Below are 44535 nucleotides of genomic sequence, written 5' to 3'. Positions count from 1 at the left end.
GGGGGGGGGGGGGGGGGGACACCCCGAGATTTCGAAAGATCACTCCACCCCGGAGCTGCGCTCCGACCCTCCCCCTCAAGGGGAGGGTGGATCAACAAAGAGCCGAACATGACCCTGTCCGAAGCCACCACGATCATCCAAACCGAACCGCGCAAGCGGCCACTGGTCGTCATGGAGCAGGTCTCGAAGGTCTTCTCCAACGGCACGCTGGCGCTTTCCGGCATGTCGCTCAACGTCGAAAGCGGCGAGTTCATCAGCCTGCTCGGCCCCTCCGGCTGCGGTAAGTCGACGGCACTGCGCATCATCGCCGGCCTCGGCGGCGCCTCCAGCGGCCGGATCGACTGGCCGAGCTCGCGCATCAATTCGAAGGGGCTTCCGGATGGCGATATCAGCTTCGTCTTTCAGGAGCCGACGCTGCTGCCTTGGAAAACCGTCTTCGGCAATGTCCACCTGCCGCTGAAACTGCGCGGCGTCTCCGAGGCATCAGCCCGTGACCAGATCATGGCGACGCTCGCGACCGTCGGCCTGCAGGATTTCGCCGGGGCCTATCCGCGCGAATTGTCGGGCGGCATGAAGATGCGCGTCTCCATCGCCCGCGCGCTGGTCACCAAGCCGAAGCTGCTCTTGATGGACGAGCCCTTCGCCGCCCTCGATGAGATCACCCGCCAGAAGCTCAACGACGACGTACTGCGGTTATGGCAGACCACCGGCATTACAGTGATCTTCGTCACTCACTCCGTCTACGAGTCTGCCTATCTTTCCAACCGCATCGTCGTCATGAAGGCCCGCCCCGGCCGCGTCCACATGGATTTTCCCCTGCAGACCAGCGGCGAACGCGATCCCCTCTACCGGTCCTCCGAGGAATATCGGCAGGTCTGCGAAAAAGTGTCCCGTTCCCTGATCGAGGCCATTGGCTGGCCGGAGGCCCACTGATGAGCGACAGCACCACCCTCTCCGCAGCAACGGCCGATGCCCCGCCGAAGCCGGCCGTCCGCACCAGAAATGCCGAACGCTCCATCGGCATCATCGTGCCGATCCTGACCGTCGTCGTCCTGGTCGTCCTCTGGCAGCTTCTCGTCGTCACCGCCGATATTCCGCAATATATCCTGCCGAGCCCCCTTGCCGTCGCAAAGGCGCTGGTCTCCGACTGGGGAATTCTCTGGCCGGCGCTCTGGGTTACCACGCAGATCACCTTCATATCCCTGATGCTGGCGCTGATCGGCGGCGTCGGTTTCGCCATCTTCCTGGTGCAGTCGCGCTGGATCGAGCTTGCCTTCTATCCGCTCGCCGTCATCCTGCAGGTGACGCCGATCGTGGCGATCGCGCCGCTCATCCTGATCTATGCGCCGACCCGCGAATCCGCGTTGTTGATCTGCGGCTTCCTCGTCGCCTTCTTCCCGATCCTTTCCAACATGGTGCAGGGCCTGAAGAGCGTCGACCACAATCTCCTCAACCTCTTCGATCTCTACGGCGCCTCGCGCTGGCAGATGCTGCTGCATCTGAAGCTGCCGGCGGCCCAGCCTTATTTCATGACGGGCCTTCGGATCGGCGGCGGCCTGTCGCTGATCGCCTCCGTCGTCGCCGAATTCGCCGCCGGTTCCGGCGGCCCCAATTCCGGCCTCGCCTTCCGCCTGCTGGAGGCGCAATACCGCCAGAACATGCCGCGTCTGTTCGCAGCCCTGCTACTGCTCTCGGCACTCGGCGTCGCGATCTTCGCCCTTACCTCCTTCATCTCATGGCTGAGCCTGCATCGCTGGCACGAAAGCAGCCTCAAGCGGGAAAACTGATGTCCTATTCCTTCATGTCCCCGCCAAACGCCGCACGCTTCGTGCTGAGCAACGCCACCGTCCCCACGGTCACGCTGACCGGCTTTACCGGCCCGTCCAGCGAAGGTCTGATGAAAGCCGACATCGTCGTCGCGGATGGCCTCATCAAGGACATCCTGCCCGCTGGCACAGCCCCTGCGGAATTCGCCAAGGCCGACATGAGAGACGGCATGGTCTGGCCGACCTTCGCTGACATGCACACGCACCTCGACAAGGGCCATATATGGGAGCGCCGCGCCAACCCGGACGGCAGCTTCATGGGCGCGCTTGACGCCGTCCGTTCCGACCGCGAGGCCAACTGGTCAGCCGCCGATGTGCGCAAGCGCATGGAGTTCTCGCTGCGCGCCGCCTATGCCCACGGCACCAGCCTGATCCGCACGCATCTGGATTCGCTGGCGCCACAGCACCGCATTTCCTTCGAGGTATTCTCGGAGGTGCGCGAGGCCTGGAAGGACAAGATTGCGCTGCAGGCCGTCGCCCTCTTCCCGCTGGATTTCATGGTCGATGATGCCTTCTTCACCGATCTGGTGACGGTTGTCCACGAAGCCGGCGGCCTTCTCGGCGGTGTCACGCAAATGAGCCCCGAGATAGATCGCCAGCTCGACAAGCTGATCCGCGCCGCCGCCGACAATGGTCTCGACATCGACTTGCATGTCGACGAGACCGAGGACAGAGAAGTGCTGACGCTGAAGGCGATCGCCGAGGCCGTGCTGCGCAACGGCTTCACCGGCAAGGTTACCGCCGGCCATTGCTGCTCGCTCGCCCGTCAGGACGAAAACGGCGCCGCCGCGACGATCGATCTCGTCGCCAAGGCCGGCATCTCCATCGTCTCCCTGCCAATGTGCAACATGTACCTGCAGGACCGCCATCCGGGCCGCACGCCGCGCTGGCGCGGCGTTACGCTGCTGCATGAACTGGCCGCCGGCGGCGTGCCCACCGCCGTTGCCTCGGACAATACCCGCGACCCCTTCTATGCCTATGGCGACCTCGACCCGGTCGAGGTCTTCCGCGAGGCCGTTCGCATCCTGCATCTCGACCATCCGCTGGATACCGCCGCCCGCGTCGTCACCACCTCGCCGGCCTCCATCCTCGGCCGCCCCGAGATCGGCCGCATCGCCGTCGGCGGCCCGGCCGATCTCGTCCTCTTCAGCGCCAGGCGCTGGAGCGAATTCCTCTCCCGTCCGCAGTCCGACCGCGTCGTCCTTCGCAAGGGCAAAGTCATCGACCGCAGCCTGCCGGACTATCGTGAACTCGATACCGTTATTGGAGCCTGACATGCCGGATTATCAGCTCATCAAGAAAGAACTCGAAGGCATCGCCATCGAAGACAATCCGGCGCTGGTGCGCCAGAAGAGCCGCGATTTCTACTGGTACTCACCGATCCTGAAGGCGCAGCTCGACAATGTCACCGCCGACCTCGTCGTCACTCCGAAGACCGAGGAGGAGGTGATCCGCACGCTGAAGGTGGCCTATGCCCACGACGTGCCCGTCACCCCGCGCGGCGCCGGCACCGGCAATTACGGCCAGGCCATGCCGCTCTCCGGCGGCATCGTGCTCAACCTTGCCGCCATGAACAAGGTCAAGGAAATCCACACCGGCCGCGTCATCTGCGAACCCGGCATCATCATTGCCGAGCTCGACCGCCAGACCAAGGCCCATTCCGGCCAGGAACTGCGCTTCCATCCCTCGACGGCACAGACGGCAACCATCGGTGGCTTCATCGCCGGCGGCTCCGGCGGCGTCGGCTCGATCACCTGGGGCGGCTTGCGCGATATCGGCAATATCCTGCGCCTGCGCGTCGTCACCATGGAAGCAGAACCCCGCGTTCTTGACCTCACCGGCTGGGACCTGACCAAGGTCAGCCATGCCTACGGCACCAACGGCATCATCACCGAGATCGAAATGCCGCTCGCGCCGGCCTACGACTGGGTGGACGTGCTGGTCGGCTATGACGACTTCATGGATGCCGTGCGCTTCTCCGATGCGCTGGCCAAATGCAACGGCATCCTCGTCAAGGAAATCGCCCCGATCGCAGCTCCCATCCCGCACGAGTATTTCACCCGTCACAAGCCTTACATCCGTCACGGCCAGTCGGTCGTGGCGCTGATGATCGCACCGCATTCCATGGAGCCATTCGTCGCCTTTGCCAGCCAGCAGAAGGGCGAGATCACCTTCCGCTCCGACAAGGTGCAAAGCATGAAGGGCATCCCGCATGCCTATGAACTTGCCTGGAACCACACGACGCTGCGCGCCATCAAGGTCGACCCAAGCATTACCTATCTGCAAGTGCAGTATCCGGGGCCGGACCATGTGGCCAAGGTCCAGAAGATGGTCGAAATCTTCGGCGACGAAGTGCCCGGCCATCTCGAATTCATCAAGTTTGACGGCCAGATCCAGTGCGCCGGCCTGCCGCTGGTGCGCTATACCTCCGAGGCCCGTCTGGAGGAGATCATCAAGATCCACCAGGATCACGGCTGCCCGATCTTCAATCCGCATCGCTATACGCTGGAAGAAGGCGGCATGAAGCAGACAGACACCGTCCAGCTCGCCTTCAAGAAGGAGACCGATCCGAAGGGCCTGCTCAACCCCGGCAAGATGATCGCCTGGGACAATCCGGACTTCGATTTCAAGGCCGGCAAGAACTATCTCTTCCCCGGTCTCGCGGCGCTGATGGAGGCCTCATGAGGGTTCTCGTCCTTCATTCGCATCCCGTCGAGGAGAGCTATGGTGCCGCGCTGCACCGGCAGACGATCGAGAGCCTGCAAGCCGCCGGCCATGAGGTCGACGACTGCAATCTCTATGCCGAGGGCTTCGACCCCGTACTCACTAGGCACGGGCGGATGATCTATCACGATTACCCCGAGAATACCGAGGCGGTGAAATCATATGTCGAACGGCTCCAGCGCGCCGAGGGCCTTGTTATCGTCACCCCCGTGTGGAATTTCGGCTTTCCAGCGATCCTGAAAGGCTATTTCGACCGCGTCTGGCTACCGGGCGTCACCTTCGAACTGGTGAACGGCAAGGTGACCTCGAAGCTGAAACACATCCAGAAACTTGGCGCCGTGATGACCTATGGCGCCGATCCCTTCCGCGCCTTCATCGTCGGCAACCCGCCGAAGAAGATCATCAAGCGAATGATCCGCGCCATGATCAAGCCCTTCGCCCCCGTCGTCTTCCTCGCCCATTACGACATGAACCGCTCGACCGACGAGACGCGCAAACGGTTTCTGGAGAAGGTGAAGCGGGAGATGGAGCGGTTTTAAGCGCTTCGGAACTCGGACTTAAGCCGGGATGAGCCCGTGGCGCAGCATGACCTCCTGCGCCTTGGCGAGGTCAGGTTTGCCGGGCACATTGACCACTTCCGCAATCTCTTCGAAGTAGCGGCGTCGAATGGAGCCAGGCGTGATGACGACCAAGGCCCGTGCGCTGCCCTCATGCAGGTTCTCATGATGATGGATGCTGCCGCGCGGGATAAAGACAGCGTCGCCAACACCCAGTTCCTGCTTTCGACCATCCACGGTGATCGTCACAATACCCTCGATCCCATAGAGGATTTCGTCCGCATCCTTGTGATAGTGGGGCGCGGGTACCCGGGCGTGGGACGGAACAATGAACTCGAATACCGTAGCGCCTTTGTCGTTCACCAGGAAGCGCAGTTCCAACTCCCCGATGCGTACGACATCATGTCCATTCGCTTCCATTGGGCTGATCCTTACTGTAAAGTGACTTTACAAACCAAACGTAAAGCGACTTTACAAACATGTCAATATTCGATGAGCTGACAAAGCAACCCAACACGAGCGAGGAATTGCAACCGCCTTTCTTCGGCGCTCTGCTACGCATCGTCTGGCAGGACGTTCGCAATCGGATGCACAAAGCTATTCACGACGCCGGTTTCACGGATTTTCAGGACGCTCACTTCGCCGTGTTCTCCTATCCCCTGCCGGACGGCATCAGACCATCCGAATTGGCACGGCAGAAGAGAATGTCGCGGCAAGCGATCAATTATCTAATCATCCAGCTCGAAGAGCTGGGATATGTCGAGCGGCGGGCTCCTGAGAGCAGCGATCGGCGTCTTATATATCTCAGTGCGCAGGGACAGGAGATAGCCGAAACGATCTTCACCTGCCTACGCAAGCTGCACGCGGAATGGGCCGAAGAGATTGGTCACGAACGGTTCGATGTCTTCCTTGACGTGCTGAAACAGCTGTCCCTCAAAGCGCAGGAAAGCACGCCAGAGGCTGGCCCATAAGCCATCCGCACGTCACTTCGTCGTGGATATCAGCAGGAACATCGGACGCTCGCGCTCGATTGCCCAATCCGGATGCGCGGCCAGATCGCCATCCGTAGGCGTCCACTCCTCGACATGCGCGATCGTAAAGCCCGATCTGATCAGCAGGTTGAGCGTCGTCCCCATGGTGCGATGCTGTTTCACGACGCCTTCGGCGAGCCAGTTCGTCACCCGTGGCCCTTCCATCTGATAGCTGTCGAGCGGCCATGTCCGGCGGCCTTCAGCATCGACCAGCCAGTCCGGCCGTCGCGGCGCCATGTAGATCGGATGCTCGATCGAGAAGATCAGGCGTCCACCGGGCTTCAATGCCTGATGGATCGTCGCCAGAAGCCCGGAGACATTCTGGATGTAGTGAAAGGCGAGCGAACTGTAGACGAGATCGAAAGCGGCCACCGGAAGCTGGAGATCTTCCAGATCGGCCTTGCCGTAGCGAATTGCCTTGTCAGCCGCCTCAGCCTCGGCGCGGGCGAGCATATTGTCGGAGACATCCAGGCCCAGCACATTGGCTGCGCCCTGCTCCCTCGCCCAGCGGCAGAACCAGCCGAAGCCGCAGCCGAGATCGACAATATCCAGACCGTGCAAGTCGGGCAGCAACGCCCGCATCGACGGCCATTCCGCCGCACCCGCCAGTCCATCGATCGATCGTTGCAGCTGGCTGTAACCTTGGAAGAAGGCAGGATCGTCGTAGATATTCTGCGTCATGCTCGCCTCCCAATGCTCGATACAGCTTGTCCCGGTCAGATCGTGGGTTTCGGTCGCGACAGCCATTGCGAATAGGGCTTAACACCAAAGCTCGGATCGGCCGCATCCTCAAGTACATGGATATACTCGATCGAGTGCCCATCCGGGTCCAAAAAATATTGCGAAACTGCTGGCATCCAGCCGAGGACGACGGGTTCGTCCGATGGATTATCGTTCAAATCGAGCGGCTGAACACCATGCGCCTTCAGCGCGGCGGCAGAGCCGAGAACGTCCTCCAGCGTAACCCGAAAAGCAATGTGAAGCCGCATGCGCAGGGGCGCGCTGCCTATTGCCCAGAGGCCGAGCATGCCCTTCCTCTTATCGTCGATCCAGAAGAATGCGACGTTCCTGTTCTCAATGACGGTTGCCAGCTCCAGCCCGATGACATCGCGATAAAACCGGATCGAACGGTCAAGATCGACGACCGTCAGATGGGTCTCATACAGACCCAGGATTTGCGGCATCGGCACATCTACCATCTCTTTTGAAGCTCCTGTCATCACACTACCTTCGCTGCGGTCACTTCGACCTCTACTAAGAATTCCGGCCGCGTAAACCCGCCGACGATGATCAGGGTCGAGACCGGCTTCGGATCGAGCGTATAGCGGTCACGGACAGCCATGTAGGCGGGGAAATCCTCGCGCCTGGTCACAAAACCGGAAATGCGGATGACGTCGGCAAGGCTCATGCCAGCCTCCTCGAGGATCGCCTTAATCGCCTCGAAGCAAAGCTCCGCCTGGCCGGTCACGTCGGAGGGGATGCTCTCATCGAGAGCGATCCCGACCTGACCCGAGGTCACCAGCAGGCTGGCGCCCGGCGGCACCAGCAGGCCGTGATTGTAGTTGCCGAACGGGCGGCGGACGGAGGGCGGATTGAACGTCTTCTTCATCGGCATCGGTTCCTCGTTTGTAGGGCCGATTTCAGCATTTCGACAGTCGGTGGACAAGCCGCTCAGAGCACTTGAACCGGCTCCTTCACCCGATTTCTCCGCACTTCCAGGAGGATATGCCCGAAGAGCGCGGCAAGCACGATCGGCCCGCCGGCCAGCGTCGCCTTTGAGGGCAGTTCGGCCAGAAACATCCAGGTCCACAACGGCGTCAGCGGCACTTCGAGCGCCGTCAGCAGGGTGGCGTCGGCAGCCGGGATCAGCCGCGAACCGAAGGTATAGAGGCTGAGACCCATGGCGCTCTGGACGAGGCCGAAGGCGACAATCAAGCCCAGATCGTGTCCCGACACCATAGACGGCGAAGCAAACCAGAAGGTGACGAAGGAGCAGAGCCATGCGGACAAGGCCATCGCCGGCAGCATCGGCACATCGCGGTGCTGGCGCATGATGACGGCAAGACCGGCAACAGCCAGGGTCATGATGACGGCAAGCCCCTTGCCGAGCCAGCTTCCGTCACCGGCGGACTCACCGGAAAGCATCACCAGCACCCCGGCCAAGGCGACGACGCTGGCAACGAGCGTCGTGGCACTCGGACGCTCCCGGATGAAGACATAGGCGACGCCGGCCGTAACGAAAGGCACGGTCGCATAGATCACCATCGCATCGGCAATCGAGGTGTAATAGATCGAACCGATACCGCCGATCATGGCGGTCGTGGAGAAAACCGTCGCGGCCAGCGACGGCCAGCGCATCGAGCGAAGAATCCGCCAGCCATTGCCGCGCTCTATGTAGAAAAACAGTGCGAAGACGCCAAGGCCGGCGACGATGCCGCGGCAGAAGAGAATGGTCATCAGATCCGCATGGATCGAGCGCACGAACAGGCCGGATGTCGACCACGCCAGGGCCGAAAGCGCCACATAGGTCACGCCCAGCCGATACTGCTGCTGCTCCGCCAGCGTCACGACAAATCCTCCCAAAACTTCCTTATGTTTTATGGCGCGACTATTAGCGAGTGCAGGAACAGCCTACAAGCCATGCTTGCGACGTGCATGTCGCGAACGCGAGAAGAAAATGCAGCGGTTGCAGAACCGCCACGCCTGCTTCACTCCAAACCGGCCCACCCGTCTTGCGGATATTCCATCTGTCTTTAGGGTATGGATGATTCGGCAGAGGGAGAAACAATGCAGCTATTGCTGGCAGGCCTGTTTGCATGCGGCTGCGTGAGCCTGATCGATGCCGTGCCGTGGCCTGTTGCCGAGAGCTATATCAACCCCGCCGTGGAATGCAGCCAGAGCGCCAATCCAGGGGCCTGTCGATATACGCGCGACACCTGGAAGACAGAGTACAGCGATGCCATCGCGGGGAAATATCAAGGGCAGCGGAACGTCGCAATCTGCCTGAGCACTGGCTGCGATAAAGCCATCCAGCCCGACAAGATCCTCGGCTGCGCCTGGCGCATCGTCATCGCGAAATCCGGGCACGCGGAGTTCGATGACACGGATGTTGCGAACCTCAAGCGCTTCTGTGGGCCGGACTATGTTGCCCAGGCGGACAGGCGAGTGGCCGAGACCCAGGCAAGAGCCATGGTAATGATGATCGGGAAATAGGTGGGCGTCTTACGGCCTATTGCGGACGCCTCAGATGACCGTCATTCTAATGGTTGCACCCGCCGAGCTTGCCAGAGGTTTTCTATATGCTCTCAAGCGACGATACATTGATCGCCTCTATCACCGATCCAGCCTCTGGTTGCCGTATTGATTTCGAGGACGACGGTCGGGTCGCTTATGCCTACCTCGTAGCGGCGGATGGGCAAATCATTGCCGACGTTTGGCTCTATAATCGAGGCGAAGCACCTGCCAAACCAGAATGGCACGATAATGGAATTATGCCATTCGCAAACCCTGCAGAATTTGTCCGGACAGATAAACCCTTCGATTTCGCTAAGCAGCCGTCCGATATTACTGTGCTTTGGGAAGCATCCGAACAATATGGCCTCGTCGCTTGCATTTATATCCACGACGAGTTTTTTGGCATTTTGACGCCGGGAGCAAAACCCGGCTGGAGCGTGTTGGCTGCAAGGAACGGCCCACTTGCCCGAACATTTACATCGAGTTTTGGAGGATCGCCCGACTGATGGACAAGCCCTCACTTTGGCGGCATCAGCCCAGAGGAACGTTGACAGGGCGACGTTCTATTTCCTTAAAGTACGCGACAGTAGGAATTGCCTGGTGATCAGCAGGAATTAAACTGAGATGGAAATCCAGATCGATCTGGCCCAGCACGCGGATATAGCGCCATGGATGATGCTTTCGGAAGATGTTGTTGACCTCTTCGGTCCGATGACCGACTTCGCTGCCGTTCTCACACGAAAGATCAATCGGAGGCAGGCTTTCTGTGCCCGGACAGCTGGTCGAAGATCGCTCATAGGCGGCATGTTGATGGGAGGATCAGACGACACCTTCTGGATAAGGTGGTTGGCTGTCTCGCGGGAGCATCGGCGGTCTGGCGTTGGCCGGGCGCTGGTGGAGAGGGCAATTGCTACTGCTCCCCTTCAATCCCGTCTTCAAGTGGACACTTTCATTGAAGGTAGTGTCGGAGGGGCAGCGGCTCGCCGGCTATATGAGAGCACGGGATTTACGCCAGGAGAGATCTGGCAAAAGGACGGTGTCGTTCGGCAACGCTACGTTCGGATGCGGCTTAACAGTTCAGGTCCTGGTGACCGCTAACCGCGGTTTTGAGCCAACCGCCGATCTTCCGCCATCGGCCCAAAGCGGTCAAAGGATCGCTCACTGGATTACTGAGATATCCAGACTTGAAGAGGACCAAGTTCTGCCAACCCCATCTCTTCGCCGCTAAGATCATCCGTAGACCAGCATACGATAGGTAGCCCTTGAGAAGCCGATCCTGCAGCTTTCAACACTTCCATCTGCGCGAATGATTGGCTTTTGAGGGAGAACCAATTGGATAATCCAAGCGAAAATCCGGTGTCAAAGCTGATAAAGCCAGATTCGATTGCGCCAAGCTCACCCCTGAACCAAAAGTTCGTTCTATGATCTTCAAGTAAGGTGCTTGGAAAAATGGTGCCGTCAGAAGCCCCCCAAGCTCTTTCCCATAGATGCAATTCGGCTGGGGAGGTCACGGTCTTCCAGCCGGCAGACTCGCTGTTCAAAACCGTCCCACCGTACCAATGCCCAGCGAGTTTCCGTTCGAAACCCTGCTCGGTAAGAGTGAGATCTCCGAAGCTATCTTTGACCCCCCATTTTCGAGACTGATTGGCTTCACGAACTTTGTGAGCGAGTTCAGCAACTTCGTTCTGAACGCCCTTCTCGCGAGTTATGATGTTCGGATAAAACGGCGGCGAAACAGCCAAATTCGCCCAAGCCCCCGAAGACCTCGTTTCGTTCGATCCATGTGCAGAACAGACCCTACTGCACCAAGCGATGTTGTCTTCCACGGTGATACGAAGCAGTCGGGAAGTATCAGTCATAAGAAGCACCTCGATACACGGGAAGGATAACCTATTCGGTCAAGACCGCAATTGGCGGCATACTTGCCGTCAGAAGCACTTTGAAAAAGCCGGCGGCATTTGCCACCGGCTTCTTTCTTTACGCGTACGGCGCAAGAAACTCACGGATCGCCTCGATCTCGTTCGGGCGAATATCGTGGCCGCCCGGATGCCAGTCGAGCGTGACCTCAGCCTTCTGCCGCGTGAAATAATCCGCCAATGCCTTGGTCACCGGCGCCGGCGAGATCGGATCGCGTTCGCCGGCCGTTATCAACACACGCTTGCCGTCGAGCTCGGCATTGTCGCGCGGCTGGAACGGGATCAGCGGATGCATCAGCACGGCGGCGTCGAAGAGATCGCCGTGCTCGATCAGCACATTGGCGAGAATATTCGCGCCATTGGAAAAACCGAGACCGAGTACCTGCGAGGCACCGTGGTCGATGGCGAGACCTTTGACATAGGCCGCCATCTTTTCCGTGGCGCGCGCAAGGTCGGCCATGTCGTAGACGCCCTCGCCGGTACGGCGGAAGAAGCGTGCGGCGCCATGTTCCGAAACGTCGCCGCGTGGCGAGACAATGGTCGCGTCCGGCAACAGGCGGCTGCCGAAATCGAAGAACTGGTTCTCGTCACCGCCGGTTCCGTGGAAGGTGAACAGGATGGGTTTGCCGGGTGCACCGGGCTTTACCCGGTGCACATAGGTCGTATCCGTCATGATCTTATCCCTCGCTTTAGGCGTCCAGCGGCTCAAGATGCTGCTCGAGCAGCGAACGCAGACCTTCATGCTGTTCCGGCAGCTTCAGCGCCTCGCCGAGATGAGCCGTATCCTCGTCTCGGTTGAAGCCGGGCTCGTTGGTGGCGACTTCGAACAGCACGCCGCCCGGCGTACGGAAATAGATCGCCCAGAAGTAGTCGCGGTCGATGACCGGGGTCACCTGGTAGCCCGTATCCATCAGCGCCTTGCGCACTTCCAGCTGCTTGGCACGGTTCTCGACGGCGAAGGCGACGTGGTGGACGGAACCGGCACCGGGAAGCGCGCGATTGATGTTCGGCATGGTTTCGAGATCGACGACATCGGCACCATTGCCTCCGGGAATGGCAAGCCGCTTGACGCCTTCATGCGTGTCGACAACTTCATAGCCCATATATTTCAGCAGTTCGGCCGTGGCGCCCTCGTCCCGCAGCCGCATCGCGACGGAATGGAAGCCCCTGATCGCATGTTCGGCATCGACGCCGCCATGGGTCCAGGGGGCACGCTTGTCATCCTTGACCTCGACGAGCGCGAAACCATCACCATCGGGACCGGAGAAATGCAGGCGCTTCTGGCCGAAGGATTCATCAACCTTCAGCCCCTCGACACCCTGCTTGCCAAGCCGGTCTGTCCAATAGCCGATCGCACCTTCCGGAATGGAATAGACGGTATTGCCGACTTCGCCGGTGCCCGGACGGCCACGCGCCATTTTCGGGAACGGGAAATAGGTCATGATGGTGCCGGGTGTCCCGATCTCGTCACCATAGTAGAGGTGATAGACATCAGGCGCATCGAAATTGACGGTCTTCTTGACCCGGCGAAGGCCGAGCGTGTTGGTGAAGAACTTGTTGTTGGTACGGGCGTCTTCCGCCATCGATGTAACGTGGTGAAGACCCTTGATCTGATTGAGCATCTCTAACCCCTTGTCTCGCCCGCAACGGCAGGCGTTTTCCATGAGCAGAAGATGGTCCGAGAGCGTGCGTTTCGATAGCCCTCAAGTGCCAAACGGATTGTCTCCAATTATTGAACGATGATGGAGCGTCGTTCAATATGGGACTAGTTATTGCCCGGATTACTCGGCAGAGCCCATTCGATCGGCTCCCGGCCATGCTCAACCAGATAGGCATTGGCCTTGGAGAAATGCCGGCAGCCGAAGAAACCGTTATGGGCGGAGAGCGGCGACGGGTGCACGGACTTCAGCACCAGATGCCGATCGGTGTCCACGAAAGCGGCCTTCTTCTGCGCGTAGGAACCCCAGAGCATGAAGACGACGCCGTCGCATTCGTCGTTCACCTGACGGATGACGGCGTCGGTGAAGCGCTCCCAGCCCTTACCCTGATGCGAGGCGGCTTGCGATTCCTCGACGGTCAGCACGCTGTTCAGCAGCAGCACGCCCTGCTTCGCCCAGCTTTCGAGAAAACCGTGACGCGCCGGCGGAATGCCGAGATCTGTCTCCAGCTCCTTGTAGATATTCACCAGCGACGGCGGAATACGCACGCCTGGGCGGACGCTGAAGCACAGTCCATGGGCCTGCCCGGCGCCGTGATAGGGGTCCTGCCCGAGGATCACCACCTGCACTTCATCCAGCGGCGTCAGGTCGAGCGCCCGGAAATATTCGCTGCCGCGCGGAAAGATCACCTTGCCGCGCTGCTTCTCCTCGACGAGAAAGGATTTGAGCTGCTGCATGTAGGGGCTCTCGAACTCCGGCGACAACGCCTCTTTCCAGCTTTCCTCCAGCTTGATGCTCGCTTCCGCCATTGGCTTACGCCTCCATCTTTTATCAGCATGCCGATTGAGGATGAAAGCGACGGCGTGTCAAGAAAATGGCGGATGCTGCGACAAGGAGATCACAGTTTTTAGGCTTCGCCGAACCATCGCGACGCGGCCTGCGCAACCTCCTCCTGGTTGGGAGCATCCTCACCAACCCAGGCGACGATGCCGTCAGGCCGCACGAGCAAGGCGCTCAGGCCAAGCCTGTCCTTGGCATCGCTTGCGACATAGACGATACGACCCTTCCAGCGGCTCGCCAGCGCTTGAAGCGGCGTATCGGCCTCAAAGTCCAGCAAAAGGCCCTTCCCACGTCTGAGGTGATCACCAAGCTTCGTCCCGTCGGCCAGCTCGAAATCGGGAGCGCTGCGGCCGACAAGCGGGTGACTGCCTTCAAGATCATAGCGGAGAGACACTCCCCAGACGCGCTCGGCGAAATAGGTCGCGCCATCGCGTGTGTCGATGAGATCACGAATGACGGCTTCGAGCGCGCGCGAACTCCTGCTCGGCCGCATGAGCGCCACCTGGGCGCGCGACCAGTCGAGAACCTGCACTCCGACCGGATGACGTTCGCTGACATAACTATCAAGCAGATCCGCTGGCGCGTTACCGTGGATCGTCGCAGCCAGCTTCCATCCCAGGTTCATTGCGTCGCCAAGTCCGAGGTTAAGCCCCTGACCGCCCAGCGGAGAGTGGATGTGGGCGGCATCGCCGGCGAGCAGCACCCGCCCGTTGCGATAAGCCGTCGCCTGATAGGCGCGATCCGTCCAGGTGGTCGCAAGCCGGAGGGCCGTCAGTGTGACCTCGGTGCCGGAGATATGGCGCAATACCGCCTGCACATGTTCGAGCGTCATCGGCTGCGCCCGGTGGAAAGCACCCCCGTCGAAATCGACCATCGCGATGGTCCCCGGCTTTTGATAGGTATACATGCCCGTCGGCGTGTAGTGACGGCCTACGCGGAGCTTGTCAGCGTCGGCCATCTCGACGTCAGCGGAATAGCCGGTGAACTCGGGATCTGTGCCGACGAACGCAAATCCGGCTGCCTTGCGTACAGTGCTGCGGCCGCCATCGCAGCCGACGAGCCAGCGTCCGCGAAAAATCTCACCACCGGCGCAAATAGTCACACCGCCGCCCGACTGTTCGAGGCCCTCGACGCCAAGGCCGCGCCTGATCTCGACGCCCATCGCGCTTGCACGAGCGGCCAGGACGCTTTCGAGATACTCCATCTCGACCGCCATGCCGGTGCCGGCCGGACTTGGCAGACGATACGGCCATTTCGAGGTGTCGACGTTGTCCAAATAGAACTGAATTCCGGCGAAATGGCCGCCCGGGCGGCGCGACTGTTGCATCCAATGCGGGGTAGCCGAAGCACTGCCGTCAGCCGTTTGATCTTTCGTGCGCTGCGGTTTCGTGATGTCGTCCAGCAACCCGCGACGGTAAAAAGCTTCGATGGTGGGCGCGGAAAGGCCACGCATGCCAAACGGAAGCCGCTTCAAGGGTGAATGCGGGTCTTCGGCTTGCTCCAGCACCAGCACCGAGAGATCTGCCATGCGCAGCTCACAGGCGAGAAACAGACCTACGGGGCCTGCACCGGCAATCACAACATCATGGATCATAGGAAGGTCGGTCATGAACTACTCCTTGTGGCCGTTCGGCCGGAGCGGTTCGTCGATTTGAGAACCACACGGACGAACAATATGGACGCGCGAGCATCCGTTGTTCGTCGTGGGACTCATGCATTGCGCATGGACAGAGCTTCCGTTTCCGAAAGGACTTGGGCTAGACCACACCAAGTCGTGCCTTTTTCGACAGAGGCAACATAGCGTCTGGCCGGCCGATCGGCAAGAGAAGACGTTTTGTCGAAGACCACGTCGCGCCTTTCGGCGTCACGCTTTGATCCGCACCATCTGCGGATCGTAAAGCGGCTTCAGCGACACCTGACACGGCACGCGGCGCTGCGCGACATCGAGTTCATAGCGGCCTCCAAGCACGAAACCCTCGGTAACTCCGCCGGCGTCGCGAACATAGCCATAGCCGATCGGCTTGCCGATCGTGTAGCCGTAGCCGCCGCTCGACAGCCAGCCGACACGCTGCCCGTCGCGGTAGATCGTCTCGCGGCCGAGAAGCACGGTCTCGGGGTCATCCGGCACAAAGCAGGCAAGCATCTTCCTCACCCCCGACACCAGTTGCCGCTCGATGGCCTCACGGCCCCGGAAGGAGGTTCCCTTCTTCATCTTCACCGCCCATGCCAGTCCTGCCTCGACCGGCGTATGGTCGGGGCCGATATCGGAGCCCCAGGCACGATAGCCTTTTTCCAGCCGGCAGCTTTCGATGGCGCGATAGCCGGCATTGACGAGGCCATGGTCGCGGCCGGCGACCATCAGCGTGTCATAGACCGTGGTGGCATATTCCACCGGCACATGCAGCTCATAGCCAAGCTCGCCGACATAGGTGATGCGCAGCGCCCGGACCGGGCAGCCGTCGATGCCGATGGTCTTGACGCGACCGAAGGGGAATGCGGCGTTGGAAACATCGGCCGACGTCACCGCCTCCAGCACGGCGCGAGAATGCGGCCCCATTAAAGACAGTACGGAATAGGCGGATGTGACATCCACCAGCTCGGTATGCATCTCGGCCGGGATGCTTCTCGCGATCCAGTCGAAATCATGGGTGGCAAAGCCTGTGCCCGTCGTGATGTAGAATTCGTTCTCGGCAACACGCGCCACGGTGACATCGCATTCGATGCCGCCCCGGTCGTTGAGCATCTGCGTATAGGTGAGCGCCCCCACCGGCTTGGCAACATCGTTGGCGGCAATCCACGAAATTGCCGCCTCGGCATCGCGGCCCTTGAGCACGAATTTGGCAAAAGAGGTCTGGTCGAAGATGACGGCCGCCTCGCGCACCGCCTTGTGCTCACGTCCCACAGCATCGAACCAATTCTGCCGTCTGTAGGTATAGACGTCGTTCGGCTCCTCGCCGGCAAAGAGGTCGGCGAACCAGTTCGGCCGTTCCCAGCCGAGCTTTTCGCCGAAGCAGGCGCCCTGCGCCTTCAGCCGATCATAGAGCGGCGACTTGCGGCAGGGGCGGCCGCTCGCATACTCCTCGAAGGGCCAGGCCATGGTGTAGTGCTTGCCATAGGCTTCGAGCGTGCGGGTGCGTACCCAGTCCGTGTCGAAATGCGGACGACCGAAGCGGCGGATATCGACCGGCCAGAGATCGTATGGCGGCTCACCCTTCGCCACCCATTCGGCAAGCGCCATGCCCGCTCCACCGGCGGACGCAATGCCGAAGGCGTTGAAACCGGCGCCGACGAAGAAGTTCTTCAGTTCCGGCGCCTCACCGAGAATGAAATTGCCATCGGGCGTAAAGCTCTCGGGACCGTTCAGAAGCTGCTTCACGCCCGCCGTTTGCAGGCCCGGCACGCGCGCAAGCGCCTGCTCCATGATCTGCTCGAAATGATCGAAATTGCTGTCGAGCAGCGTGTAGTGAAAATCCCTGGGAATTCCGTCGATCGCCCAGGGGACAGGGTTCGGTTCATAACCGCCCATGACCAGCCCGCCGACCTCTTCCTTGTAGTAGGTCAGCCTGTCGGGATCGCGCAGCGTCGGCAGGTTCGAGGGAACGCCGAAGGATTCGGTGATGAGATATTGATGCTCGACGGAGACGAGCGGCACGTTGACGCCGAAGCGCGCCGCGAAAGCCCGCGTCCATTGCCCGGCGCAGACGACGACGCGCTCGCATTCGACGCGACCCCTATCGGTGACGAGGGCACGGATCCTGCCCTTGTCGATCTCCAGATCGAGAACTTCGGTATCCTCGAAAATCGAAACGCCGGCCATGCGGGCGCCCTTCGCCAGCGCCTGGGTGATATCGGAGGGATTGGCCTGTCCATCTGTTGGGAGAAAAGCTGCGCCGACCAGATCGTCTATGTCCATCAACGGCCAGAGGTCGAAGGCTTCCTGCGGCGTCAGGAGATGCATTTGCAGCCCGAAGGATTGCGCGGTCGTCGCCTGCCGCTTGACCTCCGTCCAGCGCTCCTCGTTGCAGGCAAGGCGCAACCCGCCATTCATCTTCCAACCGGTGGCAAGCCCCGTCTCGGCCTCCAGCCTCTTGTAGAGATCGACGGAGTAGCCGAGCATCTGCGTGATATTGGCGCTGGTCCGCAATTGTCCGACCAGACCGGCGGCATGAAATGTCGTGCCCGACGTCAGCTTCTTGCGCTCCAGTAGAACCGTATCGGTCAGCCCGAGCTTGGCGAGGTGATAGGCCGTAGAGCAGCCGATAATGCCGCCGCCGATGACGACCGCCTTGGCTGTTTTGGGCAGTTCCTTCATCGCATCACCTCAAGAATTCCGGAATGATTGATAGGCGCATTCAAACCGCGCCAGATTTTCGCTCGTATAGGCTGAATAATCAAAGTCGATGTCGGAGTGGATTTCTGAGACCATGCTCCACATCGTCTCGCGCAACAATGACGCGCATTTCATCGCCTGATAGCGCCGCCGGAGATCGTCACGCACCGGCGCCTCGAAATAAGCCTCCAGCATCGCGGTTTCCTGCCCCTCGGAGAAAGCATTGTTGGAGGCGAGACCGCCGAGATCGAAGAGTGGCGTGTTAAAGCCGGCATAGTCCCAATCGATCAGCCAGAGCCTTTTGCCATCGTCGAGGAAATTGGCGGCGAGCAGATCATTATGGCTGAAAGCGATTTCGAACGGACCGGCCGCCTGCTCCAGCCGCGTAGCCGCTTCGAGGAAGGAAGGCAGCAATTCCCGATGCCGGCTTCCTCCTTCGTCGAGAAGGGCGGCATAGTCACGCACGACATGGAAAACCCAGAAGATAGCGGCCGCACCACGAAAATGCTTGGAAACATCCCGGTGGCAGGAGCGGACGAGCGGCACGATGCGCGCCAGCATCGACGGCGCGCGGATATCCTCGGCCGTAAGCGCCTTGCCGTCGACATAGTCGAGCACGAGGATGCCGGGCTCATGATGGATCACCGCGGGCGACAACCCGGCCGCATGCGCGGCCCTGCTCGCCGCCACCTCATTGGCCCGGCTGATGTGATGAACCGGAATATCGGTTCCGAGCCTGACGACGAAACGCCGCCCGCCGTCCGTGACCAGAAAATTGCGATTGGTGATGCCGCCCACCAGCGGAGCGATCTCGATCGGCCCGCGCCAGATGCCAAGAGCATGTATTCTGTCTTCGGGTATTGCGGCCATCCCTACCCCAGCGCGGCGATTGCGCATCTCTTGGATGCAAGAGGTTCCCCACAAACGGAGAACTGTCAAGAACCGGCCACAAAATGAAACGGCCAAGAGGCTTTTTGTTGGGTTATGTCAGCCAAGAAAGTTTGCCGCATATTAGGTTATGGACGGCGACAATAGAAAGCTTCATCGCCAGCAGGATTTGGCCTAAAAATTAAATCTCGGGATGATTGCAGCAAGAGCGCTTGTCTTCGCGGCATTATCCCGCTCTAGATGTTCGCAGGCATGGCCTCCTCCGCAAGCCAGTTTCAACGTTTTCGGATCATGCCCCAGATAGGATCGAAACCATGACGGGCATCTCGCCGACGCCGCTTCATTCGAACCATCGGGAACGCGAGATCCTGGAGGAGCTCCGGCTCGCCGGCGGGGCTAGCCGCATCCAGTTCCTCGCCGAGCGGCTGGACGTCTCGGAAGAGACCATCCGGCGCAATATCCGCAGCCTGGAGGCCCATGGCCTCGTCACCAAGGTCCATGGCGGCGTCCACATCAAGGACTCGTTCATCGAGCAGCCTCTGCATTTCCGCATGAACGAGAACGCGGAAGCCAAGCGCGTCATCGCAGCCCGTGTCGCGATGATCATACAGGACGGCGACACGATATTTCTCGATATCGGCTCGACCACGGCCTTCATCGCCGTGGCGCTGCAGAAGCATCAGAACCTCTTCATCGTCACCAATGCGGTCTCGGTGGCGCATGCGCTGGCAACCCGCAACGGCAACCGCATCTTCTTTGCCGGCGGCGAACTGCGCAGCCACGATGGCGGCGCCTTCGGTGCTGAGGCGACCAACTTCCTGCGCCGCTTCAATGTCCGTCATGCAATATTATCCGTCGGCGCCGTCAACGCCACCTCCGGCTTTATGCTGCACGATCTGGAGGAAGCGGAATATTCCCGTGAGGCGGCGCGGCGTGCCGAAAACCGCATCATCGTCGCCGACAGCGCCAAATTCGGCCGCAGCGCGCCCATCATCATCGACGATCCCTCCATTTACGACATGATGGTCACTGACGACGTGCCGCCGCCGGATATCCGGGCCATGCTCGAGCGCAACAACATCGACCTCGTCGTCGCCGGCCAGCGCCGCGCTGAGTAGCGCGGAGCGGAACTGACCCGGCGACCCTAAGCCATTTCCATCGAAGGCGCTGCGATGACGGAAGCGTCAGAAAACGCCGGCGGAATCCAACGCGGCACGGCGGGGCCGGCGAGATCGATGGTCAGGGAAAAGGACTCGCGGCAACCTTCCCATAGAGAGGAAGGCAGGCGCGCGCATCCGTTGGTCCAGCGGCGGCAACCATCCTCGACGTGATGGAAGCCATCGGTCAGCCGGCTATCGTCCGGGGGAACATCCCTGGGCTCGACGAATCCATCATCGATGACCATTTTGGAAGCGCAGACACCGAGCCGGCGGCCATCGCCGGAGGAACCGATCAGGTTCGGCGCACCCCATTGCGAGGCAAGCCATAGCTCTGATACCGATGCCGGGACACGAAACTCCGCACGCCAGTCGTTGATGACGGGATCGATGCGTTGTCCGTCGGCAATCAGATGCACATCGGCAAAGGGATCGTCACTCAGGGTCCAGCCCATGTCGAGGGCGCGCACATGAAGCTGCATCCGAACGGCTTCGACGAGAGGCCCCTTTGAGACATAGGTTAGGCATCTTTGAGCGCCATCGTTTGCCGCCTGAATAGAATTATCCGTCGTCCGGGAAAAGAAAACACGATTCCCATGGTCGATGTAACTCTCGGTCGGCAGTCCATTCGTCACGAGGATGTCGTGCTCATCCAGCTCAACATGCCAATATGTCACCGTCGCACATTCCGCCTGGACGATCGTTGAACCATTCACAAGAGCAGAAGCGGGTATCAGAACATCGGTCACGACCGTAGTGCATATGCCATGTGCTGGAGAGACATAAAGGTCATGCGCAGGCTTGTCCGGCCCAAGGGCTCCGGCGGCGACACGGATCGGCCAACATGCCTGGCCGTCTCTCACATTGGCGCAATCGAGCTCGCTGCTTCCGATCCATCGGATGGGGCGGTGTTGTGAGGATGCCGTGACGACAACGTCTCCCACCCGCAAATCCTCGACGGCGATGTCTCCTCGTGTCGTGCGGACCAGCGTCCCCGTGACAAGGCAAACGACGATCGTTCCGGTCGCGGCATCCAATATGAAACCCGAAGGGTTGAGATCGCCAGCAAAGTTGAGTGTCAAGTTACCGGCGGTCGTGACGAATGTCGCAATCTGACCGTCGACCGAAATGCTCGAGACCGTTCCCGGGCCGTTATATGCGATGGTTGTCGCACCAGTGCCTTGCTGATAGATAGTTCCGCCGAATTGTGTTGAAAAATTGAAGTGTGCGCCAGCGGCTAGCGTAACCACCTGAGAGGAGCCCGATCCGCCCCATTGATAGCTCCCCGCAACCCATACCCAACCGACGGCGGAGGTTACTCCGCTGCCGGCTTCGAGGTGGGACAGGGCGCTAACGGAGATACCGCCGCCGCCGGTAATCGGTCCGTCTATCTTTATCCAGGTTTGGGCCAAGCCGGCATAAAGGCTGAGAGTGCTTGTGGGCGAAAGAAAGAGGCTGCCGATATCAGGCTGATGTCCGCGTGGAGGGCTAATAATGTCGCCATTATTTATGACGATAGAGTCTCCAAAGTCCGGAAGACCGTTCGGGGACCAATTGGCGGGATCTATCCAAATAGTGTTGAGGTCGTGGTTTGTCCAGGTGTAGGTTGTCATCGATATCCCCTCGGATCATGATGCCATCCGGATAAGCCGCAAAAGCGCCTAGCGGCTACCGAGTAAACGGTAGCATGCAACTATCGTATTAATCGAATCGAATATACAAATATTTAAGCTGTTCAGCCCTTGCACATGGCTTCCAGCGTCAGCGCCGCCTTGCTGGCATGGCGCTCCTTGTGGCGCAGCAGGCGAAAACTGCGGACGGGCAGGTCGAAGGCTGCTTGCACCAGCAAACCCTGTCCGAGATAGGCCCCGGCCGCAGCGCTTGAGATCGCCGCGGCACTCTGCCCGGAGCAGACTGCCGACAACACGGCCTCGTTCGACGGCAGGACGAGCGCCACGCCGAGATCTCGCGGCGAAGCACCAAGCTTTGCCATGGCATTTTCGAATTCGGACCGCGTGCCCGACCCTTCCTCGCGCATCACCCAGGACGTGCCGCTGGCAAGATCAGAAGCAGAAAGTTGCCTGCCGTCCGCCCAGGGATGAGCCGGCGGCACGACGATCACCAGCGCATCCTGCGCGACCACCTTCATCGACAGGGCCGGCACATCCACCTCGCCTTCGACGAAGCCCAGTTCGGCAGTCCCCTCGACCACCGCTTCGGTGACCGTGCGCGTATTGCCGATCGTCAGATCGAGCTCGATGCCGGGGTATTCCTTGTGGAACCGCATCAGTATGGGCGGCAGCCAGTAGCTGGCGATAGTTTGGCTGGCGCAGAGGCTAAGCCGGCCGCGTTGCAGGCCACCGAGTTCGGAGAGCATGAGTTCGGCAGACCGCACGCGTGCCAGCGTCGCCCTGGCCTCGCCGAGAAAGGTGCGGCCGGTCTCCGTCAGCTCGATGCGCCGGCCGACACGGTGAAACAGTTCGACGCCATAATAGGCTTCGAGGTTCTTGATTGCCGAGCTGACCGCCGACGGCGTCAGGTGGATGGCCTCGGCCGCATGCGTCAAATGCTCCCGCTCGGCGACGGCGACGAAAATGGCGAGTTGCTCGAAGGTCATGGGAAATCATTCTAATTTATCGAACGAAACATAGGATAATATTCGATGGATGTCGACATCAGGAGATGAGACTTTCCCGGCACAACAATTCTTCATAGCCGAATGGCGGTGCCGCATGCCCCTTTTTCAACGAACCGCGATCATCCTTCCAGGCCTCGCCCTCACCAGTGCAGTCGCGCTTCTCGCCTATGCCGGCGAACGCGTGGAGATCGGTATCTTCGGCGGCAGGTGGATCGAGAGCCTGGTACTCGCCATTGCGCTCGGCATCGTCATCTGCACCGTCAGCCCCCTGAAGCCCGCCTTGCGCCCCGGCATCGATTTCAGCGCCAAGATCCTGCTGGAAATCGCCATCGTGCTGCTGGGCGCCTCGATCAGCCTCTCGGCAATCGACCAGGCCGGTGTCTGGCTGATCGCCGGCATCGCCATCGTCGTCGTCATGTCGATCGCCGCGACCTATGCCATCGGCCGGCTGCTCGGACTGCCGCCGAAACTCGCCACACTGATCGCCTGCGGCAACTCCATCTGCGGCAACTCGGCCATCGTCGCCGTCGCCCCCGTCATCGAGGCGGGCTCCGAGGAAACCGCCGCGGCCCTTGCCTTCACCGCCGTGCTCGGCATCGCCGCCGTCTTTCTGCTGCCGCTTCTCTATTTCCACGCCGGCATGAGCGTGGGGCAATATGGCGTGTTGGCGGGGCTGACCGTCTATGCCGTGCCGCAGGTGCTTGCCGCCACCGCGCCGGTCGGCCTGCTGGCCGTGCAAACCGGCACGGTGGTCAAGCTCATCCGCGTCCTGATGCTCGGCCCGGTCATCTTCCTGCTCGGCATCATCACCAAAACCGAGACGGCAGCCACGGATAGCCATCCGAGCCACCGCCGCTCGCTGGTCCCCTGGTTCATTTGCGGCTTTCTCGGGCTGATGGCCTTGCGCTCCTTCGGCCTGATCCCGGACACGCTGGTGGCGCCGATGGCACTCGTTTCGAACATATTGACGGTGATTGCGATGGCAGCACTCGGCCTGTCGGTGAATATCCGCTCCGTCGCCCATGCCGGCGGTCGGGTGATCGCGGCAGCCACGCTGTCACTGATGGCGCTCGGCCTTATCAGCTATGCGCTGATTGCCGTCCTGCAGATCCACTAACGCCGCCCTTGCCTTGGGCGGCAACAGGGCTCCGCGCCGCAACCGGCCTCTGAGCCGACGCCAGCAGCGCGGCAATCTCACTTGCGGGCGAAGGATATCCGAACGCGTAGCCCTGAAGTCCGTCGCAGCCGGCATCCGCCAGGAGCTGCGCATGTTCCTCGGTCTCCACGCCTTCGGCCATGACCTCGACGTTAAGCGCTCTTGCTATCTCGACGATCGAGCCGACAAGGCGGCGCTGCTCGTCGGAGACGGTAATTGCCGTCACCAATTGCCGGTCGATCTTCAGCCGTTTCGGCTTCAGCTTCACCAGTCCGATGAGCGAGGCATGGCCGGAGCCGAAATCATCGATCTCGATATCGATATCCATCCTTTTGATCGCATCGACATTAGCGAGCACCCTGTCGTCGGGATCGTCGAGGAAGATCGTCTCGATCAGCTCGAAGACGATGGCATGGCGCGGTATGTTCAGCGTCTGCAACCGCTCGACCAGGCCTGGATCGGCCAGGCGGCTTGCGGAAATATTGACGGAGATGCGTGGTGGGGTCAGGCCTTGCAGAGCCCAGGCAGCACGGTCGGAGAGCGCACGATTGAGGATGGCCGCATCGATCTCGGCCGTCAGGCCGTATTCTTCGGCCACCTTCAGGAAGGCTGCCGGCGGCAACAGTCCCTTCCCCGGATGCCGCCAGCGGGCCAGAGCCTCAAGCCCAACGATCCGCCGGCTGCGCGCATCCACCTGGATCTGGTAGAAGGGCATGATTTCGTTCCGCATCAGCGCCAGCCGCAATTCCTCCGCCAGCCGCCGCTCGCCCTGCAGATCGGATTGCAGCTTCGGCGTGAAGAACTCGACACGATTGCGGCCTAGTTTTTTGGCCTGATAGAGGGCTATGTCGGATTCCGCCAGCAGATTGGCGGCACCGTCGGCGACGCTCCAGGCCGCACCGATCGAAGCGCCCACCTGCAACATCTCGTGGCCGAAGCGTATATCGCGCCGCAGCCGCCACAGAATATCCTCGGCAATGGTTCCAACTTCGTCTGAAGTCGCAATATTGACCAGCACCGCAACGAACTCGTCGCCACCGACGCGGGCGACCATGTCGCCGGCTGCGATCCCTCCCAGGATCCGCGCCGCAGCCGTCTGCAACGTCGCATCGCCAGCCGCATGGCCCCATTTGTCGTTGATCTGCTTGAAGCCATCGAGATCGATATGGAGGATGGCCAGTGTCTCCACCGCCTGATCCGCACACAGCTCCGCCAGCCGGCGGTCGAAGTAGCGGCGGTTGGGAAGGCCGGTCAGATAATCATGATCAGCGGCATGCTCGATGCGCGCGCGGCTTTGCTCCAAAGCGATCGCGCGCGCTTCGGCAACAGCCTTCTGCTCCGTCAGCTCGCGGTTGAGCAGGACATCGGCGGTGACGTCCCATTCCGCCCCGATGAAGGACGGCGCGCCATCTGGCCCCTCAAAGAAATGAGCGCGCGAGCGCAGGTAGCGAACATCGCCGTTCGGCAGGAAAATGCGAAACTGCGAATTGTAGAAGCCTTTCTCCGCGATGGCCGCGTCGAAATCGGCAACGGCCTGCGCGACATCATCGGGATGCAGGGCATTCAACCAGACCTCCGATGACACTTTACGGTCGCGGAGGCCCGTCTGATAAAGCTTGTGCATCTGCAGATCCCAGAGCATTTCCTCCCCGTTGAGATTATGCTCCCAGACCCCGATTTGCGACGTCTCCAGCGCCAGCTCCAGCCTCCTCAAAAGGTTCTGGAACTCCAGCTCGGATCGCCCTGATATCGCCTCTCCCACCGAGTTCGGCCCCCCTGCGGACACATGGAAAGCTTGCATAGTCTCGGCGATATCCTGGCAGCACTCCCTTTCGCGTTATTTAATAACGTCCGCCTGGTTGCGGACTTTTGCCCGCAACCATCATTGCGATGGTTTTTTGGTTAATGATTGTGACGTGGCGGATTGGCCGCAAGATCGCGGAAATCCGCAGCGCCATCGAGCACCGCACCGTCGGAAAGCTGCGTGACCGAGCGGCGGTAGATGCGCTGCCAGGGCGTCGCGTCCGGCGGGACGGCGGGAATGCCGTCACCCTTGCGCCTTTCGATCTCGGCCTCCTCCACCAGCATGTCGCAGCGGCCATGATTGAAGTCGATCCGGATGGTATCGCCGGTTCTCAACCAGGCAAGCCCGCCGCCTGCCGCACTTTCCGGCGAGGCATTGAGGATCGACGGACTGTCGGCGGTGCCTGACTGACGGCCATCTCCAATCGTCGGCAGGCTGCGGATGCCGCGCTTCAGCAGCGCATCCGGCGGCTGCATGTTGACGACTTCGGCCGACCCCGGCCAGCCGATCGGTCCTGCGCCACGGATAACGAGAATGGTATTCTCGTCGATGCCGAGGTCCGCATCGTTGATGCGCTTGTGGTAATCTTCCGAGCCGTCGAAAACCACCGCCCTGCCCTCGAACACGCCCTCGCGTCCCGGTTCCTGCAGATAGCGGCTGCGAAAATCCTCCGACACGACGCTCATTTTCATGATGGCGAAATCAAAGAGATTGCCCTTCAGCACCAGGAAGCCCGCCCGCTCCTTCAGCGGCGCGGCGAAGGGAAGGATGACTTCACGGTCCGTCGCCTCGCGCCCCTTCAGGTTCTCCGCCACGGTCTTGCCGGTCACCGTCGGACAGTCGCCGTCGAGCTTGCCGACCTGCAGCAGCTCCCACATGATGGCCGGTACGCCGCCGGCACGGTGGAAGCGCTCGCCGAGATAGGCGCCCGCCGGCTGCACGTTGGCGAGCAGCGGAATGTCGAAGCCATGCACTTGCCAGTCCTCGGGATGAAGCTCGACGCCGGCATGTTTGGCCATGGCCGCCAGATGCGGCTGCGCATTGGTCGAGCCGCCGATCGCCGAATTGACGCGGATGGCATTGAGGAATGCCTGCCGGGTCAGCACGTCGGACGGCTTGATATTCTCAAGCACCAGTTCGACAGCCCGCCGTCCGGTGCGATAGGACATCTGCCCGCGCTCCCGATAGGCGCCGGGGATGGCAGCGCAGCCGGTGAGCGACATGCCGAGCGCTTCCGCCATGGCATTCATGGTCGAGGCCGTGCCCATGGTGTTGCAATGACCGATCGAGGGCGCCGAGGCGAGCGACGCCTCCATGAATTCCTCTTCGTCGATCTCGCCAGCCGCGAGCTTGCGGCGCGAACGCCAGATCACCGTGCCGGATCCGGCCAGTTCGCTGTCGTGCCAGCCGTCCAGCATCGGACCGCCGGAGAGCACGATTGCCGGAATATTGACGGTGGACGCCGCCATCAGCGCCGACGGCGTGGTCTTGTCGCAGCCGGTCGTCAGCACGACGCCGTCGAGCGGATAGCCGTAGAGCACTTCGACGAGGCCGAGATAGGCGAGATTGCGGTCGAGCGCCGCGGTCGGGCGCTTGCAATTCTCGAAGATCGGATGGGTCGGGAACTCGATCGGAATGCCGCCGGCATCGCGAATACCGTCGCGGACGCGCTTGGCAAGATCGATGTGGTGACGGTTGCAGGGCGTCAGGTCGCTGCCGCTCTGGGCAATGCCGATGATCGGCTTGCCGGAGCGCAGCTCCTCCGGCGTGATGCCGTAATTCATGAAGCGCTCGAGATAGAGCGCGGTCATGTCGATATGATCGGGATTATCGAACCAGTCCTGCGAACGCAGACGACGTTTGGATGGGCTGTTGTCGCTCATGTCTTTCTCAAGCCTTTCCTCGGCCATTCTTGTCTTCCAGATGCAGCAACAGGCCGCTGTGATCGCTCTCCGCGCCACCATTTTCGACGAATTCGGCGAATTCCGTCCTGACGGTTTCGGTCAGCGGCAAATGAAGCGACAGGCTTCGAGCAGCGGCCAGAACCGCATCGAGATCCTTCAGTTGATTGCGGGAGGTGCCCCCAGGTTCGAAATTGCGGTCGATCATGCGCTGGCCGTGCAGCTCGAGAATCCGGCTTTCGGCAAAGCCGCCGCGAATGGCAGCGCGAAAAGCCTCGCGCGAACCGCCGCCGGCCTCCACCAGCAGCATGGCCTCGGCGATCGCGCCGATGGTGACGGCGACAATCTGCTGGTTGCCGAGCTTGGCGAGCTGGCCGGTGCCGCTCGGTCCGACATGGGTGACGCGGCCGAGCGGGGCGAGCACATCGCGGACGCTATCGATGACATCGGCGTCGCCGCCGGCCATGATCGCCAGCGTGCCTGCCGCCGCCCCGACCACGCCGCCCGAGACAGGTGCATCGATATGGCGAAAACCGCGCTCGGCGAGTTTCGCCGCATGTTCGCGGGCGATCGGCGGTGCGATCGAACTATTGTCGATGACGACGGCGCCAGGCGCCAGCGCGTCCGTCACCCCGCTCCCAAACAGGACCTCGCTCACCGCGCCGCCATTGGTCAGCATGGTGAAAAGCACCGATGCGCCCTTGGCCGCATCCGCCGCCGTCGCGGCAACGGTCGCTCCGTCGGCCGCCAGTGCATCCGCCTTGTTCCGGTCGCGGTTCCAGACGGTGACGGCAAAGCCGGCGCCAAGCAGACGCCGCGCCATCGGAGCCCCCATCAATCCAGTCCCGAGGAAAGCGATCTTCCGACCGGTCATGGTAGCTGTCCTCCCAATTCGTCTTCGATATGAACACGAATGATTTCATCAAAGGATTTTTCGGCCACGAAGCCGAGTTTCTTCGCGCGCTTGGCGGTAAAGCCCTGTGCCCAACCGGAGACGATCCGCATCACCAGCTCGTCGGGCTCGCGGCGGATGAGCTTCACCGCCTTGTCGCCGGCGATGCGGCGGAGCGCGTCGATCTGCTCGCCGACCGTGGCGCTGACGCCGGGCATGGAGAGGCTGCGATCCGCGCCAAGCGGCGTCAGATCGACCGTCGCACCGTGAATGAGGAAGCCGACCGCCGAACGCGGCGAGGCATGCCAATGCCGCACCTCTTCCGGCACCGGCAACATGGCCTCCATGCCGACGAGCGGCTCGCGCAATATGCCGGAGAAGAAGCCAGAAGCGGCACGGTTCGGCTTGCCTGGACGGATGCAGATGGTCGGCAGGCGAATGCCGATGCCATCGAGAAATCCGCGTCGCGTATAGTCGGCCAGCAGCAGCTCGCTCATCGCCTTCTGCGTACCGTAGCTGGTGAGCGGCGCCAGATGGAAATCGTCCGGAATGGGCGTCGGGAAAGGTGAGCCGAAGACGGCGCAGGACGAGGTGAAAACGACGCGAGGCCTATATCCATCCTCGCTATTGGCAGCCCGGATCGCTTCGAAAAGCTGTCGCGTGCCGTCGAGATTGATGCGGTATCCCTTGTCGAAATCCAGCTCCGCCTCGCCCGAAACGATGGCGGCAAGATGGAAGATCACATCCGGCCGGCGGGCCACGATCTTCTCGGCGGCACCGGGCGCAGACAGATCCCTGGCGCGCGCCTTGACCTTGCCTTTGAACCCTTCCGGTTGCGGCGGCTCGATCACATCGACCAGCGTCAGCCGCGTGATCTCACGGCCACCGAGGCCGCCATCGGCCACGAGCCGCGCCGTCAGTTTTCGGCCGATCATACCGGCTGCTCCGATCATGGCGATATGCATGCGTTCTCCCTCGCAATGACGCTCATCAGGACAGCTCCTCCGGCCCGATGTACGTCAGTCAATATGACTATGTGCTTGATAAACCCATGGCGTCCGCATGCAAACGAAATTGGCAGACGAGCGGCAAAATCTTCGAAAAACAGATTGGCCGAAATGGAAAATATCGAAGTGGCGCAAGCACAGAAAAGGGCGGGACCTTGCGGCCCCGCCCATGTCATATCGGGCACTGGGGGTGCTACCCGATACGGCAGTCCTATTCGGCGGCGATAGGGAGAACCTCCGCCGAATGGTTATTGTCGTTGCTGTGATGCTGCTTCAGCGGACGGTTGCCCGCCATTCTGCGAATCAGCACGTAGAACACCGGCGTCATGAAGATGCCGAAGAAGGTCACGCCGATCATGCCGGCGAACACCGCGACACCCATGGCAGCGCGCATCTCCGCACCGGCACCGGTCGAGGTGACCAGTGGCACGACGCCCATGATGAAGGCCATGGAAGTCATCAGGATCGGGCGCAGACGCAGGCGGCTGGACTCGATGGCGGCCTGGACCGGCGTGCGGCCCTCGAATTCCAGCTCGCGGGCGAATTCCACGATCAGGATCGCGTTCTTCGCCGACAAGCCCACCAACACCATCAAGCCGATCTGCGTGAAGATGTTGTTGTCGCCCCCCGTTAGCCAGACACCCGTCAGGGCAGCGAGCACGCCCATCGGCACGATCATGACGATCGCAAGCGGCAGGGTGACGCTCTCATACTGGGCGGCCAGCACGAGGTAGACGAGCAGCAGGGCCAAGGGGAAGATCAGGATGCCTGAACTGCCGGCCAGGATCTGCTGATAGGTCAGATCGGTCCATTCGTAACCGATGCCCTTCGGCAGGGTTTCGTTGGCGATGCGCTCGATGGCGGCCTGGGCCTGCCCGGACGAGAAGCCCGGAGCCGGGCCACCGTTAATATCGGCGGCGAGGAAGCCGTTGTAGCGCGTCGTCCGTTCCGGACCGGTGCTGGCCTCGACCTTCAGGAGCGCCGATAGCGGGATCATCTGGCCCGATGCCGACCGGACCTTCAACTGGCCGATATCGCTTGCATGCGAGCGGAACTTGGCGTCCGCCTGCACACGCACGCTGTAGGTACGGCCGAAGGCATTGAAGTCGTTGACATAGAGCGAACCCAGATAGATCTGCAGCGTGTCAAAGACGTCGGTCACCGAGACCCCCAGCTGCTCAGCCTTGGCGCGATCGAGATCTGCGAAGAGCTGCGGCACGTTGATCTGGTAGCTCGAGAAAATGCCGGCTAGTTCCGGCGTCTGATAGGCCTTGGCAATGAACGCCTTGTTGGCCTCGTCGAGCGCCTGGTAACCAAGACCGGCACGGTCCTCGATCTGCAGCTTGAAGCCGCCGGTCGTGCCGAGACCCTGGACGGGCGGTGGCGGGAACATGGCGATGAAGGCATCCTGGATCGCCCCGAACTTCTGGTTCAGCTGCATGGCGATGGCGCCGCCCGAAAGGTCCGGCGTCGTGCGCTCCTCGAAAGCCTTCAGGGTCACGAAGACGATGCCGGCGTTGGAAGAGTTGGTGAAGCCGTTGATCGACAGGCCAGGGAAAGCGATGGCATGTTCGACGCCCGGCTGCTCCAGGGCGATCTTGCTCATCCGCTGGATGACGTCATCCGTGCGGTCGAGGGTCGCGCCATCAGGTAGCTGCGCGAAGCCGATCAGGTATTGCTTGTCCTGCTGCGGCACGAAACCGCCTGGTACGGTCTGGAACAGGAAGTAGGTCGCGCCGATCAGCGCAAGATAGACCACCATGACCAGGCTCTTCAGCGACAGGATGCCGCCGACGCCCTTGCCGTAAGCATGGGAGCCGCGGTTGAACACCTTGTTGAAGCCGCGGAAGAACCAGCCAAACACCGCGTCCATCACCCGCGTCAGCATATCCTTCGGCGCATGATGGTCCTTCAGGAGAAGGGCCGCCAGAGCCGGAGACAGCGTCAACGAGTTGAAGGCGGAAATGACCGTCGAAATCGCGATCGTCAAGGCGAACTGACGATAGAATTCGCCCGACAGGCCGGAGATGAAGGCGAGCGGCACGAAGACGGCGACCAGCACCAGCGCGATCGCGATGATCGGGCCGGACACTTCCTTCATGGCGCGATAGGTCGCATCGCGCGGACTGAGGCCGTTTTCGATATTACGCTCGACGTTTTCGACGACCACGATGGCATCGTCCACGACGATACCGATTGCCAACACTAGGCCGAAGAGGCTTAGCGCATTGATCGAGAAGCCGAAGACATACATCACGGCAAAAGTGCCGATGATTGAGACAGGAACGGCGATCAGCGGGATGATAGAGGCACGCCATGTCTGCAGGAACAGGATGACGACGATGACGACCAGCGCGATCGCTTCCAGCAGCGTATGCACAACCTTGTCGATCGACGAGCGCACGAACTGCGTGGTGTCGTAGACGATCTCGTACTTCACGCCGTCGGGCATCGCCGCCTGCAACTCGTTCATTGTCTTGACGACATCGTCCGAGATGGTGATGGCGTTGGAGCCTGGAGCCTGGAAGACCGGAACAGCCACGGCCGGCTTGCCGTCGAGCAGTGAACGCAACGAATAGTCGGCGGCACCGAGCTCGATACGCGCGACATCGCGCAGGCGCGTGATCTCACCGTTGCTGCCGCTCTTGACGATGATATTGCCGAACTCCTCCGGCGTCGTCAGGCGGCCTTGCGCGTTGACGTTGAGCTGCACATCAATGCCGGGAACGCTTGGTGATTGGCCGATGATGCCAGCGGCAGCCTGGATATTCTGTGCACGAATGGCATTTGCGATGTCGCTTGCGGCAAGGCCGCGTTCCGCGGATTTCTGCGGATCGACCCAGACGCGCATGGAATAATCGCCCGATCCGAACACGCGAACCTGGCCGACACCCTCGATGCGGGCGAGCCGGTCCTTGATGTTCAAGGTCGCGTAATTGCGCAGATAGGTGATGTCGTAGCGGTTGTCCGGCGAGATGAGGTTGACCACCATCATCAGGTCAGGCGAACTCTTGACCGTGGTGATGCCGAGATCGCGCACGTTCTGCGGCAGGCGCGGCTCGGCCTGCGAAACGCGGTTCTGCACCAGCTGCTGCGCCTTGTCCGGATCGGTGCCGAGTTTGAAGGTGACCGTCAGCGTCATCAGACCATCGGATGTGGCCTGGCTGTTCATATAGAGCATGCCTTCGACGCCGTTGATCTGCTCTTCGATCGGCGTCGCCACGGTTTCGGCGATAACCTTGGGGTTGGCGCCGGGATATTGCGCGGTGACGACGATCGAGGGCGGCACGACTTCCGGATACTCGGAAATCGGCAGCAGCCGAAGACCGATCAGGCCGGCGACCACGATGAGGACCGATAGCACTCCGGCAAACACCGGACGGTCGACGAAAAATCTTGAGATGTTCATGGCAGAACCCTCTCCAGGGGTGAATGTAAGAGGACACGGAGTCCAGGCCCGTCCGCGATATGCGCCACGAGCATTCCAAAATCAGAGCATTGGGACGACCGCCGGGAGAGTTGCCTCCCGGCAATGTCGATTACTGAGCGGCCGCGACTTTTTCTTCCAGCTTCGGATCGACCACGGCGCCCGGGCGAACCCGCTGCAGGCCGTTGACGATGACACGATCGCCGGCGTTGAGGCCGGATTCGACGATGCGCTGGCCATCGGCAGTGTCGCCAAGGCTGATCTGGCGATAGACCACCTTGTTGTCGCCATCGACCACGAAGACGAACTTCTTGTCCTGGTCGGTGCCGATCGCCCGCTCGCTGATCACCAGCTTGCTCTCGGCCTTCGGCTGACCCATACGGACGCGCACGAACTGGCCGGGGATGAGACGTCCGCCCGGATTATCGAAGACGGCGCGCACGGTAACGGTGCCGCTTGCCGCATCGACTTCATTGTCGATCAGTTGCAGCTTGCCGTTGATCGGCGTGCCGTTGTCACTGGTGGTGCCGATTTGCACGGGTATCTGCTCGACCGGGGGTGCTGCGCCATCGGTGACCGGAAGCTCAGCCAGCGCCTGAGTGACGGTCTGTTCGCTCGCATTGAAGCTGGCATAGATCGGATTGACCGAGACCAGCGTCGTCAGCGCCGGCGAAGCCGAACCGCCGGCGACAAGGTTGCCGACCGTAATAGCGATCTTGCCGACACGGCCGGCGATCGGAGCGTGAACCTCGGTATAATCAAGGTTCAACTGCGCCGTCTGGAGCGATGCCTGGGCAGCCTTCAGATTGGCTTCCGCTTCCGCATAGTTGCTGGAGCGCGTATCCATGTCGCTCTGCGAGATCGTCTTGTTGTCGAAGAGCTTCTGGCCGCGGTCGACTTCGACCTTGGCGAGATCGAGCTTGGCCTTTGCCGCGCCGACTTGTGCCTGCGCCTGGGCGACGGCCGCCTGGAAAGGCGCCGGATCGATCGTCACCAGCAGGTCCCCCTGCTTGACCAGAGCGCCTTCACGGAACTGCACCGACTGGATGGCGCCGGCCACACGGGGGCGGACCTCTACCCGGTCGATGGCTTCGAGCCGGCCGGAAAATTCCTGCCAGGCGGTGATATCGCGCGCCTGCACGGCCGCGACGGTGACTGGGATCGCCGGCATTGCCGCCGCTTTCTCCGTCGCTTGCGCGCCGCGCGGCAGATCCAGATAGAAGGTAGCCCCTGCAACAGTCGCAGCAACACCCATGCCGGCGCCCCACAGGGCCCAGCGCTTACCGTTGGACGTCATGTTAGTCTCTCCTTGTGGTCCCGGCTTGGGACACGGGACCGAAAATTCCTATCGACTCGCTATCGTCAGGCTCCAGGCATCGCAGGTTCAAACGAACGCCCGCGGTCGCTCTCATTTCTGCGCCCAGAGCATTCTATCCGCTTATGGCGGCTCCACTCGAAAGTGGCATGCTCTGATCGATCAAGCCTGCACGTCTTCGACAAAACCCTTGAAGGAACAGCAGACATCCTGCTGCCACGACGGCTTGTCCTTCGACTGCCCGCCGTAGAGGGTGGGCCAGCCTGTCCCGGCGGGGAGGACGTGCTGGCGAACACGGACGCCTGCCTCCTTGAGGCGGCGGCCATATTCCATGCTCTCGTCGCGGAGCGGGTCGTCCTCGGCCGTGAGCACCAATGCCGGCGCGAGGCCCGAAAGCCGCGAACAGTATCGAGGCGCCGCATAGGGATGACAGACACCACCTAGGAAACCCAGGTAGCGATTCCAGCCTTCCGTCCAGCGCTCGCGCATGCCGCTTTCCTCCGCCTGGAGGAAAGATTTCGATCCCATGAAGGGATCAAGAAGCGGCGATATCAACACCTGTCCGTCCAGCGAACCGGGCATCTGATCGCGCGCCTTTAAAGCAACACCCGCTGCGACATTGCCACCCGATTCCTCACCGGCCACAAACAGCAGCGACTTTTTCGCTCCGCCCAGCTCAAGCATGTTTCGCTTGTTGCTGAGGTAGGCGAAAATCCCGTAGGCGCATTCCAGCACCTGCGGGAAGGCATTCTGATTGCCGCTGGTATAGTCGGCGGCAACCACAATCACACCGGCCTCCGCAAGACTGGCGGCGACGGGCCGGACGGTTGCATGCTCGGTATCGAGAAAGGCGCCACCATGCAGATAAAGCACGATGGGTGCTGCCTTCTTGAGACCCTCGCCGTTATAGATCCGCGCTGCGACCGGTCCCGTAGGCACGTTTTCCAGCACAACATCTTTCCACGGCGCGCTCATGAACCCATATCCTTGTCTATTCTGTCGAACATGCCCCTTTCCTAAAGCCATTTCACAGGCTTGGCGACCATGTTCAGGATAATGCGGCTTCTAGCGCCCCGTGCCGCATTGCAACAATCATGAAGACAACATATTGTTATTCCGTTCTGAGAATAAGTGGCCTATATTCGACTAGACTATTCACGAATAACAAACAATCGACCGCTTTCTCTGTGGTCGAAGGGCACCCTGAAATGGACCAGCTATCAGCAATGCGGGCATTTGCACGCGTGGTGGAAACGGGCAATTTCACCCGCGCCGCCGCAACCCTCTCCATGCCGAAGGCGACGGTGACCACGCTCATCCAGTCGCTCGAGGCGCATCTGCACGCCAAGCTTCTGAACCGCACGACCCGGCGCGTCATGGTAACGACCGACGGCGCGCTCTATTACGAACGTGCTATCCAGATCCTCTCCGAGATCGATGAACTCGACGGCAGCATCAGCAATTCGCAGAGCCTGCCGAGCGGCCGCCTGCGTGTCGAAATGGCCGGCGCCTTCGCCGAAAAGATCATCATGCCGGCGCTTTGCGATTTCTACCAACGCTACCCGGACATCCATATCGATCTCGGGGTCGGCGACCGGCTCGTGGATTATCTCGCGGAGAATGTCGACTGCGCGCTGCGCGCCGGCATGCCGAGCGACCAGTCGCTGATTGCCCGGCGGGTGGGCGAGATATCTCTCATCACCTGTGCCGCTCCCCTCTATATCGAGAAATTCGGCCTGCCCGAACGACCGGACGAACTGGAGAGCACGCACTATGCCGTCAGCTATTTTCGCGCGCAAACCGGGCGGGTCATCCCGTTCGAATTTCAGCGCGGCAATGAATCGCTGGAAATCAGCCCGCGCTACATCCTCTCGGTCAACGACAGCCGCAGCTACGTCAACGCCGCGATGGCCGGCCTCGGCATCGCCCAGGCCCCTGCGTTCATGATTCGCGACGAGCTCGCCAGGGGCGACCTCATCCCGGTCCTCCCCGGCTGGACCCGCAGCCCCATACCGCTGCACATCGTCTATCCCCCGAACCGACACCTGAGCAACAAGGTGCGCGTTTTCGTCGACTGGCTGGCAAAGCTGCTGGTGACGTCGAAAGTAAGCGAAGCCTGACATGTGAACCAACCGCCTCCCTATCGGGAGACGGTTGGTTCTCGACACGATCCGGGTCAGCTCCAGGATGCTCCTGCCTGCTGCCGAACTGTCGCGTTCAGCCTGTTCCAGACGTTGTCGACCGCGATAGAGACAATCAGCGCGGACAGTGCGGTCTCGTCGTAGTGCCGGGCGGCCTCGTTCCAGATTTCGTCGCTCACGGCCTCCGGCCGGTCGGCAAGCCGGGTTGTCGCTTCGCCAAGCGCAAGGGCCGCCCGTTCAGCCTCGGTGAAATAGGGCATCTCGCGCCAGGCGGAAACGCCGACGATACGCTCGATCGTTTCCCCGTCCTTCTGCAGCTTGCGGAACCCCATGTCGGTGCAGACGCTGCAGCCGTTGATCTGGCTGACGCGCAGATGCACGAGGTCCATTGTGTTTTCGGACAGGCCGCGATCCCTCAGCGAGGCGCTGAGCGCTAGCAGTGCCTGCAGGGTTTCCGGCAGGATAACAGCGGGGTTCTTCATACGAGCTTGCATCATTCTCTCCTTGGATGTTTTGGTCTTGACGATGTCGCTCCCGTGCCGATCCATTGTCACACCAGCCGGACCTCGTTCGTCACGGGCATGACGGAACAGGATGAGGGAATGTGACCGATGGACGAAAAAAAGTGGCAGGCGGAAAAATTCGAGGCCAACCGGCCGCATTTACGCGCCGTTGCCTATCGCATGCTGGGCTCACGGACGGAGGCGGAGGATGCAGTGCAAGAGGCATGGCTGCGGCTCAACCGCGCCGACACGTCAGAGATCGACAATCTCGGCGGCTGGCTGACGACGGTTACCGCCCGCATCTGCCTCGACTGGCTGCGCAGCCGCAAATCTCGGCGCGAGGAGCCGCTGACCATCCGCGTCCCCGAACCGGTCGTCAGCCATGAGGCAGGAAACGGCACGGATCCGGAGCAGGATGCGTTGCTCGCCGACTCAGTCGGCCTCGCGCTGCTGGTGGTGCTGGAAAAGCTGACGCCGGCTGAACGGCTGGCCTTCGTGCTGCACGATATGTTCGACATGGCCTTCGATGACATCGCCCCGATCGTCGGGCGCAGTACCATCGCCACGCGCCAGCTCGCCAGCCGCGCCCGCCGGCGGGTGGAGGGAGTACCGGTTGCCGCGGAGGCAGACCTCAGCCGTCAGCGCCATCTGGTCGATGCCTTCTTCACGGCATCGCGCAACGGCGACATGACTGCCCTTCTCATGGCTCTCGATCCCGACGTCATCTTCCGCGCCGATGCGGTCGCGACGCGGATGGGCGCGCTTGCCGAAATCCGCGGCAACTCCGCCGTTGCCGAAACCTTCCGCGGCCGCGCCCAGGGCGCCCGGCTTGCCGTCATCAATGGTGCCGTCGGCGCCGTCGTCATCCTCGGCGGGCAGTTGCGCATCGCGCTTCGCATCACAATGGCCGATGATGGCAGGATCATCGGCATTGATGCGATGGCCGATCCCGAACAGTTGCGCAAACTCGAGGTGCTGCTGATCGATCCGTGAGGGCTTCACCCCAGCCGCGTCGGGCTCGTCCCCGTCAGCCGGCGAAACATGGCGATGAAGGCAGAGGCGCTGCCATAGCCGAGCTGCGTCGCGATCCGCCGCACCGGTTCGCCGGCCTCGATCAGCGCCAGCGCCTTGACCAGCTTCAGCCGCTGACGCCACTCGTTGAAAGAAAGACCAAGGTCATCGTTGCAGCGGCGGGACAGCGTTCGCTCGGTCGTTCCCATGCGGCGCGCCCATTCCGCCAGCGAATGGCGATCGCCGGGATTGGCCTGCAACGCCCTGAGCACAGGCTCCAGCAACGGGTCGTCGGACAGCGGCAGATAGCTTTCTCTGCGCGGGGCAAGCCGGATTTGATCGACCAGGACTTGCGCCAGCCGCAAATCATCCTCCGTTTCGGGAAGCGAAATATCGCGGGCGGCGAAGTCCGCCAGGATCGCCTTCAACAATGGGCTGATGCTGAGCGTCGAAGGCTCGGCCGGCAGGTCGGCGCAGAGTGCGCGCTCGACATAGACTGTGACATAATGCAGGTCATGCTGGTTCCATGCGCCATGCATCGTGTCGGGCGGCAGCCAGATGGCGTAATGGGGTGGAGACAGATAGCGCACGCCTTCGATGACGAACTCGGCGACGCCCGCAAGGGCATAGTTGAGTTCGCCCCATGGCTGGCTTTTGGCCGGGAAGACCGTGCCGCCCTTGTAATGCTCCGTGCGGAAGGAAACCGGACGCGGCGGATCCCCCTCAATGCGTGGTTCGCGCGCCGCCATCCCCTGCTCCGACATGTCCGCAATCCGCTACCTGTGTCTGAAACTCGCTATATACCAGATATCGGACAGCCAGTAAAAGCAACATCAACACAACCCCGACCCGGCCGACCATCCGACAGGAGGACGCCATGAGCACCAACCCGACCCCTTCCGCCAACGACACCGCCGCCATCATGACGAGCGCGGCGCTGGCACCCCTGCTCACCGTCCTCATCTGGTCCGGCAACACCGTCGTCACTAAGGCCGCCGCCGGCGTCATTTCGCCCGGCTCGATCTCCTTTTATCGCTGGCTGCTGGCCTTTCTCATCCTGCTGCCCTTCGTCGGCCCGGCCGCGTGGCGGAATCGCGCGCTTCTCAGCCAATACTGGCTGAAGATCGCCACCCTCGGGGCGCTCGGCATGGTGATCTACCAGAGCCTTGCCTATGAGGCGGCCAAGACCACCTCGGCGGTCAATATGGGTGTGATCGTGGCACTGATGCCGCTGCTGTCGACATTGCTGGCCGGAGTGTTGACCGGTGAAAGACTGACGGCGACCACACTTGCCGGTGGGGTCATCTCCCTGATCGGCCTGATCTACCTCACCTCGCACGGCGATCCCGCAACCCTGCTGAGCGGCGGCTTCCATATCGGTGACGGCTTGATGATCGTCGCCGTACTCTCAAACTCGCTCTATGGTGTGATGCTGAAGCGCTGGGCGATGCCGCTTCCCATGTGGCAGCAGCTTTTCTGGCAGATCGGCTTTTCGACCATCCTGCTGATCCCGGTCTTCCTGATGGGCGATATCTCGCCCATCACGTCAGCCAACCTGCCGCTGATCCTCTATGCGGCCATTCCAACATCGCTGGTGGCGCCTCTTTGCTGGATGATCGGCATCCAGAAGCTGGGCGCAGCGCGAACTTCCCTGCTCATCAATCTCCTGCCGATCGTCGTCGCGGCCCTTGCCTGGGCCGTCCTCGGCGAACAGCTACATGCCTATCACGCCATCGGCGGCGCACTTGCCCTTATCGGTGTCGGCATCGGCCTTCGCCAGACAAAGGTCGCCAAGGGTGAAGAGGAGCCCGGCGCCGATCAGGCGGCTTGGGAAACCGAAGAGGTTTGACACGACTGCCCTTCGCTTTACGATATCCGGCATGACTGGAATCGCCCAAGCGTGAGGGAAACGAGCGTGCACATGGCCCTGGAACCGGTGTCATCGCGAATGACCATCCAGGAGAGCATTCCGCCGAGATGGGCGAGGCCGGCATCGGGCTGCGCGACGGCCATATGTTCACCCCGCGCCTGATAAAGCGTCTCAGCCTTTCAATGGAAACAAGCGCAATCCGCTTTTCTCTGGTACACTACGGTAAGCTCGAAGAGATCGCCCGCTTCGAAAAGGTTCATACCGAGGTCATGGCGCGGCAAAGATAAGCCGCGTGTGAGCGGTGGCGGCGCCCGAACAACTCCGCCACCGCAATGCCTCCCCGCCTCAATCCTGGCCGACGCCTTGATGGTGTTCGAAAAGAGATTCAAGAGAGAACAGGCGCGATAGGGCCGGCAATCAATCGAAGGCGGCGCCCGAAAGGCGATTGTTGACCGACGATTTTACCTCGCCGATATCCTTCCAGAGCCCGGCGATGATGGTGGGCTCGACATCGGCCATCAGTTCGCGCAGCCAGCCCTCATGGGCCGCTGCCATGGTGGTGAAAATCTCGTCGCCCTTCTTCGTCAGCTTGGCGACGGTCGCCGTCCGGCGTCACGCGCAACACCAGACAGTCGGTTTCCAGCCGCTCCACCAGACCCGTTACATTGCCGTTGGTGACCATCGTGCGCTTGGAAAGCTCACCGAGCCGCAAACCGTCGTGCTCGCGATAAAGCTGCGCCATCAGGTCGAACTGCGGTAGCGTTGCGCCGAACTCATTGCGCAGACGGCGGCGGATTTCCTGGGATATCAGCTTTGTGGTCGATAGCATCCGCAACCAGAGCCGCAGCTCCTTCTTGTTGCCCTCCTGGGCTCCCTGGACGATGACTTCCAGATCGACGGTTCCGCTCTCGGATTCTGCCATGATTTCAGCTCTGATCGCGATGTTGCTATCTCATATAGGAAGGGTCTGCGGAGCAATATTTGAAATGTCAAAGGTTTAGCGGTTAAGCCCGGAGGCCGTCACTTCGCCAGCATTTCCCCAGCATGAACATCCCGAGCGGCAATGACGACGGCAGGCTAGGCCGGCTTTTCCTCTGGCGCCCCTTCACCTCCTCTGTTAACCACCGCCCCCATGTAGCAGCTCTATGCTCAAAGGTGCCTGCGACGGGTCCGGGTCTTGGCGGAGACTCAGATTCTTGCTCGCGTCATCACTGAAATAGCAAGATCCCACGAGGAGATATCGTTCATGGAGGAACGGTTTTCAGGCGCCGTTTTGCGGCATAACCATAATGGCTCCGAGAAACGCCCGACCATGGGCGAAATTGGGCTCAACCACTTCGCTCCCTATCTGATGAACCGGCTGATAGCCCGCTGGAACAACAACATGTCGGAGGAGCTGCGCGAATACGACATGACGACCACGAAGATGCGCGCGCTCGCCATCCTCAGTGTCTCCTCCTCGGTCACCATCAACGAGCTCTCCGTCTTCGCCGTTACCGAGCAATCGACCATGAGCCGAACCCTGGACTCGCTCGAGCAACAGGGCTTCATCCGCCGCCAACCCCGCGCCGAGGACATGCGCGTGCGCGACGTCTCCATCACTGAAGACGGCCGCGCCGCCTTTGAAAAGGTCTGGCCGACCCTATACGATCTGTTCCTGCAGATGTTCGACGGCGTGGAAGAGGCCGAATACCGTGCCTTCATCGCGACGCTGCATAAGGTGCTGCACAATATCAGAAAGCATGCGATCTGAAGGACGAAGTCGTACTAGCTGGGCCAACTCGATGACAAAGACAGTGATTCTGGGTCAGGAATACGATCAGAAACTTCGAGACACCGTCATGGACGTTGTGCGTCAACTCGGAGCGTCCATCACAAGTCGGAACTGGGCAGTCGCTGGCTCGCAAGAAATCGAGACAGTTCTGCTGCAACTGGCTGGGCAAGAAATAACCATTGAGGCAGAAACTTACGCTGGACTTTCCATCACCGGCGACGAGAAAACGATCAAAGAGATCTCGGAGCGCGTAAGGCAAGCCACTCACAGCATCCCAAGCTGATCTTCTCCGATCTTTATGGGGCGACTACAGCGATCAGTCTTCAGGAAAATTTGCCCACCATAAAGCACACGCAAAATGCGTACGGTGTCGACTTCGACCGTAAACGCAATCGATACTCGACGCCCGAAACCTATGATCCTGATACCGGGAACACATCAGCGCCGCAGCCGATAAAGGCAATGCTCTTCTCGCGGAAGGCATCGCCGCCCGCGCCAACGAGATCGACCTGGTGATGATCAACGGCTACGGTTTTCCATCGCACAAAGACGTGCCGATGTTTGCCGCAGAACAGCGCTGAAAGCCGTCACGCCCCCTCACGCAGCCGATGACAGCAGCGTGAACAGTTCCTGCGGCCGGTTAACGCCGCGCAGCGCATAACGGCCGACCGAGACCAGATCGTTGCTCTGATCCGCCGCCAGGGTCTCGACGAAATTCGACGACATCAGGATATTGCGGTCAGCCGAACGGCACATGGAAGCGATGCGGCTGACCTCGTTGACGGCAGGGCCGATGACGGTGAAGTCCAGGCGATCCATGCTGCCGATATTGCCGTAGAAGACATCGCCGATATGCAGGCCGAGATAGACTTCCGTCACCGGTCTGCCCTCGATCTGCCGCTGAGAATTGAGGTCACGCAACCGCTGGCGCAGCAGCGATTCCGCCATCAACGCAGCCGCGCAGGCATCAGCGGCGTCCCTGGCCTTGAAGATCGCCAGTGTACCGTCACCGATCAACTTCAGCACATTGCCGCCAGCTTCGTGGATCGAGGAAATCACCGCATCGGCATAGGCATTCAGCATCGGGATGATTTCATCCGGCTCGGCCGTGTCCGAGATGCGGGTGTAGTTGGCAAGGTCGGAAAACCACAGCGCCGCCGAGATGCGCTCGGCCTTGCCGCGCGTGATCTTGCCCTCGAGCACATGCCGGGCGGCATCCTCACCCAGATAGACCTCGGCAATGGTGCGGGCGATGCGGCTGGTGCCGGTGCATTTGATCGCCAAGGCGAGCGCCGGCGTCAGCTTGCGCAGCACGCGCAGGTCCTCGTCGCAGAAACCCATGGCGGCGGCGGTGGCGAAGTTGGAATAGAAACAATCCATCTCGCCAATCGTGCCGCCCTCTTCAAAGCGGTGCACCATGGCGATGTAGTCGGTGTGACCATCGGCATGCAGCGTATCGAGACCGTAGAAATCGATTGGATCGCCAAAACCGATCCGTCGGCGCACCTCATCCGTGTCTGTCGTCAACATGTGATGGAAGGAGGTGCGCTGCCAGTTCTCGGCGGCGATCCCCTGATGCGACGGGCCATATTCGAACTCGCGCTCGATCGCCTGGCTGCCATCCCAGCGGAAGGCACGGCCTTCGTAGACCGGATGCAGGGTGTCCATCAGCGCCATGGCGCGATCGAGATTGAGACCATGCTGGCGGCAGGCCTCGCAGAAGCCCGTCAGGATATCGGCTTCTCCCATGCCCTTGAGGCCGGCCTGCATGAGCCAGCTGGCGATTTCGCCAATGTCCTTCGCGTCCATGGATATCTCCCGACCCTCTAAAGGATTCGCTTTAATACGAAACTTATAGGCTTGGAATGCCAAGCAACACAAAATAGTCCCGACGGACGGAAGTGATCGCCGCTCCTGTGGCACAGAAGCGGCGATTTGACACGCTGGAAGAGTATCGGCGAAGCCTCAGCCCTTTACATGCGGCTTCAGCAGATCCTCCAGGCCGATTCGACGAAAGAGTTCAGCGCGGACGCGATCGGCGACACCATTGACGATTTCCGCGCCATCCTCGGACGGATCGATATGGATGCGGAAGGGACGTGTGCCGAAAGGCATGTTGACGACATCAACAATAGCGACGGCAACAGAAGCAGCATCCGCGTCGGCAGGCTCGAGCGAGGCCAGCCCCTTCAAGGCCTGGTCTGGAACGCCGGCATAGGGACCATCGTCATATTCGGCAGCGCGAGCCTTGTCAGCGGGCGAGCCCGAATGAGCGAAATGGTTGGTACCCCTGGTGAAGGCGCCGGGCACAATGATGGCGGTCTCAATGCCCCAGCGTGTCAGCTCGGATGCGTAGGAGACGGCGAGCGAATCCATGGCGGCCTTGGCGGCAAAATAGGGCGAGAGGTAGGGTGGCGTGCCGCCGCGGGTGCTGGACGAAGACACCCAGACGACAAGGCCTTTGCCCTGCTGGCGCAGATGCGGAAGTGCTGCACGGTTGACGCGCTGGGTGCTGAGCACATTGATATCGTAGAGCTCGGCGAACTGTTCCGGCGTGAAGGCCTCGGCCGGGCCGAAGGACATGTGGCCGGCATTGTGGATGATCGTGTCGATACGGCCTTCCTGCGCGATGACCTTGGCAATACCAGCGTCGACGGAAGCGTCCGAGGCGACATCGAGTTCGACAACTTTCAGGTCGACGCCATTTTCCTTGGCAAAGGCGACGGCTTCGGCGACTTGCGACGCGTTGCGGCCTTCGGTTTGGCGCATACCGGCATAGACGGTGTGGCCGGCTTTGGCGAGAGCGCGGGCGGTCAAGGCGCCGAAGCCGCTCGATGCGCCGGTGATGACGATAACTTGCTTGCTCATGATCCTGTTCCTTGTCGAGTGATTATGGTGTGGGGGAATGGGTGGTGAGCGGCGGGCAAAGCCCGCC

Annotated in this window: 42 protein-coding genes and 1 pseudogene; 17 read left to right on the top strand and 26 right to left on the bottom strand. The window is 61.1% G+C overall.

Going from position 1 to position 44535, the window contains the following annotated elements:
- Window positions 1-108 precede the first annotated feature (108 nt).
- The 5 genes from PMI03_RS30235 to PMI03_RS30215 are packed head-to-tail and all read left to right on the top strand — an operon-like array spanning window position 109 to window position 5089.
- Window positions 109-933: an ABC transporter ATP-binding protein gene (locus tag PMI03_RS30235; protein ID WP_007703524.1), complete on the top strand. Its 825-nt coding sequence runs from the start codon at window positions 109-111 to the stop codon at window positions 931-933.
- Window positions 933-1787, top strand: a complete 855-nt coding sequence (locus PMI03_RS30230; protein ID WP_007703523.1) for an ABC transporter permease — start codon at window positions 933-935, stop codon at window positions 1785-1787. The genes PMI03_RS30235 and PMI03_RS30230 overlap by 1 nt, the downstream gene beginning before the upstream one ends.
- Window positions 1787-3100: a cytosine deaminase gene (locus PMI03_RS30225; protein ID WP_007703519.1), complete on the top strand. Its 1314-nt coding sequence runs from the start codon at window positions 1787-1789 to the stop codon at window positions 3098-3100. Before PMI03_RS30230 ends, PMI03_RS30225 begins: the two co-directional genes overlap by 1 nt.
- Window position 3101: 1 nt before the next feature.
- A complete protein-coding gene (locus tag PMI03_RS30220; protein ID WP_007703516.1) occupies window positions 3102-4511 on the top strand; it encodes an FAD-binding oxidoreductase in 1410 nt (469 codons plus the stop codon).
- Window positions 4508-5089, top strand: coding sequence for an NAD(P)H-dependent oxidoreductase (locus tag PMI03_RS30215; RefSeq protein WP_007703513.1), 582 nt, complete (start codon window positions 4508-4510; stop codon window positions 5087-5089). Before PMI03_RS30220 ends, PMI03_RS30215 begins: the two co-directional genes overlap by 4 nt.
- A gap of 18 nt (window positions 5090-5107) precedes the next feature.
- Here the strand turns inward: PMI03_RS30215 and PMI03_RS30210 are convergent, their stop codons facing one another.
- Complete coding sequence (locus PMI03_RS30210) at window positions 5108-5527, bottom strand: cupin domain-containing protein (RefSeq protein ID WP_007703509.1); 420 nt, start codon at window positions 5525-5527, stop codon at window positions 5108-5110.
- 59 nt (window positions 5528-5586) lie between these two features.
- On the opposite strand from PMI03_RS30210, the gene PMI03_RS30205 reads away from it, so the two are divergent.
- The gene (locus tag PMI03_RS30205; protein WP_007703504.1) at window positions 5587-6078 is read left to right on the top strand and encodes a MarR family winged helix-turn-helix transcriptional regulator; all 492 of its coding nucleotides are present in this window, start codon (window positions 5587-5589) and stop codon (window positions 6076-6078) included.
- Between the two features lie 12 nt (window positions 6079-6090).
- Here PMI03_RS30205 and PMI03_RS30200 read toward each other — a convergent pair whose 3' ends face one another.
- The 4 genes from PMI03_RS30200 to PMI03_RS30185 form a co-directional block, all read right to left on the bottom strand.
- Window positions 6091-6819: a bifunctional 2-polyprenyl-6-hydroxyphenol methylase/3-demethylubiquinol 3-O-methyltransferase UbiG gene (locus tag PMI03_RS30200; RefSeq protein ID WP_007703501.1), complete on the bottom strand. Its 729-nt coding sequence runs from the start codon at window positions 6817-6819 to the stop codon at window positions 6091-6093.
- 35 nt (window positions 6820-6854) lie between these two features.
- Window positions 6855-7337, bottom strand: coding sequence for a VOC family protein (locus PMI03_RS30195; protein WP_007703479.1), 483 nt, complete (start codon window positions 7335-7337; stop codon window positions 6855-6857).
- A gap of 20 nt (window positions 7338-7357) precedes the next feature.
- On the bottom strand, window positions 7358-7747 hold the full coding sequence (locus tag PMI03_RS30190) for a RidA family protein (protein ID WP_039974950.1): 390 nt from the start codon (window positions 7745-7747) through the stop codon (window positions 7358-7360).
- A gap of 62 nt (window positions 7748-7809) precedes the next feature.
- A complete protein-coding gene (locus PMI03_RS30185) occupies window positions 7810-8706 on the bottom strand; it encodes a DMT family transporter (RefSeq protein WP_007703472.1) in 897 nt (298 codons plus the stop codon).
- Window positions 8707-8925: 219 nt separating this feature from the next.
- On the opposite strand from PMI03_RS30185, the gene PMI03_RS30180 reads away from it, so the two are divergent.
- The 3 genes from PMI03_RS30180 to PMI03_RS32065 all read left to right on the top strand — a co-directional run bounded on the left by PMI03_RS30180 (window position 8926) and on the right by PMI03_RS32065 (window position 10470).
- Window positions 8926-9351, top strand: coding sequence for a hypothetical protein (locus PMI03_RS30180; RefSeq protein WP_007703469.1), 426 nt, complete (start codon window positions 8926-8928; stop codon window positions 9349-9351).
- Between the two features lie 86 nt (window positions 9352-9437).
- Window positions 9438-9878, top strand: coding sequence for a hypothetical protein (locus PMI03_RS30175; RefSeq protein WP_007703467.1), 441 nt, complete (start codon window positions 9438-9440; stop codon window positions 9876-9878).
- Window positions 9879-9996: 118 nt separating this feature from the next.
- Window positions 9997-10470: a GNAT family N-acetyltransferase gene (locus PMI03_RS32065; protein ID WP_039974944.1), complete on the top strand. Its 474-nt coding sequence runs from the start codon at window positions 9997-9999 to the stop codon at window positions 10468-10470.
- A gap of 68 nt (window positions 10471-10538) precedes the next feature.
- Here PMI03_RS32065 and PMI03_RS30165 read toward each other — a convergent pair whose 3' ends face one another.
- The 7 genes from PMI03_RS30165 to PMI03_RS30135 form a co-directional block, all read right to left on the bottom strand.
- Window positions 10539-11231, bottom strand: coding sequence for a hypothetical protein (locus tag PMI03_RS30165; RefSeq protein ID WP_007703464.1), 693 nt, complete (start codon window positions 11229-11231; stop codon window positions 10539-10541).
- 118 nt (window positions 11232-11349) lie between these two features.
- On the bottom strand, window positions 11350-11961 hold the full coding sequence (locus PMI03_RS30160) for an alpha/beta hydrolase (protein ID WP_007703461.1): 612 nt from the start codon (window positions 11959-11961) through the stop codon (window positions 11350-11352).
- Between the two features lie 16 nt (window positions 11962-11977).
- Entirely contained in the window at window positions 11978-12910 is a 933-nt protein-coding gene (locus PMI03_RS30155) for a VOC family protein (protein ID WP_007703459.1), read from the bottom strand.
- A 143-nt stretch (window positions 12911-13053) separates the two neighbouring features.
- Entirely contained in the window at window positions 13054-13755 is a 702-nt protein-coding gene (ung, locus tag PMI03_RS30150) for a uracil-DNA glycosylase (RefSeq protein ID WP_007703457.1), read from the bottom strand.
- A gap of 98 nt (window positions 13756-13853) precedes the next feature.
- On the bottom strand, window positions 13854-15395 hold the full coding sequence (locus PMI03_RS30145) for an FAD-dependent monooxygenase (protein ID WP_007703455.1): 1542 nt from the start codon (window positions 15393-15395) through the stop codon (window positions 13854-13856).
- A 255-nt stretch (window positions 15396-15650) separates the two neighbouring features.
- Window positions 15651-18098, bottom strand: a complete 2448-nt coding sequence (locus PMI03_RS30140) for an FAD-dependent oxidoreductase (RefSeq protein WP_007703453.1) — start codon at window positions 18096-18098, stop codon at window positions 15651-15653.
- A 9-nt stretch (window positions 18099-18107) separates the two neighbouring features.
- On the bottom strand, window positions 18108-18986 hold the full coding sequence (locus PMI03_RS30135; protein WP_007703450.1) for a choline/ethanolamine kinase family protein: 879 nt from the start codon (window positions 18984-18986) through the stop codon (window positions 18108-18110).
- A gap of 332 nt (window positions 18987-19318) precedes the next feature.
- Between PMI03_RS30135 and PMI03_RS30130 the strand changes: the two genes are divergently transcribed.
- The gene (locus PMI03_RS30130; protein ID WP_007703447.1) at window positions 19319-20122 is read left to right on the top strand and encodes a DeoR/GlpR family DNA-binding transcription regulator; all 804 of its coding nucleotides are present in this window, start codon (window positions 19319-19321) and stop codon (window positions 20120-20122) included.
- Between the two features lie 26 nt (window positions 20123-20148).
- On the opposite strand, the gene PMI03_RS30125 is transcribed toward PMI03_RS30130, so the two are convergent.
- Together PMI03_RS30125 and PMI03_RS30120 are read right to left on the bottom strand one after the other, a co-directional pair.
- Window positions 20149-21774: a Hint domain-containing protein gene (locus tag PMI03_RS30125; RefSeq protein ID WP_007703445.1), complete on the bottom strand. Its 1626-nt coding sequence runs from the start codon at window positions 21772-21774 to the stop codon at window positions 20149-20151.
- A 122-nt stretch (window positions 21775-21896) separates the two neighbouring features.
- Window positions 21897-22778 (bottom strand): LysR family transcriptional regulator, encoded by an 882-nt coding sequence (locus PMI03_RS30120; RefSeq protein WP_007703440.1) that lies wholly within the window; start codon window positions 22776-22778, stop codon window positions 21897-21899.
- 115 nt (window positions 22779-22893) lie between these two features.
- On the opposite strand from PMI03_RS30120, the gene PMI03_RS30115 reads away from it, so the two are divergent.
- Window positions 22894-23916, top strand: a complete 1023-nt coding sequence (locus PMI03_RS30115) for a YeiH family protein (protein ID WP_007703439.1) — start codon at window positions 22894-22896, stop codon at window positions 23914-23916.
- Here the strand turns inward: PMI03_RS30115 and PMI03_RS30110 are convergent.
- The 7 genes from PMI03_RS30110 to PMI03_RS30080 form a co-directional block, all read right to left on the bottom strand.
- Window positions 23879-25756, bottom strand: coding sequence for an EAL domain-containing protein (locus PMI03_RS30110; RefSeq protein WP_309574498.1), 1878 nt, complete (start codon window positions 25754-25756; stop codon window positions 23879-23881). The two genes, PMI03_RS30115 and PMI03_RS30110, sit on opposite strands and share 38 nt — an antisense overlap.
- 101 nt (window positions 25757-25857) lie before the next feature.
- A complete protein-coding gene (locus tag PMI03_RS30105) occupies window positions 25858-27642 on the bottom strand; it encodes an IlvD/Edd family dehydratase (RefSeq protein WP_039974946.1) in 1785 nt (594 codons plus the stop codon).
- Window positions 27643-27649: 7 nt separating this feature from the next.
- Window positions 27650-28534: an NAD(P)-dependent oxidoreductase gene (locus PMI03_RS30100; protein WP_007703436.1), complete on the bottom strand. Its 885-nt coding sequence runs from the start codon at window positions 28532-28534 to the stop codon at window positions 27650-27652.
- The gene (gene denD, locus PMI03_RS30095; RefSeq protein ID WP_007703435.1) at window positions 28531-29517 is read right to left on the bottom strand and encodes a D-erythronate dehydrogenase; all 987 of its coding nucleotides are present in this window, start codon (window positions 29515-29517) and stop codon (window positions 28531-28533) included. Before denD ends, PMI03_RS30100 begins: the two co-directional genes overlap by 4 nt.
- A 253-nt stretch (window positions 29518-29770) precedes the next feature.
- Window positions 29771-32968: an efflux RND transporter permease subunit gene (locus PMI03_RS30090; protein ID WP_007703434.1), complete on the bottom strand. Its 3198-nt coding sequence runs from the start codon at window positions 32966-32968 to the stop codon at window positions 29771-29773.
- 130 nt (window positions 32969-33098) lie between these two features.
- The gene (locus tag PMI03_RS30085; protein ID WP_007703433.1) at window positions 33099-34283 is read right to left on the bottom strand and encodes an efflux RND transporter periplasmic adaptor subunit; all 1185 of its coding nucleotides are present in this window, start codon (window positions 34281-34283) and stop codon (window positions 33099-33101) included.
- A 180-nt stretch (window positions 34284-34463) separates the two neighbouring features.
- The gene (locus PMI03_RS30080) at window positions 34464-35276 is read right to left on the bottom strand and encodes an alpha/beta hydrolase fold domain-containing protein (protein ID WP_007703431.1); all 813 of its coding nucleotides are present in this window, start codon (window positions 35274-35276) and stop codon (window positions 34464-34466) included.
- Window positions 35277-35509: 233 nt separating this feature from the next.
- Here PMI03_RS30080 and PMI03_RS30075 point away from each other — a divergent pair, with 233 nt between their 5' ends.
- On the top strand, window positions 35510-36421 hold the full coding sequence (locus tag PMI03_RS30075) for a LysR family transcriptional regulator (protein ID WP_007703428.1): 912 nt from the start codon (window positions 35510-35512) through the stop codon (window positions 36419-36421).
- Between the two features lie 56 nt (window positions 36422-36477).
- On the opposite strand, the gene PMI03_RS30070 is transcribed toward PMI03_RS30075, so the two are convergent.
- Window positions 36478-36936: a carboxymuconolactone decarboxylase family protein gene (locus tag PMI03_RS30070; protein ID WP_007703418.1), complete on the bottom strand. Its 459-nt coding sequence runs from the start codon at window positions 36934-36936 to the stop codon at window positions 36478-36480.
- Window positions 36937-37053: 117 nt separating this feature from the next.
- On the opposite strand from PMI03_RS30070, the gene PMI03_RS30065 reads away from it, so the two are divergent.
- Window positions 37054-37938: a sigma-70 family RNA polymerase sigma factor gene (locus PMI03_RS30065; RefSeq protein WP_007703416.1), complete on the top strand. Its 885-nt coding sequence runs from the start codon at window positions 37054-37056 to the stop codon at window positions 37936-37938.
- 5 nt (window positions 37939-37943) lie between these two features.
- Here PMI03_RS30065 and PMI03_RS30060 read toward each other — a convergent pair whose 3' ends face one another.
- Window positions 37944-38720, bottom strand: a complete 777-nt coding sequence (locus PMI03_RS30060) for a helix-turn-helix domain-containing protein (RefSeq protein WP_039974939.1) — start codon at window positions 38718-38720, stop codon at window positions 37944-37946.
- Between the two features lie 113 nt (window positions 38721-38833).
- Here PMI03_RS30060 and PMI03_RS30055 point away from each other — a divergent pair, with 113 nt between their 5' ends.
- A complete protein-coding gene (locus PMI03_RS30055) occupies window positions 38834-39805 on the top strand; it encodes a DMT family transporter (protein WP_007703410.1) in 972 nt (323 codons plus the stop codon).
- A gap of 128 nt (window positions 39806-39933) precedes the next feature.
- Entirely contained in the window at window positions 39934-40113 is a 180-nt protein-coding gene (locus tag PMI03_RS30050) for a hypothetical protein (RefSeq protein ID WP_007703407.1), read from the top strand.
- A 130-nt stretch (window positions 40114-40243) separates the two neighbouring features.
- Here PMI03_RS30050 and PMI03_RS30045 read toward each other — a convergent pair.
- Window positions 40244-40748, bottom strand: a pseudogene (locus tag PMI03_RS30045) (MarR family winged helix-turn-helix transcriptional regulator).
- A 324-nt stretch (window positions 40749-41072) separates the two neighbouring features.
- On the opposite strand from PMI03_RS30045, the gene PMI03_RS30040 reads away from it, so the two are divergent.
- Both PMI03_RS30040 and PMI03_RS30035 read left to right on the top strand, forming a co-directional pair.
- The gene (locus PMI03_RS30040) at window positions 41073-41579 is read left to right on the top strand and encodes a MarR family winged helix-turn-helix transcriptional regulator (protein ID WP_007703391.1); all 507 of its coding nucleotides are present in this window, start codon (window positions 41073-41075) and stop codon (window positions 41577-41579) included.
- 31 nt (window positions 41580-41610) lie between these two features.
- Window positions 41611-41883, top strand: a complete 273-nt coding sequence (locus PMI03_RS30035) for a hypothetical protein (protein WP_039974935.1) — start codon at window positions 41611-41613, stop codon at window positions 41881-41883.
- A gap of 314 nt (window positions 41884-42197) precedes the next feature.
- On the opposite strand, the gene PMI03_RS30030 is transcribed toward PMI03_RS30035, so the two are convergent.
- Together PMI03_RS30030 and PMI03_RS30025 are read right to left on the bottom strand one after the other, a co-directional pair.
- Window positions 42198-43409, bottom strand: coding sequence for an adenylate/guanylate cyclase domain-containing protein (locus PMI03_RS30030; RefSeq protein ID WP_007703388.1), 1212 nt, complete (start codon window positions 43407-43409; stop codon window positions 42198-42200).
- A gap of 156 nt (window positions 43410-43565) precedes the next feature.
- On the bottom strand, window positions 43566-44468 hold the full coding sequence (locus tag PMI03_RS30025) for an SDR family oxidoreductase (protein ID WP_007703377.1): 903 nt from the start codon (window positions 44466-44468) through the stop codon (window positions 43566-43568).
- Window positions 44469-44535 lie beyond the last annotated feature (67 nt).

Source organism: Rhizobium sp. AP16 (genome assembly GCF_000281735.1).
GTDB classification, from domain to species: Bacteria; Pseudomonadota; Alphaproteobacteria; order Rhizobiales; family Rhizobiaceae; genus Rhizobium; species Rhizobium rhizogenes.
The sequence above is the reverse complement of the archived record's forward strand: the minus strand, read 5'-3'. Positions and strand labels throughout refer to the sequence as shown.

Coding starts and splice junctions, on each gene's coding strand:
- PMI03_RS30235 (WP_007703524.1), top strand. CDS start 109: ATGACCCTGTCCGAAGCCACCACGATCATCCAAACCGAACCGCGCAAG.
- PMI03_RS30230 (WP_007703523.1), top strand. CDS start 933: ATGAGCGACAGCACCACCCTCTCCGCAGCAACGGCCGATGCCCCGCCG.
- PMI03_RS30225 (WP_007703519.1), top strand. CDS start 1,787: ATGTCCTATTCCTTCATGTCCCCGCCAAACGCCGCACGCTTCGTGCTG.
- PMI03_RS30220 (WP_007703516.1), top strand. CDS start 3,102: ATGCCGGATTATCAGCTCATCAAGAAAGAACTCGAAGGCATCGCCATC.
- PMI03_RS30215 (WP_007703513.1), top strand. CDS start 4,508: ATGAGGGTTCTCGTCCTTCATTCGCATCCCGTCGAGGAGAGCTATGGT.
- PMI03_RS30210 (WP_007703509.1), bottom strand. CDS start 5,527: ATGGAAGCGAATGGACATGATGTCGTACGCATCGGGGAGTTGGAACTG.
- PMI03_RS30205 (WP_007703504.1), top strand. CDS start 5,587: ATGTCAATATTCGATGAGCTGACAAAGCAACCCAACACGAGCGAGGAA.
- PMI03_RS30200 (WP_007703501.1), bottom strand. CDS start 6,819: ATGACGCAGAATATCTACGACGATCCTGCCTTCTTCCAAGGTTACAGC.
- PMI03_RS30195 (WP_007703479.1), bottom strand. CDS start 7,337: ATGGTAGATGTGCCGATGCCGCAAATCCTGGGTCTGTATGAGACCCAT.
- PMI03_RS30190 (WP_039974950.1), bottom strand. CDS start 7,747: ATGAAGAAGACGTTCAATCCGCCCTCCGTCCGCCGCCCGTTCGGCAAC.
- PMI03_RS30180 (WP_007703469.1), top strand. CDS start 8,926: ATGCAGCTATTGCTGGCAGGCCTGTTTGCATGCGGCTGCGTGAGCCTG.
- PMI03_RS30175 (WP_007703467.1), top strand. CDS start 9,438: ATGCTCTCAAGCGACGATACATTGATCGCCTCTATCACCGATCCAGCC.
- PMI03_RS32065 (WP_039974944.1), top strand. CDS start 9,997: ATGGAAATCCAGATCGATCTGGCCCAGCACGCGGATATAGCGCCATGG.
- PMI03_RS30165 (WP_007703464.1), bottom strand. CDS start 11,231: ATGACTGATACTTCCCGACTGCTTCGTATCACCGTGGAAGACAACATC.
- PMI03_RS30160 (WP_007703461.1), bottom strand. CDS start 11,961: ATGACGGATACGACCTATGTGCACCGGGTAAAGCCCGGTGCACCCGGC.
- PMI03_RS30155 (WP_007703459.1), bottom strand. CDS start 12,910: ATGCTCAATCAGATCAAGGGTCTTCACCACGTTACATCGATGGCGGAA.
- ung (WP_007703457.1), bottom strand. CDS start 13,755: ATGGCGGAAGCGAGCATCAAGCTGGAGGAAAGCTGGAAAGAGGCGTTG.
- PMI03_RS30145 (WP_007703455.1), bottom strand. CDS start 15,395: ATGACCGACCTTCCTATGATCCATGATGTTGTGATTGCCGGTGCAGGC.
- PMI03_RS30140 (WP_007703453.1), bottom strand. CDS start 18,098: ATGAAGGAACTGCCCAAAACAGCCAAGGCGGTCGTCATCGGCGGCGGC.
- PMI03_RS30135 (WP_007703450.1), bottom strand. CDS start 18,986: ATGGCCGCAATACCCGAAGACAGAATACATGCTCTTGGCATCTGGCGC.
- PMI03_RS30130 (WP_007703447.1), top strand. CDS start 19,319: ATGACGGGCATCTCGCCGACGCCGCTTCATTCGAACCATCGGGAACGC.
- PMI03_RS30125 (WP_007703445.1), bottom strand. CDS start 21,774: ATGACAACCTACACCTGGACAAACCACGACCTCAACACTATTTGGATA.
- PMI03_RS30120 (WP_007703440.1), bottom strand. CDS start 22,778: ATGACCTTCGAGCAACTCGCCATTTTCGTCGCCGTCGCCGAGCGGGAG.
- PMI03_RS30115 (WP_007703439.1), top strand. CDS start 22,894: ATGCCCCTTTTTCAACGAACCGCGATCATCCTTCCAGGCCTCGCCCTC.
- PMI03_RS30110 (WP_309574498.1), bottom strand. CDS start 25,756: ATGCAAGCTTTCCATGTGTCCGCAGGGGGGCCGAACTCGGTGGGAGAG.
- PMI03_RS30105 (WP_039974946.1), bottom strand. CDS start 27,642: ATGAGCGACAACAGCCCATCCAAACGTCGTCTGCGTTCGCAGGACTGG.
- PMI03_RS30100 (WP_007703436.1), bottom strand. CDS start 28,534: ATGACCGGTCGGAAGATCGCTTTCCTCGGGACTGGATTGATGGGGGCT.
- denD (WP_007703435.1), bottom strand. CDS start 29,517: ATGCATATCGCCATGATCGGAGCAGCCGGTATGATCGGCCGAAAACTG.
- PMI03_RS30090 (WP_007703434.1), bottom strand. CDS start 32,968: ATGAACATCTCAAGATTTTTCGTCGACCGTCCGGTGTTTGCCGGAGTG.
- PMI03_RS30085 (WP_007703433.1), bottom strand. CDS start 34,283: ATGACGTCCAACGGTAAGCGCTGGGCCCTGTGGGGCGCCGGCATGGGT.
- PMI03_RS30080 (WP_007703431.1), bottom strand. CDS start 35,276: ATGAGCGCGCCGTGGAAAGATGTTGTGCTGGAAAACGTGCCTACGGGA.
- PMI03_RS30075 (WP_007703428.1), top strand. CDS start 35,510: ATGGACCAGCTATCAGCAATGCGGGCATTTGCACGCGTGGTGGAAACG.
- PMI03_RS30070 (WP_007703418.1), bottom strand. CDS start 36,936: ATGCAAGCTCGTATGAAGAACCCCGCTGTTATCCTGCCGGAAACCCTG.
- PMI03_RS30065 (WP_007703416.1), top strand. CDS start 37,054: ATGGACGAAAAAAAGTGGCAGGCGGAAAAATTCGAGGCCAACCGGCCG.
- PMI03_RS30060 (WP_039974939.1), bottom strand. CDS start 38,720: ATGTCGGAGCAGGGGATGGCGGCGCGCGAACCACGCATTGAGGGGGAT.
- PMI03_RS30055 (WP_007703410.1), top strand. CDS start 38,834: ATGAGCACCAACCCGACCCCTTCCGCCAACGACACCGCCGCCATCATG.
- PMI03_RS30050 (WP_007703407.1), top strand. CDS start 39,934: ATGGGCGAGGCCGGCATCGGGCTGCGCGACGGCCATATGTTCACCCCG.
- PMI03_RS30040 (WP_007703391.1), top strand. CDS start 41,073: ATGGAGGAACGGTTTTCAGGCGCCGTTTTGCGGCATAACCATAATGGC.
- PMI03_RS30035 (WP_039974935.1), top strand. CDS start 41,611: ATGACAAAGACAGTGATTCTGGGTCAGGAATACGATCAGAAACTTCGA.
- PMI03_RS30030 (WP_007703388.1), bottom strand. CDS start 43,409: ATGGACGCGAAGGACATTGGCGAAATCGCCAGCTGGCTCATGCAGGCC.
- PMI03_RS30025 (WP_007703377.1), bottom strand. CDS start 44,468: ATGAGCAAGCAAGTTATCGTCATCACCGGCGCATCGAGCGGCTTCGGC.